At 55.0% G+C, this 56118-nt stretch carries 53 protein-coding genes and 2 rRNA genes (1 of these 55 cut by a window edge); 21 read left to right on the top strand and 34 right to left on the bottom strand.

Annotation, left to right across the window (positions count from 1 at the left end):
• The 4 genes from ACP5OT_RS10175 to ACP5OT_RS10160 form a co-directional block, all read left to right on the top strand.
• A 23S ribosomal RNA gene (locus ACP5OT_RS10175) occupies positions 1–279 on the top strand; the annotation flags it as partial.
• 80 nt (positions 280–359) lie between these two features.
• A 5S ribosomal RNA gene (gene rrf, locus ACP5OT_RS10170) occupies positions 360–474 on the top strand.
• Positions 475–933: 459 nt separating this feature from the next.
• The gene (locus tag ACP5OT_RS10165; protein ID WP_424675895.1) at positions 934–2676 is read left to right on the top strand and encodes a CocE/NonD family hydrolase; all 1743 of its coding nucleotides are present in this window, start codon (positions 934–936) and stop codon (positions 2674–2676) included.
• 186 nt (positions 2677–2862) lie between these two features.
• On the top strand, positions 2863–4032 hold the full coding sequence (locus ACP5OT_RS10160; protein WP_287905781.1) for an acyl-CoA dehydrogenase family protein: 1170 nt from the start codon (positions 2863–2865) through the stop codon (positions 4030–4032).
• 77 nt (positions 4033–4109) lie between these two features.
• Here ACP5OT_RS10160 and ACP5OT_RS10155 read toward each other — a convergent pair whose 3' ends face one another.
• From ACP5OT_RS10155 to ACP5OT_RS10100, 12 genes are all read right to left on the bottom strand, one after another.
• Positions 4110–5087, bottom strand: coding sequence for an ABC transporter permease (locus ACP5OT_RS10155; RefSeq protein WP_424675897.1), 978 nt, complete (start codon positions 5085–5087; stop codon positions 4110–4112).
• Between the two features lie 15 nt (positions 5088–5102).
• Positions 5103–6107, bottom strand: a complete 1005-nt coding sequence (locus tag ACP5OT_RS10150; RefSeq protein WP_424675898.1) for an ABC transporter permease — start codon at positions 6105–6107, stop codon at positions 5103–5105.
• A 180-nt stretch (positions 6108–6287) separates the two neighbouring features.
• Positions 6288–8075 (bottom strand): peptide ABC transporter substrate-binding protein, encoded by a 1788-nt coding sequence (locus ACP5OT_RS10145; protein ID WP_428132031.1) that lies wholly within the window; start codon positions 8073–8075, stop codon positions 6288–6290.
• Positions 8076–8330: 255 nt separating this feature from the next.
• On the bottom strand, positions 8331–9248 hold the full coding sequence (locus ACP5OT_RS10140; protein ID WP_424675900.1) for a PH domain-containing protein: 918 nt from the start codon (positions 9246–9248) through the stop codon (positions 8331–8333).
• A 72-nt stretch (positions 9249–9320) separates the two neighbouring features.
• The gene (locus ACP5OT_RS10135; RefSeq protein ID WP_424675901.1) at positions 9321–10868 is read right to left on the bottom strand and encodes a peptidylprolyl isomerase; all 1548 of its coding nucleotides are present in this window, start codon (positions 10866–10868) and stop codon (positions 9321–9323) included.
• Between the two features lie 3 nt (positions 10869–10871).
• On the bottom strand, positions 10872–11288 hold the full coding sequence (locus ACP5OT_RS10130) for a single-stranded DNA-binding protein (RefSeq protein WP_015941120.1): 417 nt from the start codon (positions 11286–11288) through the stop codon (positions 10872–10874).
• 86 nt (positions 11289–11374) lie between these two features.
• Positions 11375–11788, bottom strand: coding sequence for a 30S ribosomal protein S6 (gene rpsF / locus ACP5OT_RS10125; RefSeq protein ID WP_424675902.1), 414 nt, complete (start codon positions 11786–11788; stop codon positions 11375–11377).
• A 141-nt stretch (positions 11789–11929) separates the two neighbouring features.
• Positions 11930–12514, bottom strand: a complete 585-nt coding sequence (locus ACP5OT_RS10120; protein WP_428112526.1) for a nucleotidyltransferase family protein — start codon at positions 12512–12514, stop codon at positions 11930–11932.
• A 155-nt stretch (positions 12515–12669) separates the two neighbouring features.
• Entirely contained in the window at positions 12670–12831 is a 162-nt protein-coding gene (locus tag ACP5OT_RS10115) for a hypothetical protein (RefSeq protein ID WP_424675903.1), read from the bottom strand.
• Between the two features lie 103 nt (positions 12832–12934).
• Positions 12935–14176, bottom strand: coding sequence for a putative sugar nucleotidyl transferase (locus ACP5OT_RS10110; RefSeq protein WP_424675904.1), 1242 nt, complete (start codon positions 14174–14176; stop codon positions 12935–12937).
• 285 nt (positions 14177–14461) lie between these two features.
• Positions 14462–15802, bottom strand: a complete 1341-nt coding sequence (locus ACP5OT_RS10105; protein ID WP_428132029.1) for a hypothetical protein — start codon at positions 15800–15802, stop codon at positions 14462–14464.
• A 213-nt stretch (positions 15803–16015) separates the two neighbouring features.
• A complete protein-coding gene (locus ACP5OT_RS10100) occupies positions 16016–17818 on the bottom strand; it encodes a hypothetical protein (protein ID WP_424675906.1) in 1803 nt (600 codons plus the stop codon).
• Positions 17819–18244: 426 nt separating this feature from the next.
• Between ACP5OT_RS10100 and ACP5OT_RS10095 the strand changes: the two genes are divergently transcribed.
• On the top strand, positions 18245–18565 hold the full coding sequence (locus tag ACP5OT_RS10095) for a hypothetical protein (RefSeq protein ID WP_428132027.1): 321 nt from the start codon (positions 18245–18247) through the stop codon (positions 18563–18565).
• The gene (locus ACP5OT_RS10090; RefSeq protein ID WP_428132033.1) at positions 18555–19157 is read left to right on the top strand and encodes a M23 family metallopeptidase; all 603 of its coding nucleotides are present in this window, start codon (positions 18555–18557) and stop codon (positions 19155–19157) included. Before ACP5OT_RS10095 ends, ACP5OT_RS10090 begins: the two co-directional genes overlap by 11 nt.
• A 14-nt stretch (positions 19158–19171) precedes the next feature.
• Here the strand turns inward: ACP5OT_RS10090 and ACP5OT_RS10085 are convergent, their stop codons facing one another.
• From ACP5OT_RS10085 to ACP5OT_RS10020, 14 genes are all read right to left on the bottom strand, one after another.
• Positions 19172–20644, bottom strand: a complete 1473-nt coding sequence (locus ACP5OT_RS10085) for an HD domain-containing phosphohydrolase (RefSeq protein ID WP_424675908.1) — start codon at positions 20642–20644, stop codon at positions 19172–19174.
• 208 nt (positions 20645–20852) lie between these two features.
• On the bottom strand, positions 20853–21233 hold the full coding sequence (locus ACP5OT_RS10080; RefSeq protein WP_424675909.1) for a response regulator: 381 nt from the start codon (positions 21231–21233) through the stop codon (positions 20853–20855).
• A gap of 30 nt (positions 21234–21263) precedes the next feature.
• A complete protein-coding gene (locus ACP5OT_RS10075; RefSeq protein WP_424675910.1) occupies positions 21264–22214 on the bottom strand; it encodes an L-lactate dehydrogenase in 951 nt (316 codons plus the stop codon).
• A gap of 158 nt (positions 22215–22372) precedes the next feature.
• Positions 22373–22699, bottom strand: coding sequence for an STAS domain-containing protein (locus tag ACP5OT_RS10070; RefSeq protein WP_424675911.1), 327 nt, complete (start codon positions 22697–22699; stop codon positions 22373–22375).
• Positions 22696–23124 (bottom strand): ATP-binding protein, encoded by a 429-nt coding sequence (locus tag ACP5OT_RS10065; protein ID WP_015941130.1) that lies wholly within the window; start codon positions 23122–23124, stop codon positions 22696–22698. The genes ACP5OT_RS10070 and ACP5OT_RS10065 overlap by 4 nt, the downstream gene beginning before the upstream one ends.
• Before the next feature lie 76 nt (positions 23125–23200).
• Positions 23201–24763 (bottom strand): tetratricopeptide repeat protein, encoded by a 1563-nt coding sequence (locus ACP5OT_RS10060; RefSeq protein WP_424675912.1) that lies wholly within the window; start codon positions 24761–24763, stop codon positions 23201–23203.
• Between the two features lie 291 nt (positions 24764–25054).
• On the bottom strand, positions 25055–26185 hold the full coding sequence (locus tag ACP5OT_RS10055; RefSeq protein ID WP_428112512.1) for a PP2C family protein-serine/threonine phosphatase: 1131 nt from the start codon (positions 26183–26185) through the stop codon (positions 25055–25057).
• The gene (locus ACP5OT_RS10050; RefSeq protein ID WP_428112510.1) at positions 26185–27612 is read right to left on the bottom strand and encodes a CheR family methyltransferase; all 1428 of its coding nucleotides are present in this window, start codon (positions 27610–27612) and stop codon (positions 26185–26187) included. Before ACP5OT_RS10050 ends, ACP5OT_RS10055 begins: the two co-directional genes overlap by 1 nt.
• Positions 27609–28694: a chemotaxis-specific protein-glutamate methyltransferase CheB gene (gene cheB, locus ACP5OT_RS10045; RefSeq protein ID WP_424675915.1), complete on the bottom strand. Its 1086-nt coding sequence runs from the start codon at positions 28692–28694 to the stop codon at positions 27609–27611. Before cheB ends, ACP5OT_RS10050 begins: the two co-directional genes overlap by 4 nt.
• A gap of 41 nt (positions 28695–28735) precedes the next feature.
• Positions 28736–29095 carry a response regulator gene (locus ACP5OT_RS10040; protein WP_015941135.1) on the bottom strand — a complete coding sequence of 120 codons (360 nt, stop codon included), beginning with the start codon at positions 29093–29095 and terminating at the stop codon, positions 28736–28738.
• A gap of 2 nt (positions 29096–29097) precedes the next feature.
• Complete coding sequence (locus ACP5OT_RS10035) at positions 29098–31317, bottom strand: hybrid sensor histidine kinase/response regulator (RefSeq protein WP_424675916.1); 2220 nt, start codon at positions 31315–31317, stop codon at positions 29098–29100.
• A gap of 19 nt (positions 31318–31336) precedes the next feature.
• The gene (locus ACP5OT_RS10030) at positions 31337–32812 is read right to left on the bottom strand and encodes a methyl-accepting chemotaxis protein (protein ID WP_424675917.1); all 1476 of its coding nucleotides are present in this window, start codon (positions 32810–32812) and stop codon (positions 31337–31339) included.
• Positions 32809–33222, bottom strand: a complete 414-nt coding sequence (locus ACP5OT_RS10025) for a hypothetical protein (protein ID WP_428132023.1) — start codon at positions 33220–33222, stop codon at positions 32809–32811. The genes ACP5OT_RS10030 and ACP5OT_RS10025 overlap by 4 nt, the downstream gene beginning before the upstream one ends.
• Positions 33219–33677, bottom strand: coding sequence for a chemotaxis protein CheW (locus tag ACP5OT_RS10020; protein WP_424675919.1), 459 nt, complete (start codon positions 33675–33677; stop codon positions 33219–33221). Before ACP5OT_RS10020 ends, ACP5OT_RS10025 begins: the two co-directional genes overlap by 4 nt.
• 228 nt (positions 33678–33905) lie before the next feature.
• Between ACP5OT_RS10020 and rplS the strand changes: the two genes are divergently transcribed.
• Positions 33906–34256: a 50S ribosomal protein L19 gene (gene rplS / locus ACP5OT_RS10015; protein ID WP_015941140.1), complete on the top strand. Its 351-nt coding sequence runs from the start codon at positions 33906–33908 to the stop codon at positions 34254–34256.
• Positions 34257–34395: 139 nt separating this feature from the next.
• Here the strand turns inward: rplS and ACP5OT_RS10010 are convergent, their stop codons facing one another.
• The gene (locus ACP5OT_RS10010) at positions 34396–35193 is read right to left on the bottom strand and encodes an alpha/beta fold hydrolase (protein WP_424675920.1); all 798 of its coding nucleotides are present in this window, start codon (positions 35191–35193) and stop codon (positions 34396–34398) included.
• A 432-nt stretch (positions 35194–35625) separates the two neighbouring features.
• On the opposite strand from ACP5OT_RS10010, the gene ACP5OT_RS10005 reads away from it, so the two are divergent.
• Positions 35626–35799 carry a transposase gene (locus ACP5OT_RS10005; RefSeq protein ID WP_424675929.1) on the top strand — a complete coding sequence of 58 codons (174 nt, stop codon included), beginning with the start codon at positions 35626–35628 and terminating at the stop codon, positions 35797–35799.
• A gap of 154 nt (positions 35800–35953) precedes the next feature.
• Here the strand turns inward: ACP5OT_RS10005 and ACP5OT_RS10000 are convergent, their stop codons facing one another.
• The gene (locus tag ACP5OT_RS10000; protein ID WP_428132021.1) at positions 35954–36421 is read right to left on the bottom strand and encodes a hypothetical protein; all 468 of its coding nucleotides are present in this window, start codon (positions 36419–36421) and stop codon (positions 35954–35956) included.
• Here ACP5OT_RS10000 and ACP5OT_RS09995 point away from each other — a divergent pair.
• Entirely contained in the window at positions 36420–36770 is a 351-nt protein-coding gene (locus ACP5OT_RS09995; RefSeq protein WP_424675922.1) for a hypothetical protein, read from the top strand. The two genes, ACP5OT_RS10000 and ACP5OT_RS09995, sit on opposite strands and share 2 nt — an antisense overlap.
• A 213-nt stretch (positions 36771–36983) precedes the next feature.
• Here ACP5OT_RS09995 and ACP5OT_RS09990 read toward each other — a convergent pair whose 3' ends face one another.
• Positions 36984–37613, bottom strand: a complete 630-nt coding sequence (locus ACP5OT_RS09990; protein ID WP_424675923.1) for a DUF4388 domain-containing protein — start codon at positions 37611–37613, stop codon at positions 36984–36986.
• Between the two features lie 138 nt (positions 37614–37751).
• Entirely contained in the window at positions 37752–38717 is a 966-nt protein-coding gene (locus ACP5OT_RS09985; protein ID WP_424675924.1) for a COX15/CtaA family protein, read from the bottom strand.
• Between the two features lie 156 nt (positions 38718–38873).
• Here ACP5OT_RS09985 and ACP5OT_RS09980 point away from each other — a divergent pair, with 156 nt between their 5' ends.
• From ACP5OT_RS09980 to ACP5OT_RS09970, 3 genes are all read left to right on the top strand, one after another.
• The gene (locus tag ACP5OT_RS09980) at positions 38874–40205 is read left to right on the top strand and encodes a M20/M25/M40 family metallo-hydrolase (RefSeq protein ID WP_424675925.1); all 1332 of its coding nucleotides are present in this window, start codon (positions 38874–38876) and stop codon (positions 40203–40205) included.
• Positions 40206–40371: 166 nt separating this feature from the next.
• Positions 40372–41421, top strand: coding sequence for an iron ABC transporter substrate-binding protein (locus tag ACP5OT_RS09975; RefSeq protein WP_428112502.1), 1050 nt, complete (start codon positions 40372–40374; stop codon positions 41419–41421).
• A gap of 53 nt (positions 41422–41474) precedes the next feature.
• Positions 41475–43085, top strand: coding sequence for an ABC transporter permease (locus tag ACP5OT_RS09970; protein WP_428112500.1), 1611 nt, complete (start codon positions 41475–41477; stop codon positions 43083–43085).
• A 71-nt stretch (positions 43086–43156) separates the two neighbouring features.
• Here ACP5OT_RS09970 and ACP5OT_RS09965 read toward each other — a convergent pair whose 3' ends face one another.
• The 3 genes from ACP5OT_RS09965 to ACP5OT_RS09955 all read right to left on the bottom strand — a co-directional run bounded on the left by ACP5OT_RS09965 (position 43157) and on the right by ACP5OT_RS09955 (position 46375).
• On the bottom strand, positions 43157–43492 hold the full coding sequence (locus tag ACP5OT_RS09965; RefSeq protein WP_015941149.1) for an STAS domain-containing protein: 336 nt from the start codon (positions 43490–43492) through the stop codon (positions 43157–43159).
• A gap of 91 nt (positions 43493–43583) precedes the next feature.
• Positions 43584–45275: a SpoIIE family protein phosphatase gene (locus tag ACP5OT_RS09960; protein WP_424677401.1), complete on the bottom strand. Its 1692-nt coding sequence runs from the start codon at positions 45273–45275 to the stop codon at positions 43584–43586.
• Between the two features lie 8 nt (positions 45276–45283).
• Positions 45284–46375, bottom strand: coding sequence for a HEAT repeat domain-containing protein (locus ACP5OT_RS09955; RefSeq protein WP_428112498.1), 1092 nt, complete (start codon positions 46373–46375; stop codon positions 45284–45286).
• Positions 46376–46565: 190 nt separating this feature from the next.
• Here ACP5OT_RS09955 and ACP5OT_RS09950 point away from each other — a divergent pair, with 190 nt between their 5' ends.
• From ACP5OT_RS09950 to ACP5OT_RS09910, 9 genes are all read left to right on the top strand, one after another.
• Complete coding sequence (locus tag ACP5OT_RS09950) at positions 46566–46766, top strand: hypothetical protein (protein WP_424677399.1); 201 nt, start codon at positions 46566–46568, stop codon at positions 46764–46766.
• Positions 46766–46921: a hypothetical protein gene (locus tag ACP5OT_RS09945; RefSeq protein WP_424677398.1), complete on the top strand. Its 156-nt coding sequence runs from the start codon at positions 46766–46768 to the stop codon at positions 46919–46921. The genes ACP5OT_RS09950 and ACP5OT_RS09945 overlap by 1 nt, the downstream gene beginning before the upstream one ends.
• Positions 46922–47075: 154 nt before the next feature.
• Positions 47076–47885 (top strand): ABC transporter ATP-binding protein, encoded by an 810-nt coding sequence (locus ACP5OT_RS09940; protein WP_424677397.1) that lies wholly within the window; start codon positions 47076–47078, stop codon positions 47883–47885.
• Between the two features lie 47 nt (positions 47886–47932).
• Positions 47933–49876, top strand: coding sequence for a long-chain fatty acid--CoA ligase (locus ACP5OT_RS09935; protein ID WP_428112495.1), 1944 nt, complete (start codon positions 47933–47935; stop codon positions 49874–49876).
• Positions 49877–49919: 43 nt separating this feature from the next.
• On the top strand, positions 49920–50801 hold the full coding sequence (locus ACP5OT_RS09930; RefSeq protein WP_424677395.1) for a branched-chain amino acid ABC transporter permease: 882 nt from the start codon (positions 49920–49922) through the stop codon (positions 50799–50801).
• A 46-nt stretch (positions 50802–50847) separates the two neighbouring features.
• Complete coding sequence (locus ACP5OT_RS09925) at positions 50848–51906, top strand: branched-chain amino acid ABC transporter permease (RefSeq protein ID WP_424677394.1); 1059 nt, start codon at positions 50848–50850, stop codon at positions 51904–51906.
• A 22-nt stretch (positions 51907–51928) separates the two neighbouring features.
• Positions 51929–53143 carry an ABC transporter substrate-binding protein gene (locus ACP5OT_RS09920; protein WP_428132018.1) on the top strand — a complete coding sequence of 405 codons (1215 nt, stop codon included), beginning with the start codon at positions 51929–51931 and terminating at the stop codon, positions 53141–53143.
• Positions 53144–53216: 73 nt separating this feature from the next.
• Positions 53217–54008 (top strand): ABC transporter ATP-binding protein, encoded by a 792-nt coding sequence (locus ACP5OT_RS09915; protein WP_424677392.1) that lies wholly within the window; start codon positions 53217–53219, stop codon positions 54006–54008.
• Positions 54009–54034: 26 nt separating this feature from the next.
• Positions 54035–55255, top strand: a complete 1221-nt coding sequence (locus tag ACP5OT_RS09910) for a phenylacetate--CoA ligase family protein (protein ID WP_428132015.1) — start codon at positions 54035–54037, stop codon at positions 55253–55255.
• Positions 55256–55289: 34 nt separating this feature from the next.
• Here the strand turns inward: ACP5OT_RS09910 and ACP5OT_RS09905 are convergent, their stop codons facing one another.
• Positions 55290–56118, bottom strand: partial view of an iron-containing alcohol dehydrogenase gene (locus ACP5OT_RS09905; protein ID WP_424677390.1) — the 3' portion only. 326 nt of this gene lie beyond the right edge of the window; 829 of the gene's 1155 nt are visible here — the last part of the coding sequence; its start codon lies off the right edge, out of view; it ends in the stop codon at positions 55290–55292.

Raw genomic sequence — 56118 nt, 5'->3', positions numbered from 1 at the left:
CTGAGCGTCTAGAGCACTGCGCGGGGCTGGCCCTAGTACGAGAGGACCGGGCTGGACGGACCGCTGGTGGAGGAGTTGTGGGGCGGCCTGCAGGCTCCGTAGCTATGTCCGGGAGTGAGAACCGCTGAAAGCATCTAAGTGGGAAACACGCCGCAAGACGAGTGCTCTCACAGCGTCAGGCTGGTAAGCCCCCCGGGAGATGACCGGGAGCAGCGGCCGGAGCTGGAGGCGGGGCGACCCGTAGAGGCGACCGGTGCGCAGGGGCGAGGGCTTCCCTCCGTCGTGACGAACGCGGGGCTAGACGGGAGAACTATCGCGTGAGGGGTGAAGGGACGACCGGGGTTGTCCCTTCAGCTACTGGGTGTGTGCAACGCGCGGCGGACCCACCCCGTCCCATCCCGAACCGGGTCGTGAAACGTCGCAGCGCCGATCCTACTGGCGGCAAACCGCTGGGAACCTAGGTCCACGCACCCCCCAACCGAAATCCACGCGAGGGCAGTCGCACGACTGCCCTCGTGGTGTGTTTGGGAAGGGTAGGGACGAGCCACCCGCAAGCGTCATGGCCGGTACGGCGGATTGTGCCAGGCTCTGTGGTTTGTGGTTTCTGTGGTAAACGCTATCACCTTTGTTAGTGCCCACCGGCTCATTACATAACCCAAGCACGCTTCGTATGTCGATCCGAGTAGATCTAGCCTGAGCACGCATTAGAGCATAGGTGTCATTGCGCTTTTGTTTTTGCGGCTACGAAGTGGGAAGTTTCTCGGCGTTTCAGAGCGTGTCATTATTCTCTTTCCTATTAAGGGCATGGCGGGGATACGGTAGTTTCTGCACTCTCGGTAGGGAGACTTACCACACTTATTGACACCTCCCGTTCAACTGTGGTATCATCGATGACGCAGCGTGTTATAACTTCACTATGAGGCGGGGCAGCACATGCGCTGGATCGGATGGTCTCTGGCAGGGGCGAGTGTAGCAGCGGCATCTGTCTTTACTGCTCGTCGTACATTATTAGCGCGCTTGCTCGGTTTGCGCCCTGCCGAACATCGTGTGACCGTGACCCGCGATGTGCCTATTCGTATGCCCGATGGGGTAGTGCTCTACGCCGATCACTATGCACCGCAAACCGGTGGCCCATATCCGACCATCCTCATCCGCACGCCGTATGGTCGCCCCAGTGAGCTAGGACCATTAGGGGTTTTTGAGCATACCGGCTGTCTACTTTTTGCCGAACGTGGTTACAACGTTATCGTGCAGAGTGTGCGCGGGCGTTATCGTTCGGGAGGTGTCTTTGAGCCGTTTGTTAACGAAGCAGCGGATGGGCGAGCTACTGTGGCTTGGATCGCCGAACAGCCGTGGTTTGAAGGAAACCTTGGCTTGTGGGGACCAAGTTACGTGGGATATGTTCAGTGGGGTCCGGCCATCGATGGTCCTCCCTATCTTAAAGCGATTGTGCCGGTGGTGACAAGCGCACGCTTTTCTTCCCTCTTTTACCCTGGTGGCGCCTTCGCGTTCGAGTCAACGCTGCGTTGGGTCTTTTTGATCGATGCGACTAATCGCCACCGTCAGTCCTTGAATCTGGCAGCGTTATGGCGGTTAATAGTGTTGCGCGAACGGATTTTGACTCGTGCATTGCGTCATCAACCTTACGCCGATGCTGATCGGATCGCTACCGGTGCGTCCGTTCCCTTTTTTCAACGTTGGCTGAACGAGACTGATCCACACGGTTCGTATTGGTCACAGGTTGATCAACATCGTGCTTTGCACCGGATCAATGCCGCGGTACATTTGGTGGCCGGTTGGTACGACATCTTTTTGCCCGGTCAGTTGGCCGATTACACGGCGCTGGTTGCTGCCGGTAAGCGCCCATACCTTACCGTGTTGCCCCGGACTCACACCGATCTGGCGCTCGTCTTTGAAGGGATGCGCGAGGGGTTGTGGTGGTTTGATGCCCATCTGAAGGGGCGCCGTGAGCTGCTCGCCCGTCGTCCGGTACGAATTGCGTTGATGGGGAGCAACGAGTGGCACGAGATGGATTTTTGGCCACCACCGGCAGTAATGACGCGCTATTTTTTGCAGCCTGCAGGTCGATTGACCCGTGAGATGCCGCCTGCCGATTGTGTCCCCAGCGTGTTTCGGTATCATCTCGCCGATCCTACACCTGCCATCGGGGGGGCAGTGTTGAGTGCAAAGGCCGGCCCACGCGATCAGCGTCCGCTTGAATCTCGTTCAGATGTTTTAACCTTTACCAGTGCTCCGTTGGCGAACGATCTTGATGTGATCGGGCCGATTCGTCTCTGTCTCTACGTGTGTAGTGAACATGAGCATTTTGATCTTGTCGGTCGACTCTGTGATGTCTATCCCGATGGGCGGAGTATCAATATTTGTGACGGTATTGTGCGGGTACGGCCCGATGTAGGTGAAGTGCAGCCCGATGGTTCACGTCGGATCGAGATAGATCTGACGGCGACGGCTCAGCGCTTTCGTGTCGGTCATCGTCTGCGTGTGCAAGTTGCCGGTGGTGGCAGTCCACGGTGGGGGCCGCACCCCGGAGATGATCGTCCGTATGGGCAGGGATGCGGGGGGCCGATTTTGCTCCATCGGATTTGTCACGATGCTAACCACCCGTCGGCAATCATTTTGCCGGTGGTTGATGCCGCTGTGCGTTGGGCTGCATAGCTCACACAGGTTATTGGCAGTGGGCAGTGCCGAATCTTGGTGTGGAGTTTGGTAAATCGCACAGCCGTACCAGGGGAAGGTGGTGCCGTAGCGGTTGGAATGGGGCAAGTTAACTGTCGCACTCCAGATCGCATCGTGGTGTCGGTTAGGTTTCCGTATCTATTACAGCAAAGGAGCAGCACGACAATGGAGTACGAACACAGTCCAGAGATCAAGATGTTGCGCCAGACGGTGCGTGAGTTCGTTGACAAAGAGATCCGGCCTATCGCACGCGCTATTGATGAAGAGGAGCGTGTTCCCTTCGAGACACTGAAGAAAGCGGCTGAACTTGGCCTGCTTGGGGTACCGTTTCCCGAACGCTACGGTGGTCTCGATCTGGGCATTACCGGCTACTGTGTGTTGATGGAAGAGCTAAACCGAGCTTGCGCCAGCCATGCGACGATCATCGGGGCACATGCCCAGTTGGCTGCAATGAGTATTTATTTGGGCGGTAATGAGCAGCAAAAGGAGACCTATCTGCGGGCGTTGATCGAAGGCCGGATGTGGGGAGCTTGGGCATTAACCGAGCCAAATGCCGGCTCAGATGCGGCTCATATTCAGACCAGCGCCGAGCGGCGTGGCGATGAATGGGTTCTTAATGGGCAAAAGATGTGGATTACCAACGGAAGCTTCGCCGATGTGATCGTCGTGTTTGCCGTGACCGATAAGAATCTCGGTGCGCGCGGTGGGATTACCGCGTTCATTGTCGAGAAGACGATGCCCGGCTTCCGTGTTGGCAAAATTGAAGATAAGATGGGCTTGCGCGCTTCCCATACTGCCAGCCTCTACTTCGAGGACTGCCGGGTGCCGGCGGAAAATGTGTTGGGGCAAGTAGGGATGGGCTTCCCACTGGCGATGCGAACGCTCGACATTGGTCGTTGCGGTCTGGGTGCGAGTAGTATCGGCTCGGCCAAAGAGGCATTTGAACTGAGCCGTAAGTACATGATCACGCGCCACCAATTTGGTCGGCCCATTGCCGAGTTTCAGGCGCTACAGTTCAAGCTGGCCGATATGGCGGTGAAGCTCTATACCATGGAACAGATCGTCTACGATTGCGCCCGTCGTGTTGATGCCGGTCAGCAGGCGACACTCGAGAGCAGTATTGTCAAGTATTACTGCACCGAGATGGCGAGTCAGATTATCGATGAAGCGATCCAGATCCACGGTGGCATGGGCTTCTCGCGCGAATTGCCATTGGAGCGCATGTATCGCGACGCACGTGTAACGCGTATTTTCGAGGGTACGAACGAGATTCAGAAACACGTGATCGCCAGTGAATTGTTGAAACAGGTTGGATACAAAATCCGGTTATATTAATAACTGTCTCCCATCCCTCGATCAAGGCACCGCACAGTTGTGCGGTGCCTTACTTTACAGCGCTGTGATACCGATGATCATCGCTCGCGTGGATCGAGCGCATCGCGTAAGCCATCACCAAGGAAGGTAAACGAGAGCATTAGCCCCGCAATGAGGATCACCGGGAAACTCAGCAACCACGGTCCCGACGACAAATTGTTGTATCCCTCGGTCAGCATTACCCCTAGACTCGTCGGAAACGGATTGTCAGGATCGAGCGAGGGGCGCATTCCCACACCGAGAATAGTCAGCACTGCTTCCGCACTGATCAGGGCTGGAATACTGAACGATGTGGCGACAATAATGGGAGCCAGTGTATTCGGCAAAATATGTCGCCACAGGATCGTGGCGGTGGGAACCCCGATGGCCCGTGCCGCTTCGATAAACTCCTTCTCTTTCAGTGACAACACTTGTCCGCGCACGAGGCGGGCAATTCCCGTCCAACTCACCAGCGAGACGGCGATAAAGATGAGGAGTAGGCCATTAAATGTTCGGCCCAACCATGTTTCGCGGAAAGCGGTCGAGAGTGCAATGATGAAGAGTAAATCGGGAAATGAAGCAACGATCTCGGTAAAACGCATCAGCAGGTTATCGAGCCAGCTACCGGCAAATCCTGAGATCAAACCGATAGTGACACCGATCAGTAAAATTGCCACTTGTGGCACAATGCCGACGATGAGTGACACGCGGATAGCGTACATAAGGCGGGATAACACATCGCGGCCAAGTGTGTCGGTGCCGAGGAGGTGTTCAGGAACGCCCATGCGGTCCGGATTATCGGTTATCCACGCAGGTGGACGCAGGCTATTATTCGGGATTTGTTGCACCGGATTATACGGCGCCAACCAGGGTGCGGCTACTGCTACTATCACATACAGGATAATGACCACCAACCCAACCATGGCGGCCCGATTGCGTCGCAGCCGACGCAATGCGTCTGACCACAGACTGCGTGGTTTGGTATGCAGTGCTTGTAGATCAATCGGATTAGTCAAGGTGTTTGCCGGTGAGGTCACGGCTAGTCCTCACTACTATTTATAACTAATACGCGGGTCGAGAATCCCATACGCAATATCAACGAGCAAATTAGCAATTCCCAAGAAGAAGACGTAAATTAATGAACCGGCCATAATCATCGAATAATCGCGTTTGCCAATTGCATCAACAAAAGTGCGACCCATACCGGGTACTTGAAAGATCGTCTCCACAAAGAGGGTACCGGTAATCAGGCCGGCCAGCGCCGGCCCCAGAACGGTCACGACCGGTAGTAACGAGTTCTTCAACATATGTCGCCAGACAATGACCTGGCCGGATAGTCCTTTCGCTTGGGCGGTGCGAATATAATCTTGCCGTTTCACTTCAAGGACGCTCGCACGGGTTAAGCGAGCAATAAAGGCCATACTTGTCGAGCCGAGGGCTACGGTTGGTAAAATCCACGGCTTCACAGGATCGTTCCAGTCAGGGATGACGGTAAACCAGTTCAGGATAACGGCAAAAACGATGACGAGTATCAGACTAGTAATGAGCGTGCCAAGGGCAACAAAAATAGTTGAAGACAGTGATAAGAGATAATCAAGCCATGTATTTTGGCGCAAAGCAGCCAAAATGCCGAGAGGAATACCAAACACGACGGCGAAGATTAATGCTTGAATACCGAGGCGCGCTGAATAATAAAACTTACTAGGACGATTTGCCGTGCCCTCAAACAATTCCTGCTGTACGGTACGCGCTCCACGTGATGAATAGGTCGGGCCGAGGTTGCCGGCAATCGCGCCCCACTGAATCTTCCATTCACCAGTTTTGGGGTCGGGCACCACATCAAAAAACATATAGCGAGTAAATTGTCGCCAGAACGGTAAATCCATACCAAATCGTTCGCGCAAAATTGCCTCAACGCGCGGTGACAGTTGCCGGCGTTCGGGTTGGGTATCGAAGGGGCCGCCCGGTGTGAGTTTCGCAATCCCAAAGGTAATGAAGCCGACAATCACTAATACCGGAATATTCCACAGAACGCGCCGAATAATGTAAGCAGTCATAGTGGGTTAGTTTCGTGGGATATTGGGATAAACCGATAGATACCTTCAATAGGTCTTCTGGACATATGATGCATCAACACCGCCGGACGTCTTTCTTATGATAAACCGATAGATACCTTCAATAGGTCTTCTGGACAGTAGCTTGGGAGGGGCGGGTATCTTTCCCGCCCCTTGCTATGTCTAAGGCTGGACATCAACGTTTGGTAGGTTGAAGAAGCCGAGCCAGTAGTCGATTGGGGTGATCGTATCTGGCGTTACCCCCTTAACATACGGCTTCACCAACACCGGACCGCTATTGTTCATCATGAAGACAACCGGTGCATCTTCTACCAGAATCTTCTGCGCTTGGGCGTAGAGTTCGGCACGGCGGACCGGATCTTGCTCGACGTCTGCCTGCCGTACCAACTCATCGAGTTGTGGGTTCGAGTAGTTGACGCGAGCGCTAAGCAGACCATTAGTCTGGAAGAGCGAGATCCAGTTTTGCGGATCGGGGTAGTCGGCGCACCAGCCGAGTGAGAACATTTGCGGCGGATTGTCTTTAGTAGCCGCAGCAAAAGCTGTGGGATCGATTGGATCAAGAATCACATCGATACCGAGGTTCTGCTTAAACTGGTTCGCCACCCACTCGAAGCGGGCATTGTTGCGGGCCGTACCCGAATAAGTCAGCTTGATTTCCGGTAGTCCTTCGCCGTTCGGATAGCCGGCCTCGGCCAAGGTCTGCTTCGCCTTTTCAGGGTTGAGCTCCCATAGCTTCAGATCAGGTTGGTAGCCGGGGAAGCCGGGTGGGATAAAGCTATACGTGGGGGTTCCTAAACCTTGGAAAACATCACGCACGTAAGCCTCACGGTCGAGGGCTTGGGCAAAGGCTTGTCGCACCAGCTTGTTGTCGAACGGCGGCTTGGCGAGGTTGAAGCCGAAGTAGAAAGTGCAGGAGCCGGGAACATCAATCGTTTGCTTGCTTAGAACAGGATCAGACTTGACGGTTGCGAGGTCTTCGGCACCAACACCAAGCATGTCAATCTCGCCGTTCTGGTAAGCTTGGAACGCCACCTGACCATCGGTGATCATGTAGTACTCGACTCGCTTAAGCTTGACTGGCCCGAGTGGTCCGACGTAGTTGGGATTGGGTTCCCAGATCGCTTTGCTGTCATGTTCCCACTCTTTCAGAACAAAGGGACCATTTCCAACATAGTTTTCGGGGTAGTACCACCAGTCATCACCCTTTGCCACATCCTCTTCGCGTACTGGGGCGCCGATCCAGAGTGCAGCCATGCTAAGGAAGTAGGGCGCCGGCGCAACTAGTTCGATCTGGAGCGTGTAATCGTCAATTGCCTTGACCCCAAAATCGTTGCGGAGCTGCTCGAGATCGAGCTTCATCACCTCTTCCATCGACAAGCCTTGGCAGGCAGCAGCGCTGTATTCACTGTAGCCTTTAATAATGCCGCAGGGCAGCGACTGATACTCACCTGCCGTTTCCGGATCGGCCAGCCGTTTCCAGGCATACTCGAAATTGCGGGCAGTGACCGGTGTGCCGTCGCTATACTTGCCATCGCGGCGCAGAGTGAAGGTGTAGACAGTACCATCTGCCGAAACATCGACTTTTTCGGCAGCAGCCGGAATCGGGTTCATATCGAGATCAAACGTCATCAGGGCTTGATAGGCCATCATGATGAACTGGATCTCGTTGACAAAGTTGGCCTTCTGTGGATCGATATTGTCCGGCTCAGAACCGGTAACGAGCCGCAATACACCTGGTTGAGCAGTACCGGTGGTGACCGGTGCCGTCGTAGGTTGTGCGGCGGGCGCCGTTGTGGGTTGTGCGGCGGGCGCCGTTGTGGGTTGTACGGCGGGTGCACTAGTTGGCTCGGCGCTCGGTGTCGAACCGCCGGTACATGCTGCCAAGATGGGCAACAGTAATCCAAACAGTAGCGTGAGCGCGAGTGAGTGACGCCAGCGCGTGAAGTTCATCGCGACACTCCTTGTTGTATCTGTTAGCGAGGACACGATCAAACCGGGGAGAAACCAAATATGGATTTATGTGAGGATAGATTCTATGACTGCTATGGAGAGCAGTATCGGGCAAGTGTCGGTAAACTGACCTCCTTTCTAAATCATGCAACGCAGCATCCGATGTGTGGAAAATTCCCCGGTTGATGGCGGAATCGTAGCATGAGCAAAGATCATTGTCAAGGCAACTAATTGAGACAGGTGGCAGGGTTGTGGTTACGAAGCTAACACGGCAACAGCCGCAATGATGAAGAAGATCTGCGCGCCTAACGAAAAACTCTGCCAGAGGCGTGCAGCTAAGGCACTGCGTCGGTAGACGATGAGACCGCCGATTAAGTTGAAAAGGGCAATGAACGTGGCGGCTATTGGTAAGAAAAAGATCCGAAAGCGAGGGGCGAGTTCAGCCGAGGCGCCAATCTGATCACCACGCCATTCGATCTGCAACGGGAGTGAGGGATACATCACGGCGATCACTCCGAAGAGCAGCAGGTTGAGAAGCAAAGTACCAATCAGGATCTGGCGGTTAATCGGGTCGGCCCAGAAGTCGTAGACCAAAAAGCGGGCAACGTCAATTCCCGGTGTCAGCGACTGAATATGGCCTAACCGTCGTCGTTGTTCAAGTTCTTGGATAAAACCGGTTGGGTCGTGTGGCGAGATAGCGTAGGCTTCGCTACCCGCATACACGACTAGCGATTCGGCCAATGGGCGTGTCGTAAAACGATGAATGACAGTACCGTCAATCGCCGTTACACGGCCGTGATAATAGCCAATACTGGCAAGCGCCGTGCGCCAACCGCCGATAGCCAATGCCCCTTGCTCGATACGATCGATGAGGTTGAGTGGGATAACCGCTCGACTTCCTAGCCACTGGATGTATAAACCATTGCGGTCGATGGTGTAGCGAAGCGTGAGCGCAGCCGCAGTCCGATAAAGTAAGACACCGGCGATAATAATCAAGCTTAACGCCAGCACTGCTTGAAGGTACAGCCAACCATCAATCGGCCAGAATTCGGGAGGCCCGACGAGGACTGTGCTCAGGTGGAAGATCAACCTGCCGGCCACCGCCAGACTCAGCGTGGCGAGTATGAGACCAAGCCAGCGGCGGGTTGTACGGATGGGACGCCATTGTTGCATAGCGCGTAATCTAGTGAGTCAAGGTGGTTTGTGAGGTGCGCCGGAGTACTCATCCCCGGCGCACCGGCGAGGTTACGGTGTTGCGGTAGCAGTTGGTGTTGCCGTTGGTTCTGGCATCGTTTCCGGCGTTATTACAATCGTCGGCGCCAACGTCGGTGTTGGGAAGGGCGTCGGTGGGCCGGGTAGGTACGTTGGAACCGGCGTCGGGACCGACTCCGTTGGAACGAGTGTTGGTGTTGGCGTTGGTTCAGGGAAGCGTCGAATATCGGCTCTTGCCCGCTGTTCGGCGATCCATTCATCAAAAGCTTTCGTCCGCGCCTCTCGTAGCTGGTCGGCTTCAGATGGAACGATTCGGTTGGTTACTTCAAGGATATGCCAACCGAACTGCGTGCGCACCGGATCGCTGATCTGGTTGACCGGTAAAGCGAAAGCGGCTGCGACCAGTTCTGGTGGGTATGTGGCACCATTGTCGGCAAAGCCATTGCGATCGAAGGCACCAATGTCGCCACCATTATCACGTGAACCGGGATCGTCGGAATGTTCCGCGGCCAGCGCCGCAAAATCGGCGCCGTTGCGTAATTGGGTGACTAGCTCTTGCGCAGTGGGTAAGGCAGCAGCGAAAGCAGCTTCAATCTGTTCAGGTGTTGCTTCTGTCGGTGGTGTCACCGCGATCAAAATTTGTCGTGCCGTTACTCGTTCTGGCTCGGTACTGTACGTAAAACCATCTTCAGGCACGAGCTGAGCTTGAATCCGTTCGGTGAGAAGGCGGTCGCGGTACTGTTCCATCATTGCCATACGGAACTCTTCCTTGCTCAACTCCGGCTTTGTCTCGGTAACGATCAATTCAAGCTCGTAGCGACGGTAGATCTCGTCAATAATCTGATCGAACTGCACTCGTGCCTCTTCCGGCAGTGGTGTCGGTTCGGGGGTATTCGTTGGAATCGGCGTTGGCGAAGGCTCCGGCGTTAGTGTTGGACCACCGGGTGTTGGCGATGGAGTGGCCGTTGGTTCAGAAGTGGCCGTCGCCGAGGGATCGACGGTTGGTACCGGCGTCGCGTTGGCGTCAGGAGTTGGAGTGGGTTCAGGGAGCGCAGGGAGGAAGATAAATGCCAGATCGGCGACGGCTGTTTGCATTATTTCGTCATCGCTGATCGTAATCCCAAATTCAGTACTAGCACGTTGTTTGATCTGGCGATCGATCCATTCCGAAACCGTTTGTTCATTGATTTCGGCACGGCGCAAGGCACGGATCTGCTGGTCGATCACAATGCTACGGCCCTGAAATTGCTGAGCAATTTGGGGATTGTTACCAAACAGATCGAGCAGTTGAAAATTTTGGGAGATTTGGCGGGCGTAAGCAAGCCGTTGTTCACGCCAGTAATCGCTGCGCGTAAGCGTGCTGGAGCCAACTTGTGCTACCGGTCGGCTTGGGATCCAAACCTGTTCGTACATAACGCCGATTACTACGGCGAGCAATGCGATCGCTAATGCACTCGCCGTAGCAATAATCACAATACGCTGACGGCGTTCTTCTTCAAGACGGCGGCGCGATGGACGGCGCGGCGCAGGGGATTGGGCCGGCGTTGGCGCGCTCCGGGGCGACTTCGGTGTTTGTGACATAAGCTAAAACGGAATATCATCATCGCCGATATCTGGCGGCGGTTCACGACGTGGTGGGCGCGGTGGATCGTCAGATCGCGACTCACGTGATTCGAGCAAGATCATATCTTGGGCAATGACTTCGACTCGTGAGCGTTGTTGTCCACTCTGAGCGTCTTCCCATGTGCGTGTTTGCAAGCGACCCTCGATATAAACCCGCGCTCCACGACTAAGGTATTGATGACAGATTTCGGCTAATCGATTCCAAGCCACAACGTGAAACCATTCGGTTTCCTCGTGCAGATGACCATTCGGATCTCGCCACTGGCGGCTGGTAGCTACCCGAAATGTGGCAACCGGGGTGCCGGCGGCGGTGTAACGAAATTCTGGGTCGGCGCCAAGGCGACCAATGATCGATACCTTATTTAAGTCTCGCGCCATGGCTTACTCCAATCCAACTGTGTGCCGCCGGCAACGTTTATCCAGTCGTACAGTGGCTGTTGGGCGAATGAGGACGAGTAACTGGTTTACTCGTCACTCAGCGCTGGTTCTGCTTCTGCCGCTGACTCTTCTGGCTCGATCGGTGCAGCTTGTGTCGTCGCATTCTCGACTAATACCAGCAAGTGACGCAGGATGTTATCGTTCAAGCGAATAGCACGGTCAAGCTCGGCGACTTTGGATGCATTGAGGGTGAGGGTAAAGAAGACGTAATACCCTTCAGTGAATTTACGCCGGCTCGCTTCACCAACGACGTACTCGCGGATCGGGTAAGCAAATTTGCGCCGACCCCACGGTGACGATTGGCTTACCGTATTGACCTGCCCACCGAGTTGCTCGACCGTCTGCTTAATCCGGTCGATGTTGGCGGTAATGCCCTCTTCGTTGGCATACAACGGGTTAATAATGATGACAAGCTCGTACTCTCGACGACGATCGCGCACACTATCCTCCTCTGGTGATGTTTCGCTCGTTGCTCGTCCGGTGCGCGTTCCGGGCGTAACGTCGAAACAGAAAGACTATCGGGAGCGTGTTCCATGGTACGCTCCCACGTGACATCACGAGATTATACCATAACCTCGTACCTAGGGATGCAGTGCTTGCCACGCTTCTGGGGTGTCGGCGTCGATAATAATAGCCGGATCGTTGGTTTGATACCAGATAATCTGGTCGGTGTAGCGTTGGAAGACGGTGCGTGCGCCGGTGTCGCCTTGGAGCGTTTGTAATTCAGCAAAGAGTGGTGCGCCGACAATGACCGGGTTGCCGCGTTGGCCTTGATACATTGGAACGAGCGCAAGAGCTGTAGGTGTAGCCCGATAGGCAGCGATAAGATCGTTGATGAGACGGCTGGTGACGAGAGGTTGATCGACGAGCAAGATCATCGCTGCCGTTGTGTCGGAGGGTAAAGCGCGGAGACCGGCTGCGAGTGATGTACTGATTCCTGCAGCGTAGGCCGGATTGGAGACAATCGTTACCGGTAGATCGCGTAGCGCAGCTTGTACATGTTCGCCGGCTGCACCGATCACTACGGTTAGTCCATCGAGTTGACTGTTGAGCGCTTCGTGAGCGATGTGGGCAACCAATGGCCGGTTTTTCCACAGTAATAACTGTTTCGGTTGCCCCATCCGTGACGATTGGCCGGCAGCAAGCAAGAGACCGACGATCTTCATCACAAGACCTCCACTGCAATGTTGCGTCACATGTTTCAAATCGCGTCGGCCACCGATGATCCCGGCTTGTGATCTTACAAGCGGCTTGTCGCTAACACGTGACTAAATCGGCGCCGGCAGCTCCACGCGCTTGGACAGTTGGCTCAGCCGGCAGGTCAAATTGCTACACAGAGACGAACAGTGTTGGTGTGAACCTGTAAGATCAGAGCGGCACGGTCGTGGTATAGATACGGTAGGTCGTGTCGGCTAAAAATGAATGTTTCACCGGCGTGTAGCACATCGTGGAGCCGAAAACTATCACCGATTTCAACCATCATGTACCGATACAACCGTGCTGCATTGCGCACCAAGTTGTGCGGATCGGCACGTACCGCATAGATGAGTGTATCAACGCCCGGTGAGTGGCGGAACGAACATGGTTCATCCTAACCCATCACGACTCGATTGGGTTAGCTCGAACGCTTTGCGTAATACATGTTCATAACTCGGAGTGAGTTCACGTTTCCGGCGGGCCATCACGATTCGTGCGACACTGATCATCGTATCGATACGGTATTCGCGAAACACCTCGCCACCCCATGTAAAATGGGGAACATTTTTTGGAGCGCTATGCATACCAAAGACGTTTGAACCGGTTCCGATCATAGTACCACCGGTTAGATGTAGGCCAATGCCTAGTTTGACGTGATCGGCGAGAAAGCAGCCCAACTTGAGAATCCCGGTGTCGATTTGGCCGATCCCTTCAAGGAAGACCCGCACTGAACCGTAATTATTCTTCAGATCGGAGTTGGTAGTCATAGCCCCGATATTCACCCATTCTCCCAGCCAGCTATGGCCGAGAAAGCCATCGTGATGCTTATTAGAATAGCCTTGAATAATTGAGGCTTCAACCTCGCCACCAACCCGACAGACCGGACCGAGGCAGGTTTCGGCACGAATACGGGCACTAGCGATGAGGGTACCTGATCCGATGTAGGCCGGACCTTGAATGTAGCTAAACGGCTCAATCTGGGCTGCCTCGATGAACACCGGCCCATCGCGACTATCGAGCACGACCGGCCCGATTAACTGTGCTGCCGGATCGACATAGACGCGCCGCCCATGGGTGATGACGTGCGGCTGATCGGCGGTGAAGAGTGGTAAGCGGCGGGCTAAGATCGGCTCGTCGCGGAGAAGTTGCTCACCGGCTTTGGTGATTAAATCCCACGGATATTCAAGTAATGCGTCAGTTACCTGTGGCTCGACGATACGGGCAAAGCGAAAGAGTTCGTCACGAGCGGCAGCAGCTTGCTGTTCACGCAGGTAGTAGATAATCGCACTGGCTAACGCAGGTGATACCTTAGCGCCGAGCAACGTCTCGCCTAAGATATATGCGGTATTGATCGGCTCACACTCAAGCGCCGTTACCCATTCGAGATTGAGGGATCGTCCATTCACAACCAGGATCGGATCACTGGTGGCAAGCAGTTCGGCTAAACCGCCTGCTGGTCCGAAGTGTGGCATCAGATGGGAACGGGCTAGACCATAGGCTGGTCGGCCAAGCAGGGCTACGACCCGTTCACGGGTGGTGAATGCGCCGCAGCGTAGCTCGAAGATCGGGCGGGCCTGCACGAGTGTAGCGAAATAGGGCCAACGTTCGTCTTCAAATAGGATGATGGTCATAGCTCTGTCGATGGTAAACCCGGCGTACTACCGGTGAGTTCAACTCAAGCATAGCACAGAATTGCGGTCAATTGAATGGTTGGTTGCAGCGTAGTGTTCTCTCATGTTGTCATCAACTTGTAATCCACCGATATGCAAAAGTTATCCACAACATTCACCGAGTTATCCACATTACGATGGTTGATTGTGGAAAAGTGTGGATTAAAAGAGAGGGGTACGGTGTGACGTACCCCTCTTGCGTGTGATCTGCTCGTGCCTACGATAGCATTGGAGACTCGGCGTGGTTTATGGTGCCACAAAGCGGCCCTGCCACGTCTTAATTTGGGCAATGGTATCTTGGGCACGCAAATACGACAATCGCGGACTCCAGTCAGGGTTGAGGATGGCAAACGCAGCTTGCTCGTGATTAGGATTACCCTGTTCTCCCCAGAGCACGGCAAAGTTAATGTTCCAGAGGAACATATTACCGACAAACGGATAATTATCGTACACCCGTAGCATTGCCGAGCGAATGTACTCGGCCTGCTGTTCCGGCGTCACATAGTTCCCAAACTCATAGCCCGGCGTATTGTTCGGTGTTGCCCAACCATACTCGGTAATCCAAATCTCCTTATCACCCATCCCGTACTCTTCCATCCACTTACGCACATTTTCGACGTGGCGGAAGTAGTGCGTTTCGTGGTCGTTCCAACAGCGATCAGGTGCCGGTTTGCAGCCGGGGATGTAGCTTGGGTTATCCGGCCAGAGTGTATCGGGTGGGTTAGCTGCACCACCGGGATGGACGGCTTGCACGTCGAAATAGTTACGTACTTCGCCGTTGTTGTAGGTGTACATCAAGCGGTAAAACTCTTGATCGGAGAGCGCGATGGCCGGGTTGGTTACCCCACTTGATGACGAAGCTGCAGCGAGCACAACAGCATTCGGATTGATTGATTTGATCCGGGTATACGCCGCTTTGAGGATCTCAACATAGTGACCAACATCCTCTGGGATAATTTCACCGCCATTCTCAACAGCGAGATTCGGTTCGTTCCAGATCTCATACGCCTTAATCTTATCGCCGTAACGGCGGACCATAAGCTCGAGAAAGTTGGCTAACGTCTCTGGATCATCAGGCAGACCATTGGTAGCATTGTAGGCCGTTGGGGAGCGTACTACGTTAACCAACAGTTTGATGCCGAAGCGGTCTACGGCTTCCACTATCCGATCCAGCTCATCCCAGCCATAAATACCCTTTACCGGGTCCTCAATGTCCATCCAGACTACCTGCTGGCGGAACCAGTCGAAGCCGGCATTCCTTGCCAGTTGTAATACGCGGTCACGGTCGGTGTAATACAAGTGACCGACGATCCCGAACTCAAGGTAGTCGGGGTTTATCGGGACGGGGGTCGGCTCCGGTGGAGCTGCCGTTGGTTCAGTCGTTGGGACGGCAGTCGGCTCGGCAGGGGCGGTGGTTGGGACGGTGGTTGGTGGGGTCGTGGTATCTGGAGTTGCAACGACGGCTGCCGTTGGGACGTTACTAACCGGCGTAGTTGTCGGTTCTCCGCCACATGCAGCGAGGATGGCGGCGATGATCATCATAATCAGCATCAATGCGGGCCAGCGTCGAGAATAGAGTTGTTTCATACAAACCTCGATGTAGTGTAATGTTATCGCCTGATTTAGAGCACCACAGTAGTCGTATCAAACTGTAAGCATCTATCGTGTGCTAAACCGGTACCGATCTCCACAAAGCCGACGTCGTAGGTACCACAAGGTTGGTCGGTGTGGCGAGTAGCTGCCCACCGAGTTTGCAGGTGGGCCTGCTCGCCGTGCGGGCCTACACGCCGTGCGGGCCTACTAGTTTTTGGGCATTGCTTGGATTGCGTACCATGCCGGACGTGGGCTCCAATCGCCGTTGATCACACCGAATGATGCCTGTTCGTGTAACTCATTACCTTGCGCTCGCCACGGTACGGCAAAGTTTAGGTTCCAAAGGAACATTGCCCCAACCCATGGTGCATACTCACGGCGACCGATCTGGAAGGCCCGCACGATCCACTCGGCCTGTTGCTCGAACGAGATTGAATTACCGTACTCGTAGCCGGGGGTGTTGTTGCGTGTTGCCCACCCAAACTCGGTAATCCAGATCTGCTTGTCGGCTAAGCCGTTCTCAACCAGCACGTTGCGAATGTCCTCGATGCGGCGGAAGTAGAACTCACGGCTGGTTCGCCATTGGGGGCCGGGGCCAGGCCGGTCGGGCCAGAGTGTGTCAGGCGGATTGTAGTGCCCTCCCGGATGTACACCAATTGCATCGACATTGGTGCGGAACTTGGGATTGGACGCCATCGAGCGCATGTACGACGTATCGCTCAGTGCAATATTGGGGTTGTTGGTCTCGGTGCTCGTTGGTGCACCACTGACTACTATCGCCATTGGATCGTTAGCCTTGATCGCTTTATAAGCAACTTCAAGCAGATCGACGTAGTAGCTCGCATCGGCTACGCGGCCGCCAACCCCACCATCGCGTGCGCAGTCGCCACCGTTTTCGCAGGCGCGGTTTTGCTCGTTCCAAATTTGGTACGCCTGTACTCGTCCTTTGTAGCGTTTGGCCATCTCACCCATAAAATAGGCGAAATCCTTGAAGTTCTCGCGTCGTGGCATGCCGTTGCTACCGTTTGCTGTTGCCCAACTGGGTGCGGCTACCACGCTGAGCAAGAGATTGACGCCCTGTCGGTTGGCGTCGGCCACAATGTTGTCAAGTTCAGCCCAGTAAATTGCGCCCGAACGGTCGTGCAAATCCATCCAACGTACCTGCTGGCGAATCCAGTAGATGCCGGCGTCGCGGCTCATCTGCAAAACCCGGTTGCGATCTTGCCATGCTGTGCCCTGACCATAGAGATGAGCGTTGAAACCGTAGATAAACTGACGTGGTAACGCCTGATCGGCTGGGCGATAGTTGAACGCCGGATTGTTACGGTGGCGCAGGTCTCGATACTCGTTCCCCAGCAGGCCGAGCAGTATCCGGTAGCGCGGATCAGGCTCGTCGGGGTGCCATTCCATCCGTTGGCGTTCAAAGTATTGTACCCAGTAGATCTCACCGGTTGCCTGATTACGTTCTTGGAATTGCTCGGAGAGCGGGTAGCCGAACACTTCAAGGCCACCGTTGTTCAACCAGAAGGTGCGGAATGGGGCTGGACTGTCGCGTAAGGTGTGGCCGGTCTGGGCGAACCACGTGCCATCGCCGGGGTCGGGTACGCGCTGGAAGGGTGGCTCATTTTCACGACCCTCAACGAGCCGCCGACCGAGCAGGCGACCTAGGATGTAGTAACGATTGTTCTGGGTGCCAAAATTTTCGGGATGCTCTTCGAGAATAGCCCGCTCAAAGTACTGAACGCGGTAGAATTTACCCGGCTCGGTAAAGCTTTCCTCAATAAACGGTTCTGAAATCGGATACCCCAATACAAACAGTGCGTTCGGGGTGTTCTTCCACGTCTCTAAAAACCAATTGACCGCGCTATGACCGGTTTCGGGAAAGTAACGGGCTTGATATGGTGGATAGGTGTCGGGCACACCGCCCTGGGCTGCTCCGGGCTGAGGCCACGTAAGCAGTGATACTGCGAGTACCAGCATTCCCAGCACTGCAACAATCTTTTGTGTCATGTACGGTCTCCCTTACGATTCGGTGTCGTTGCGGCATGATCGTGATGATCATCCGACATTATGGTAGCCAATCCCGTCTGAAAACACAGTAATAGACTCCTCTCAGCTTGCTCGCGAAAGGCACAGAAGCTGAGACAGTAGAGCGGGTGACCGCCGCGATTATACTCGTCTGTCTGATTCAACGTCAAGTGATAGGGAGTTGTTCCCGGGCAATAGTCATAATTTCGGTCTACAAAATAACGGTACGCTGCCTCGTTAACCGGCGACCATTTTGCACGATATATACGGTGCAACAGTAACCCATTGCCACCCCGCGTGCAGGTTCCTGAATGGAGAAGACATGGCACCTTACGTACCGGTACTCACGTGTATAATAATCACGTTAACCCTGTCTTGCCGGAAAAGCGGTCACGAAAGGGAACGCTTATGCCTACTCCCCTTCAGACGATTGGAATTCTCATCGCCTACCTCACTTCAGTAACTATCTGGATGCTCTTCAACCTCCACGGTCTCGTCTTAACGCTCCGTCAAGCCGCCGGGCAAGTAGTAGCCCAATGGCGCGGTCTCCGGCACGGTGTCGCCTACGATGAATCGTTTACCGTACAGTTACCGTTTCATGGACGCTGGAAGGTTGTCAATGGTGGGGTTGATCCACCAACATCTCATTCTTGGGAATTGATCGGCCAGCGATATGCGTATGATTTCGTTATAGGCGATGAAGCAACTGGTCTGAGCTATTCGGGTTGATCCGCGCCGACCGACCAATTACCTTGCCTTCGGGCAGCCGGTACTGGCCGCTGCCGATGGCGTCGTTGTTGCGCTGCGCAACGATATTCGCGATAGTCCCTGGGCGGGCACCGGATGGATCGATATTACCACACCTGATCTCCGCGGAAATTACGTTATTATCAAGCATCATGAGCATGTCTACACGCTCTACGCCCATTTGCAACGGGGTAGCATTAAGGTAACACTTGGTGAGACTGTGCATGCCGGGCAACCTATCGGTGCCTGTGGTCATTCCGGACATTCGAGCGAACCGCATCTCCACTTTCAACTGCAAGATCAGGCTGACTTCTTTACCGCTATTGGGTTACCGATCACCTTTCGTCGGGTGCGACGTAGTGATAGCAACAGCACAGTCTGTCTGGCTCAAGGCTTCATTCAGCGCGATCAGATGGTAGAGCCCGCCCCGGCAGATTGCCCCGCTCAACTCATCGAGTCGGTGGTAGTAGTCAAGCCAACACTTCGGGAATTGCTCGGGGGTATTATCACGTTCGGGTTGATCCTGCTCGGTGTCTTTGCCATTGTTGCGCGTATTATCGATACCGTCATCTAAATCTACGAGGCTACTTACGAATCAACTGTGCTCGTCGTAGGTACTGCTTGGCGCAGGCGTGGTACTTGTTCCCACAGCCGCTCGCGACGCATAAGGCGGACGAAGGTATCAACGATATGCGCATCCCAGTGAATGCCACGCCCGCGTTGCAAAATTTGCAATGCTTGTTCAGGATCAAGGGCTGCCCGATATGCACGATCGGCGGTCAGCGCCTCGAAAGCATCGGCGACGGCTAAAATGCGGGCACCTAGTGGAATTTCTTCACCGCACAGGCCATATGGATACCCATTACCGTCGACCCGCTCGTGATGGGCGGCGATAATCGGCAATACATCACGCAGTCCACGAATTTGGGCGAGAATGCGAACACCAATCTCAGGATGGCGCTGCATGACGAGCAGTTCTTCTGCGGTGAGGGGGCCGGGCTTGAGCAAGATGTCGTCGCGTACACCGATTTTACCAATGTCGTGGAGTAAGCCGGCGTAATGAATCTGTTCGATCTCGGCATCGCTCAACCCTAATTCGCGCGCCAGTTTCACTGCATAGCGCGTTACTTGACGAGAATGGCCGTATGTATACGAGTCACGCGCCTCAATAGCTCCGACAAGAGCTGCGATGGTTTGCTCGTGTTGATCTTTGAGGGCGTGGTAGAGACGTGCATTATCGAGAGCCACCGCAGCCTGTGAAGCAAATACTTCTATGAGATGACGTTCGGTGGCATCAAAGACTGGTTGTGACTCAGAACGGCCAAGGGTGAGCATACCGATCGGTCGATCACGGCTGCGCAGTACCACTTCCAACAATCGGTCGGCGGGTACCGGTGGCACGTTGATTAGGTGGTGATGGGCAGTCCGCAGTTGATCTTCGTCGAAGGCGGTAATTGGTAAATGCTCGTGCTTTGCCGCGCCGGTAAGTGCCACTAAGGTTTCACCATCAGTATCGATCAGCGACAAGCCGATGTGGATGGGAGCGAAGCGTCGAATAATGAATTCGAGCAAGCGGTCAGTTTGTTCGGTAATATTGAGCGAGGTGGCGATCGCTTGACTAAACTGATACATCAGGACGAAATCGGAGAGGCGCTCCTTTTCGTGATGTACCCGGCGCAACTCAAGCGCGGTGCGGATTGTCTTCTGTAACTGTTCGGCGTCAACCGGCTTGGAGATATAATCGAGAGCACCGAGCTTGAGCGCCTCACGGGCCGTTTCGACCGTCGCATGCGCGGTCATAACGATTACGTCAGTTTCCAGACAGTGGGTACGCAGGTACTGTACCAACGCGAGACCGTCGAGGTGGGGCATCTGGAGATCGGTTATTACGAGGTCAAAGGTCTGGGTGTGCAGCAGCTCGATGGCGGCTTGACCATGTTCAGCAACGGTAACATCGTACTCGCGTCGAAGGAGGAGACGACAGAACTCCCGGATAGTAGTTTCATCTTCAACAACGAGGATCCGTGGGCGGGTGGAGGAGGAGGGAACGTAATCCGCCATATAAAGGCTCCTCAGGCTTGCAGTGGCTGATACATGTCTTACCGTCACGGTATATTTCCGATGTCACTCTGTCGATATGTCACATCGTATTACCGTTACAGAGTCGGTAATAGCATAGCAGAGCAATGTTGCACAATGACGATAGGTACGGTGTAGTGAATGACAAAATTGCAATTAGCAGAGGAATAACCTCCCCTCCTACGTAGAGTTATGAATCGTCTTGTTTGCGCCGTGAGAAATAACTCTGCAAACGTCGCTCAAGTTCATCGAAGTCGAATGGCTTGGTTAAATATTCGTTAACACCGATGCGCAGAGCGGTTTTCTCCGTATCAGGAGCGCCGTAAGCCGTAACCATAATCACATAGACCTGCGAATGATTTTGGCGGAGAGTACGCACTAGTTCAATGCCACCCATACGTGGCATATTCATATCGGTAATAATGACATCACATTCTTGCACTGCCAACTTCTCAAGCGCATCGATACCGTCTTCGGCTTCGATCACGTTATAACCGCTATTCCGCAAGAGAAATCGGTATAACCGACGGGTAGCAGGTTCATCCTCAACAATCATAATCGTGGGTGGCACGGCGCACTCTCCTCGACTGCTGGATTCGTCTTAACTTACCTGAGCGAGGTACTCTTTCAAAAGATTGGCCGAGCGTTGGAAGAGAGCGACTTCTTGGTCTGACAACGGTAGATTAAGCACCTCTTCTGCACCGTCACGACCAACAATGGTTGGCAAACTAATGGCAATATCGGTGACACCGTACTGGCCAGTCATCAAGCTACTCACGGTCATTACGGTGTGTTGATCGCGGAGAACGGCTTCGGCAATCGCCAACAAACCCAAGCCAATAGCATAGTATGTAGCCCGTTTACGCTTAATAATTTCGTAAGCGGCATTACGGGTTTGTTCGAGGATCGCATCGAGTGCAGCCTGATCGTAGCCTTGCCCGTTAGCACCAACAAAGTCGACTAAGCGAACGCCGGCAATATTGGCCAGGCTCCACAAAGCCAATTCGCTATCACCGTGCTCGCCGACGATGTAGGCATGCACCGAGCGCGGATCAACGCCGTAGTGCTGACCGAGCAGATAGCGGAAGCGTGCTGTGTCGAGAATGGTGCCTGAGCCGATCACACGGTTAGCGTCGGAACCGGCGATTTGCGCAGCGATGGTGGTCAGGATATCAACCGGGTTGGTTGCCACCACAATAATCCCGTCGTGATTGGCAGCCAGTATTGCAGGGATCATTTCCCGAAAGATAGCCGCATTACGACCGAGTAGATCGAGACGAGTTTCGCCGGGGCGCTGGTTAGCGCCGGCAGCGATCACGATCAGATCGGCGTCGGCAAGATCGGCGTAGTCACCGGCATAGATCCGCATTGGGCGGACAAAAGGCAGGCCATGGTTCAAATCCATCGCCTCACCTTCGGCGCGTGCCCGGTCAATATCAATGAGCACCAGTTCACCGGCAAGGCTGCGCTGCATCAGGGCATACGCGAATGAAGTGCCGACCATGCCGGTGCCAACCACGCCAACTTTACCGGTGCGTTTGCGTAAGCTCATGCGAAACCTCCTAAACGATTGCACCATTATGATACCATATCACGCTGGAGGTTGCGCGCAACGCAACGGTTGTCGGTGCATCGTATCACCGATGTCATCAATTTGTTATCTTGGGGTAGCCCTTACGAGCGATGGCAGATCATAACCGTCTCGCTGTATCAGCGATATGCAGCTAAATCTCGCTCTTCGATGGTCGGCATATAACGCGACATCTCAACCATCTTAAAGATTTTTTGATGGTGTGGTGTGACATTCATCGCAAACAGTTGGTAGCCAGCTTTACGGGCATTCACGACGAATTTAAGCAACGCCGAAATGCCGGCCGAATTGATGAACGATACTTCGCTAAAATCGAGTACCGTTATCGGACGCATCTCTTGGCATTCGGCAGCAATGGCGGCAGCCGAGATAGCATCAACACTGGTCGTCAAGATGTGGAGGACGACCACATCACCAAACTCTTCTCGTCGAATAATGTCACTCATTGTTGCCGATCCTTCCGATAGAGACGGAGTGTGAGCACCGTCCCTTGCTGTGATGAGACCACCTCGTAATCGTCGACCAGCGCGCTAATGAGATACATCCCGAAACCGCGCAGATAGCCGGCTTCGAGTCGTTCATCATCGATGACCCGCCGTGAAACATCGAGCTGTTCGATTCCACTGCCCTGATCACTTATCCGGATCTCGAGTTTATCACCGTCGATGTCAAAAATCACCCCGACCAGTTTGGCGGTATCGCCGCGATTACCGTGATCGATAGCATTATTGACCGCTTCACTAACCGCCAATTTCAGGTCTTCAACCTGTTCAGGGCTAAGGCCGGCGGCACTGCCGACTTCAGCAGCACTCGCGCGTACCACGCGTTCGAAGATCGGGATGGATGGAATGCGCAACTCGACTCGTTGCATGCTTGTGCCTCTACCTGTGTTGCCTGGTTCACCCTGATCTTAGTGTAGCGGATCGGGTGAACCATAGCATTGCCGGTTATGGTGAAGACAACTGTGGTTTAGGTAGTGATCGCGCCCGACTGCCGTTCGTTATTTCGGTTTGACGGATAAGATGATCGTACCGGCGCAGGTACGCCTTGCCGAGTGAGGTGTTGCCGACTTGGAGGTAGCATGCACCCAGGTAGTAGAGAGCTTGGGCGTGACGTGGATTGCGGCGAAGCACCTTTTCAAACAAGGGGATAGCGCGCGACGGTTCGAGCAGCTCTTTGTAGCATAATCCGAGCATGAACTGCGTTTCTATATCGTCGGGCCACTGTTCGAGTACTTGCTGGAACTCTTTCGCTGCAAGATCGTAACGACCCCGTCGGATGTACATGTAGCCAAGATCAAAGCGTAATGAATGCGCATCAGGGGCAAGCTGCACGGCTTTGCGCCAAGCAGCGAGTGCCCATGTGTCGCGTCCAATCGTATTGTACACAAATCCAAGGAAGTAATGGGCTTGAGCATCGGTCGGGAGCAATTGAACGGCGCGCTCGAAGGCGCGGACCGCTTGCTTGGTCATTCCCATATCGTAAAGGAGTTTGCCCATCTGCAAGAAGAGCTGGCCGTGGTGCGGATTAAGACGGGCGCAGGCGAAAAGGATTTCATAGGCCTGTTTGGGCTTCTTTTGCAAACGCAAGATGGCACTCATGCGGAGGCATGCATCAACATAATGGCGATGTTGCGGTGGTATTTGCTCATATTCGGCGTAGGCTTCGTCAAACCGACGTTGGCGAGCCAAAAGGTTGCCCAGGAGGTAACGGGCAGCGTACTCTTGTGGACGCCACTGAAGCAAGGCGCGGTAGATCCGCTCGGCCTCTTCTTCATATCCTTGTTGCTTGAGGGCCTGGCTAAGCCGGTAATACCACTGAGCCACCTCTTCTTCGCTACGGTTGACGAGTGGCTCGTCGGGTAATGGTTCGGGTGAGACAAACGTCGGTTCAACGCGCAGCGCTTCGGCAAAGCAGCGTTGAGCTAGCTCGTGCGCACCGTGGCTTTGGTGCATCAAGCCCATATAGTACCGTGGCTCGGCAGCTTGCGGGCGTGCGTTGCAGGCGCTACTGAAGTGAATATACGCCCGACCGGCATCGTCGATTCGTTGGTAGCAGCGACCAAGCGCAAAGTGGGCTTCGTAGAGGTTGGGGTTGTGTTCGAGCGTTTCTTTGAAGGCGGCGATGGCCCGGTCGATTTGTCCGAGGGCGGCAAAGGCGACGCCGAGGTTGTAGTGGGCCTCAGCCAGTTGCGGATCGGTCTGTACCGCTTCGAGATATTCGCGCAATGCCTCTTCCCAATGATCTTGGAAGGCAAGCGAGTTGCCGATATAGAGATAGATAATTGCCCGTTCGCGCTCGTAAATTTGGGCTTGCTCTTCCCCATCAACGTATGCGGCGATGAGGGCAGCCTTAAAATGCTCGATTGCATCGGCGTAAGCCGCGCGCAGGTAGGAACGCATTCCCTGACTAAACGCTGCCCCTAGGCGGGTGCCGCTCATAAAGCGCTCGCTACCATTAAAGGTATCGAGGTCGAGGGGCATAAATTGAAGCTCATTGGTCGATGCCATAGCGCACCTCGGCGACCAGTGTCATACTGATATCTACTATAACATGCTCGTCGCCCTTCGTATATTGAAGAATTGCCATTTAAAGACATACGACAATATATAGTTTTCTTAAAGAGAGGAACTATTGAGCAGTGGTCATAGGGGTAGTTTGTAGAGAATGTCTCACGAGAGATGTTTTTTTTCGTTCACTCTTAACACTTGATGAGATGAAGAATGTGTAGAATATGCTGCGTGATGGAAGCCTGTCAGTTCTATCTTGCCGCCCAATGAGGTTGCGAACGGTGTAGATTATCAGCTAATTGCGCGATAATCATCGAGTGTTAGGCGGATTTGCTGGATCAGCTCACGTGCAAGGCCGCGACCGAGCGATGTTTGTGCGAGTGGTTGTAAACGGGGTAACGCTTCACGCCATTCCTCGACGTCGGTCGGTATATTACCGGCAAACAGAGTTTCCCACAGCATATCGACGCGCTCGACACCGATCACATCGGCGATCACGCTGCGGATTTCAGTGACCAGATCGAGTAGTCGTCTGCGTAGGATGACCATTGTAACGTCATCGCTTAGGATGCCGTTCGTCCACGAGCGCACTTCGTGGACAAGTGCGGCGGCAAGAGCGCGTGGTTTACGTTGGGGGTGGGCTACGATCAGATCAACGAGGCGCTCGAAGCTGAAGATCGTACCGTTCGGACTCTCGGCTTCGATCAGACCGTCGGTATAGAGCAATAAACTCTCGCCGGGAGCAATGATGGCTTGCTGTTGCCCGTATTCACTTTCGCTATCAATACCGAGCGGTAGTCCGGCAACTTCGAGTTCTTGTACGGTATCGGAAATTAATAACGGGAAGGTATGACCGGCGTTGGCGAAGCATACCTGTCCGGTGCGTGGCTCGAGCTGTAAATAAAGCATGGTTACCATACCGTGTGGAATCTCGCTTAATACACCCTGATTCACGGCGGCGAGGGTAGTGGCTGGGTTGATATTGCGACGTGCTTCGTGGCGAAAGACGGTGCGCGCCACGGCCATCCGCAGGGCAGCAGGGAGGCCTTTTCCACTGACATCACCGATCATGATACCGTGCCGACCATCGGTGAGCGGTAAGAAGTCGTACAGATCGCCACCGAGATCGCGTGCTGGTAGTGAGATAGCAGTGACTTCCCAACCGGGGAGGTGCGGGGCAGATTCGAGTAACAAGCCCTGCTGAATATCACGGGCTAATTGTAATTCCTGTTCGATCTCACGTGCCCGCTGCTGCGCTGCCTCGTCCATAGCCGGTGCAGCAGGTGATGGAGGAGGGGCGGCAGAAGGTGCGACATGCCGCCGTACACCGACGAGACTGCGCTGGCGGTGGGCCAGCAAACTCGGCCATGACCGGCGACGGTTCAGTAGTGTGGGTAGTATGTGACCGTTACGCGCAGGCATTATTGCTCCCCCTCGAGCCGGCGGATCCAACACCGACAACTCTCAGCCAGCCAATATACTGCAACTCCTTCGATGAGGTGATCGGGTGGTAACGAATGCAGTAAGCGCTCAGTATTGCGGTACTCGCGGATGGCATCGGCTACCCGATCGGTCTGACGGTAGCATTCGGCAAGATGGAAGGCAACGAGCGGAGAATCACTGTTCAGGTAGCGTGCTCGTTCGAAGTGGTGAATGGCTAACGTAAATTGTTGTTGGCGTTCGTAGATTAAGCCGAGCAAGATATGCGCTTCCGTCACGAGCGGATTGAGTTCTAAGGCACGGCGAGCTTCGGCCAGCGCGAGATCGAGTTCGCCACGGTTGGCATGGGCTTGGGCCGTTAAGGCCAGTACCGCCGGTGCGTGTCGTCCGGCAAGTGGTGCGTGGGCAAAGAGTTCGAGTGCCGCCTCGATCTGACCGCTTTCAATCATGCGCCGACCTTCAACAACGACTGTCTCGTCGGTAAAGAGTGGATCAGAGAAGGCAGGTGGAGATGTTGGCCGCCGCGTTGGCCGTGTTGGATGCAGGGTTGGGCGCGACGGTTTAGGCGATGATGCAACCATCCGTTGACGGGGCGGATCTTTGCGGTAGAGAAACGCACCATCAACGGACACCGGGCGTAGCCGATCAAAAATATTCCATAATGTCTCGGAAAAGCCGAGACACAGTGTACCACCGTCGGCCAAACTATCGTAGAAGCGCGCCATGAGTGTCCGACAGGTATCGAGCGAAAAGTAGATGGTCACGTTCTGACAGAAGAGAATGTGTGTACCGCGTACTGCCGGTGGAAACGGATCGAGCAGGTTATGCTGCATGAAGGTAACCAGTTGCCGCACTCGTTCATGGATGGTCAGCGCATTTCCCACCGGAGTAAAGAAGCGCAGTCGTTGAAGCGGTGTCAGATTGGTAAGGGTACGCCCGCGATAGATACCGGCGCGTGCCTTCTCAATTGCTGTAGCACTGAGATCGGTTGCGAGAATCTCGACCGGACGTGGTAAGGGTTCGCCAAGTGTCTCGAGTGCCGTAATCGCGATTGAATAAGGTTCTTCTCCGGTGGCACACCCGGCGCTCCAAATCTTGATCGGCATACCGGGCGGCAGCGTAGCGTGTAGAGTAGGTAGCAACGTCTTGCGCAAGGCTTCCATATGAGGCCGGTTGCGAAAAAAGACGGTCTCGTGGTTGAGGAACGGCTCGGCCAGATACAGTAGCTCGGTGCGATCTCGATTGGTCAGTAGATCGGCCAAGTATTGATCGGGCAAGCGCTTGAGAGCGAGCGCACGCCGTTCGACCGCAGTTTGCAAATGCGTGAGGCGAGAATCGTCGAGCAGGATACCGCAATAATGAGCAAGCATCTCGCGCAGCGAGCTGAGCGATTCGAGCGGCAGTGTCATAGTACCCTCTTTGGCGCCGAAAAGCGCTCGCGCAGGATCATCAATATCTGATCGGGTGGTAAGACCAACTCGGCGGCGCCGAGTTCAATCGCCGCACGTGGCATACCAAAAATCGTGCAACTGGCTTCATCTTGCGCAATGGTCAACCCACCGACGCGGCGGATGGCGCGCATTCCGACGGCCCCGTCGCGCCCCATACCGGTCAGCAACACACCGGCCGAATGCACGCCGTACAGTTCGGCGACCGCTGTCATTGTAATGTCGATTGAGGGGCGTTGAAGCAACAGTGGTGACATACTCAATCGGACCGTTCCGTCAGACTTGATCAACAGATCGGACTGATCAGGTGCGAGCAAGACACGTCCGGGTTGGAGAGCAAGACCATTGCGGGCCAATTCGACCGGCAGGGTACTGGTTTCGGCCAGCCATTCGGCCATTCCTTCACCAAAGCCTTGCGCGATATGTTGCACCACAATCACTGCGGCGGCAAAGGTGTTCGGTAGTCCGGCCAGTAATTGGCGGATCACTTTTGGCCCGCCGGTCGAGGCTCCGATCACCACCACCGGAAACTGACCAGGAGCAATGCGCGGACCGCGCACGTGATGGGGGGTATCGATCAAGGTTGTACGTACTTCAGAGGGTGGGTGACGGCGACCGCGCAGATGGGTGACAACTTTTACACGAGCCAGCAACTTGATACGTCGGATCAGGGTGCGGCGCAAATGATCGAGTGAATCGGCGTCAGTCAGACTTGGCTTTTCCATAACCTCGAGTGCGCCGGCAGCGAGGGCCTCGAACGCGATGTTGGCATCTTTCCCACTCACGGCTGCCGAAAGCACCAAAATTGGTGTTGGATGGTAGGCCATAATCTGGCGTGTCGTCTCTACGCCATCGAGAACCGGCATCCGTACATCGAGCGTGATCAGATCGGGTCGTAGTTCGGCGGTGAGGGCAATCGCGGTTTTACCATCGCCTGCTTCACCGACCACCCGGATCGTCGGATCACTTTCGAGCATCTGGCGCAACAAGCGGCGCATCAGTGCCGAGTCGTCGACGACAAGTACACGCAACGGATTCGTCATTGATTTTTACCTATCGTAGGTTTGGCATCAGTGTGACACACTTATTCCATATCTAGCACCAAGCGCACCCGATTGGGCAAGTTGAGGAGATCGATATCTTTGTTAAGATAATCATCAACACCGGCTTCAAATGCGGCTCGTTTGTCGTCTGATGACGTGAGCATAATAATCCGTAAATTATCCAACGCCGGATTTTCGCGGATGCGGCGGCAGACTTCGTAGCCATCAATGCCGGGCATCTGTACATCAAGGACTAACAAGTCGGGTGGATTCGCGGCAATTGCGGCCAGTGCCTCTTCACCGCTGTGAGCAAGTTGGACGGTGTAGCCGTACATCTCAAGCCGCATCTTGACAATATCGGTAACCAGTCGGCTATCATCGACGACCAAAATGGTTGGCATAACTACTCCTCGTGGCCGAGCAGTTGCTGAATCACCTTCAGCAAACTGTCTTGGTTAAACTGACTTTTTACAATGTAGGCCTGTGCCCCTGCTTCCAGACCACGACGACGATGTTCTTCAGAGGCAAGACTGGTAATCAGCACCACCGGCAGATCAGAGAGGGCCAACTCGCGCCGGATGCGAGACGTGAGGGTAAAGCCATCGACTCGCGGCATCTCAATATCGCTTACAACAAGATCGTAGGTCGTAGAACGGAGCATGTCAAGCGCATCGGCACCATCAATTGCCGCGGTAACTTCGTAACCGGCCGATTGCAAAATACTGCGCAATAATTCACGGGTTGTGAATGAATCGTCGACGACCAATAGGCGGGCCGGTCGTTGAGGTTGGGGTAACGGCTGACCGGGTACCGATGATGAGATTGCTTGGTGTTGGTTACTTTCGAGCAGATGCAGGGGGTTGATCAGCAAGACCAGCCCACCATCGCTCAACTGGACGGCACCGCTCAAAGCCGGACGACGGGCAAAGAGTGAGCCGAGTGGTTTGACGACCGCCTCGCGTTCGTCGATCAGGTCATCAACCAATAAGGCAACCCGTTGCTGGCGAGTATTGATCAAGAGGGCCGGGACACGCTGGCGTGTCAGCGGCGTGCCGGTCGTGATCCCTACCAGATCGGCCAAGGTCAGCAGGGCTACGGTGCGCTGTTGGTAGGCAACTGTCGGCCGACCATCGATAACTTGTACCTGATCGCGCTGCACCCAAAGGATGCTGCTCACGGTTGTGGCCGGTAATGCCAATATTTGACTTCCTACCTTTACCAGTAATACGCGGCTGGTAATGAGCGTGAGGGGGATGGTGAGCGTGATCGTTGTGCCTTGACCAACCGTGGTGTCGACCCATACCTGTCCACCTAGTTCAAGCAAATTGGCACGCACAATATCCATACCGACACCGCGCCCCGAAATCTCGGTGACGGTTGGCGCAGTTGAGAAGCCCGGTTGGAAGATAAGATTGAGCGTTTCTTGCAGATCGAGCTGGTTCGCGCGTTCGGTATTCAACATACCGAGGGCAACGGCCCGTGCCCGGATACGTTCAGGGTCGATCCCTCGCCCATCATCAATGATTTGGATTCGCACTTCGTTTCCCAGAGATGTAGCGCTGATCCGGATCAGGCCGGTAGGTGATTTGCCAAGGGCAATACGCTCTTCAGGTGATTCGATTCCGTGATCGACCGCATTTCGTACCAGATGTACTAAGGGGTCGCTGATTAATTCGAGAACCTTGCGGTCGAGTTCGGTGGTTTCGCCACCGATCTCAATCGTCACCTGTTTGTTAGTTAGGGCTGCTAGATCACGCACCAATCGTGGCAGATTGTTGAAGATGGTGGCAATCGGTAACAGCCGTACTGCCATCACTTCTTGCTCAAGGTCTTTAATCAAAAGCTGTTGGCGGGCCAAATGGCGGTCAAGCCGGTCGCTCTGACGTTGGGCCAGATCGTTAATAGCCGCTTGCACTTCGCGCAGGGCATTGATGCGGGTATCAAGCGCTTGCCGTTGTGACTGGGAAAAGCGGAGACGGGCCAATTCCTGTTCGAGTGCCTGCAATGCTCGTTGTTGGCGTTCAACAGTCTCTTGCAGCCGATACAGCTCTTGCCCAATTTCACCAAGCCATTGTTGGGTGATGACCAGTTCACCGGCCAAATTGAAGAGCCGATCGAGGCGGTCGACTCGTACCCGAACGGTTTGGCGGGTCGTGCGCGGTGGTTCGCTGTCTGACGGCTGGGACGACGGAGGCGGTGACGGTGATGGTGATAGAGGTGGAGTGAATGCCGTGGTGGTGTCGGTTGAGCTTAGTTGTTGCAGAAATTGTTCAACTGCCGACGATTCGGCTGGCGGTATATGTGGAACATGAGCCACCAGCCGCCCGATCAGATCGCCGCCGTGGAGCAACAGATCGGTCAGACTGCGGTCGAGGGTACGTTGGCCTTGCCGAACCTGACCGAGAATGTGTTCGAGTGCGTGAGCAGCTTGGGCAATCGGATCGAAGCCGAGCATACGAGCCGATCCCTTAATCGTATGGACGGCACGGAAGGCGCGATCCAGTTCGCTACGGCGACGATCCGCATCGGCATTTTGCTCAATAGTCAACAAAACTTCGCTCAACAGACGGAGATTATCGGCGATCTCATCGCGAAATTGTGCATAGAAGCTGGTTAGATCCATAAGATCATCGGCATTCTCACTAAGCGTGATCGGTGTCGATTTGGGCCAAGCCGTGCAAGCGAGCTGCTATAGCGGTGAGTTTTGCTGCCGATTCGGCCATATGGCGTGCGCTTTGTGCGGATTGACGGGCAACTTCCGCGATTTCGCGCATCGTCTCGACGACCTGCTCACTGGCGCTTTGCTGTTGAGCAGTTGCCAGCCCGATCTCGGCGGCAGCCTGAGCCGTGCGTTCGGCCACCATCACGATATTGTCCATAACCTGACCGGCGCGATGGGCCAGTTCAACACCGCGCTCAACCTCTTTGCTGCCCTCTTCGGCGGCCAATACGGCGGCGCTGGTCGCCTGTCGGATCTCGGCAATCACCCCTTTCACCTCTTTGGCCGCAGCAAGGGTACGATTGGCCAAACTCTTTACCTCAGCCGCCACCACGGCAAATCGGCGACCATACTCACCGGCGCCGGCAGCCTCGATGGCGGCGTTCAGCGCGAGCAAATGGGTTTCATCAGAAATATCGTCGATCAGGTCGATGATTTCGCCGATCTGCTGGGAACGCTCTCCCAAGCCGAGCACGCGGGTCGAAATATCTTGGACGCGCTGCCGGATGCGTTCCATTGCCTGAATACTCTCATCAACCGCATCTTGACCACTACTCAACTGCTCAAGCGTCTGTTGGGCAGCTTCCGAGACGTGTTCTGCCGCTTGGGCAATTTGGCGGGCCGTACTGCCCAATTCTTCAATCGTGGTCGAGACCTCAGAGACAGCGCTAGCCTGCTCGCTTGCTCCGCCGGCCTGTTGTTGGGAATTGGCCTGCAACTCGGCAGCCGCTGCGGCCAATTCGCTGCCTAGCTCAACCTGTTGAATATTTTTCTCCATCAACTGTTCGGTCTTGCGGAGTAGCTCGGTAGCACGCAAATGCGATTCGGCCAGTGCCCGATTGAGATCGCGGCTACTCAGCCAGGCTAATGTACCGATTGCACTAATGGTTGTAAGCAGAAAACCGGCATCAATCACAACATTATCGTCTAATAATGGTCGTAGACCACCGAGTTGTTCACCGAGTAGCAATGCCGCATACACCAAGATACCGCTGATAATCACAATAAGTGTATCGCGTCCGCTACCGAGGAGACCGGCGCTAATGATCGGTACCAGCAAGACAACGGTACGCGCTCCATCAGCACCACCGAACAGGATGATAACCATCGCTGCGCCGGTAATCATCGCCAAAAAGAGCCAGCGTCGGCTCAATGCGATGTGTTGGGATTGGAGAAGCCACCCTGCTAAGCCGTACATAGTTACGCCGATCAAGGTTATGGCGCTCGCGATTGCAAAGGAGAACGTGGTGGTGGACTGGTTCAACCACACAATCAGACCAACCACCCAGAAGAACACTAATAGTGTCGCGCTGACCAAGATGAGCCAGTGCAAGATCGTGCGGTTTTCGCGGAGAGCGGCAAGTTCAGTTGTAGCCGTAGTGGATGTTCCCGCTTTCATAGTGCTTCCTTATGGTGGGCTAGACGCAGACCGAGGGCCACATCGGTTGCGATCCGGCGGAGATCGAGGACAACGACCGGTTGATTGTCGAGCAGGGCCACGCCGTTGACCCATGGCAATTGTAAATGAGCCATGACGAACGGTGCGAGCGGAATGATTGACGGAGCAGTGACCAGCAGATCGACATGCGGTGCCGTCAATTCGACCACACGACGGCGCATGGCGATGGTCAGCGCATGCAAGCGACCGCTCGCCGGTGGATCGTTCGGATCAAGGAGCGGCCCTAGTTGGTAGCGCACAATCGGGCGACCGCGTTCATCGCGCTCGGCCGTGGTAGGTTGACTAATACTATCAACATCGTGTTGGCGGCATAGATAGCGACGGTAAACCGTTGTGATCAGTAAAATCACGCAGCCTCCTTAACAAAGGCAAAAACGGCAGCCAGATCGAGTAAGGCTACAGGCTGCTCTTGATAACGAAAGACGGCGTGAATCACTCGTTGGGCCGGGCCGGTGAGGTGGGCCGGTGGTGGTTCGAGGAGGGAAGATTCGATGGCAACAAGATCATCGACGGCATTGACCAGCAATGCAGCCTCGATGTCATCCTGATGTATCCAGATGAGGCGTGTCGCCCGATCGGGTATCGTCGCAGGCAAACCGAGTAAGAGTCGTAGATCGATCACCGGTAGAATCTGACCGCGTTGGTTAAGTAAACCGGGCAGGAGCGGTGGTGCGCCCGGTATCGGCGTTGGTGTATGCCAACGCACTACCTCGCGCACCGCTTTTCCGGGGAGAGCGTACAGTTCGTTGGCAAGGCGAAAAAGCAGATATTCTTTGTACGAAACGGTTTGCGTTGATGGCTGCATAAGACATCGGCCAAAATTCGTTATTGTCAGCGATTATAACGTGTTTCGGGTGAATCGATCAAAGGTAGATAACTTGCCGCCGCTGCCCAACTGTGTTATAATCGGGAACGGAATTGTTATCATCTGGCAGGCGGAGACAACGCCGCCTGCCAAATTTGTGTGTCAGGACGCCGTGCAGTCCCGCTCCCATGCGGGCGCCTGCCGGCATTAGGTGAAAGGAGCGACGCCGTGTCGCAGCAACTACTTGAAGAGCTAGGCCGGCGCCAGTATCGCACCGATATCCCCGAATTCCGCGTTGGTGACACGGTGCGCGTCGGCGTAAAGGTGGTTGAAGGTAACCGCGAACGAGTACAGGATTTTGAGGGTGTCGTCATTCGGCGTCGGGGTGAAGGGATTAACGAGAATTTTACCGTGCGCCGGATCGCATCCCATGGAATCGGGGTCGAACGTACCTTCTTGCTGCATGCACCGCGGATCGACTACATCAAGGTTATCCGGCAAGGTAAAGTTCGGCGGGCGAAGCTCTACTACCTGCGTGGGCGCACCGGCAAGGCTGCTCGGATCCGCGAGCGCCGCTAGTCGTGTCAGGTGGTATGAAACGATACCGATAGCACGGGTGATAATCAACCTCGCTATCGCTGGTGTGGGGTAGCCATCGTGGTATACCCCACACTAGTTTTAACACTTTCGCCAACTCCCATCCCGTTGCATTACGACGTTAGCGGCTGCCGGCCTCTACCCGCATCACCAGCTCGGTAAGGGCCAGGTTAAACTCGGCGGATCGCTCAATAGCACTAAGATGACCTGCTCCGGGAATGACGACAAACCGGCTACCGGGAATCGCTTCGTGCATCGTGCGAGCTTCGCTGGGTGGTGTAAGCGTATCTTCTGCTCCCACGACAACGGTGACTGGAACACGAATCTGGCTGAGTAACGAGGTAGAGTCGGGTCGAGCGGCCATCGCGTGGAGCGCGGCAGCAATACCTTCAGGCGGATTAGCCGCTGCTATTGCCTGCAATTCAGCCCGTAGCGATTCAACGGCTGTCGGCGCCAGCAGATTCGGCAAGAGGCGTTCGGCCAACGCTGCACTACCTTCGCGGAGCACAAGTTCGGCATTAGCCGCACGATTAGCGCGAGCTGTGTCTGTATCAGCCGTTGCGCGCGTGTCGGCCAGCAAGAGGCCGCCGATCCGTTCGGGGGCTTGGCGGAGGATAGCGAAGGCGATGTACCCACCCATCGACAAGCCGGCCACAACTGCTCGTTCAATACCTAATGCGTCAAGGAGCGCAATCACATCGGCAGCGTAATCGTCGAGCGATTGGGGCAGTGGTATGGGTGGTGAGTTGCCAAATCCGCGTAGATCGGGTGCGATCATCCGAAAACGGTCGGTCAGGGTCGTCATTTGGGCGCGCCACAAGGCTGAACTAAGCGGAAAAGCGTGTAGTAAAACTACTGGTAGACCGCTACCCACATCGGTGTAGTGGATTTGCGCACCGGTTGGAGAGCTGATGTTCATAGCCTCCTCCTGTTCACCATACGTGATGATGTATCGTATTGTGCCATAAAAACGAAAGAGGCGGGTAGCTCACCCGCCTGTATCGGGTCACAACGCGAGTTTCTCACCGCAACGAGGTCGGTATGAGGAACGAAGGGCGTCAACTCCAGGTGCTTTAGTCCTGGGATATACACCCGTTTCTCGCTTGAGCAGGATTAGACGTGACAGAAACACATGTTCTATGTTATACTGTAGCTGCGTATATACCATCGGCAGGATATGGAAGTCCGTCAAACGAGTACGCCTTATCATACGGAGCACAGCATTGACTCTCGTGACCAGTACCACGTTATCTTCTGTCCCAAGTTTCGCCGCAAGGTCTTGACGAGCGCGGTTGCTGAACGGATGCGCGACCTTGTGATGGCATAATCAGCAGGGTACGGCGATGTGGTGATGGATCACGTGGTGCAACCGGATCACGTCCATCTCCTGCTTGATGGTGATCCGCGGAGTGGAAGACATACGGTCGTCGCCCTTATCAACGGTCGTACCTCCCACGAAGTACAGGGCACGAGGTTCCCTCGTGGAACACGTGCATCCCGACGTAGTAGACGCGCAGTAAGATGACGACCTCGGTCGGCACGATGACTCGCAACGTGGTGCAGTAGTACCTTACAAACCAGCAGGGTAGCTGCTATTCCGCGGTACCTCCCAATTCCGGCTTGCGCCAACGAACGGTCACGGATGCCTGTTGGTACAGGTGCTTGACGCATGTCGCTGTTCAGACAACGATACGCTGGCGTACCACAAGGCCGGATGGGACAACGAACCGCGCCCGGCGGATGGGGACGACACCAAGCGGCGCATCCCAATCGGGAACGCGGCGCGTCCGTCGCTGCACACGGTTCACGCCCCGGTGGTGCCGCGCGTGACCAAACAGGTTGACCTGGCGTTCACGGCGTTCTTCCGGCGCGTCAAGGCGGGTGACACGCCTGGGGAGCTGCGTGTGCGCGGCAACGGCAGGTACGACTGCTTCACGTATCCGTATGTGGATGCGTACCAGATGAACGGGCAATGGCGTGACCGGTCGACAATCATCGCGCATCGTCCGCTTGCAGACACGAACACAACGCTCACGATCCGGCGCGCCAGGACGGGCACGCGGGACGCCTGGTTCAGCGTGGTCACCGAACCTGAACGGTTGCCCGAACGTCAACGCACCGTGGGGAGTGATGGTGGCGTGATGCATGTCGCTCCCTTGCCCACAGGCGAAACCGATTGCGAACCTGCACTTCTTCCGCACAGACGAACCGGCGGGCGCCAACGCACCGTGTCACTGGTCGAACACTGCAAAGGGAACGCCGGCACGCGCCCCACGACATACGGTGGTGGTGCATATTCACGAACGCATTGCGCACCGTCGCAACGACTTCGCGCATTCACTCAGCCGCCGTCTCGTGAATGAGGTCGAAATGACCGTCGCGGCAGACCTGCCCATCGCACGGCGATCAACCACCACACGCCGGCAAACCGTAGGGCCGATGCCACAAGGAACCACCTGCCAGGTCGACGCACTCCAAGGCTACGCGTGGCGGTAGGTGGTAGCTGGCAGTTGATCCACGCGGGACATCGCAACGCGGCAGCCAGTATCGCGCGGTGGTGAACAAGGATGTGTCCGTTCGCGTGATCAGTGACTCTCGTGCGGCGTGGCAATCGACCGTAATCGCCACGCCGCACGGAATAGAGTGGCTGTGGGGCTACACAGCCTGGGTGCAAATCCCTAGAAGCCCACGGTGCATACGTGGGAGTAGTCACGAACGAAGAATAGCTAATAGTCGATCAACAGACGACATCACCGACGGGGTCGGTCGGGGAGAAGGGGCCGGTGTGGGTTCGCGATGTACAGATTGCGCGTGCTCAAGCCGTACTAACCGTTGCGTAATGAGTTGCACGACGCCTTCCACAACATCAATTGCCGACCAGCGCAGCTCGGTGGCGAGGTCATCTAATCGCTTACACCCGTCAATTGCCTCAATCAGCACATGCAACGCCACACTCGTTTGGCATTTCGCTTCATTCTCAGAGACAACCAACACTGGTATCAGATTGAGTGAAGGTACGTGGTGCCAAAGTCGCCGCCAACGCAGGGCAGTGCGCTCGGCGTTACGAATGATACTCTCGTGATCGCCCCACACCGATTGATGCTCACTGCGCGCACCACTGATAACGTTAAACGTCCCATCCTGTACGTTTAACAAAAGACCAAGTGCTTCGCTGCCGATCTGCCCATCGCATTCGATATGATAGATTTGGCCGTTTAAAAAATAGATACGACCGGATCGCTCGCCGGTAATATCGAGTGATCCGGTAAGTGAACTGTACACTGCAAGATCGATCAACTCTCGTAACGATGCTTGTTGCAACGTACCGTGTAGTGCCATCGTGGGCCTCCCAGACTAGGTAGCATGGCAGCAGAGGAATGCCCTTTAAATTGACTATACCACGACACTACATGTGGCAACAAGATGACCAGAGTACCGTCGTTGACTAGGACACCCGAACAATCGTTCGTCACGAAACTAGCGTGCTGGCGAGCTTGAGACGATCGGTGTCGGCGTGACCACAACGGTGCCAGGTCGGCCTAACAACGTTGCTCCCAGCAGCACCAGGGCCAGCCATGCCAGATCGGCAAAGAGTAGATGCACCAACTGCATCCAAACCGGTGCTTTAAGGATTACGTTCAGCGCACCCAAGAAGATTTGGCCGACAAAGATCGTTGCCGTTATCCATGCCAGTCGCCGCGTCGTTGGCGAGGGGTCATGGCGTATTGCTTGTTGGGCAAGTGAGATCATCGCCAACCCGACCAGTGTGCCAAGTACCGGATGAATAATACGCATCAACACGAGCGGATGACTATCACGGTTGATCGGTTGGGAGACACCGCCGGGTAAAACCCCCAACTGTAACAGGGTGTCACCAAGTGCGGTCACTGCACCACTCGAACCGACGATTGCCGTGCCCACGAGGGCAGCTATCAGCATTGCCAACAGCCTACCCTTACCGCGTACTTCAGGAGCCGGTTTACCACTCGCATACCATGCCGTCAGGGCAATTGACCCAATGAGCAAGAAAGTATTCACCAAGTGGAGGCCGAGAGAGAGTGCGCGTGTCAGCGAGGCGTTGTGAGCAACCAATTGGAACAGTACCAATGCCGCACCGATCAGTGATTCGATAATCATGAACACCATTGCAGCAATGGCAGCGCGTCGTGCCGGGTGGCCGGCAGCAAACAAACGTAAGGCCCAAACCAGTAGGGCGATCACCAAGAGCAGGGCAATACCACTCGTCACCCGGTGCGAGAACTCGATCAGTTGGGCCGTATCAGGGGAACGTGGGATGACTTGACCATCGCATAACGGCCAGTGATCGCCACAACCGGCCCCTGAACCGGTGGCCCGCACAAACGCACCCCACAGAATCACCAGCAAGTTGTAGCCGACATTCAGCCACGCAAAGTTGACAAATGCACGGTGTCGGGAATCCATGCTGTAACCTCCCGCCGCGACCGTTGGCCGCGGGTTGCAAGAATAATGTGACAGTTCGCACTTTATTCTAACATGGTCTTCACACAACGCGCAGTAAACACCGTGTTATAATTCGTTCACCAAGCGGAATACGACGCTATTAGAGGGGCGATTCCGGTGACGATCCACGCACCGCCATCAACAGAACAGCTTGTCCGGGTGTTACGCCATCTCTGTCGGCAGCCATCGACTACCGGCCAGCCCGATGAGTTGCGCACTACTGCCGAACATATTGCGTTCCTTGTCCGTTTGCTCGGCATGCAGGTGCGGATTGTTAGCTCGGCACCTGCACCGGTGATCATCGCTCATCGCGTCGGTCGTCGCCCACAAACCCTCTTGCTGTACCACTATTACGATACACCACCGACCGGTCCGTGGCGCTACTGGTTATCGGAACCATTTGAGTTAGCCGAACGGGATGGGCAAGTGTTTGGACGAGGCGTAGCCGGTGGGAAAGGGGCACTGGCTGCGCATCTGGCTGCGTTGCAAGCTGTTGTGCAACGCGAAGGTAATTTGCCGTGTGGGGTGATCCTGGTGATAGAGGGTGCCGCCAACAGCGGTAGTCCGGGATTAGCCGAAGCGTTACGTTCACATGCCGATCTCCTGCAATGTGACGCGGTGCTGGCCAGTATTGGCGATCGTGACGCGAATGGGACACCAATTTGTGTTAGTGGTAGTAAAGGATGGCTCCGGCTGCAGCTCGTCGCCCGTGGTCCAGCGTACCCCTTACCGGCCGGGTTTGCCACTAGCGTTGCCAACCCACTCTGGCGCTTAATTTGGGCATTGGCTGCGCTGAAAGGCGACGATGAAGACGTGCGTATCGAAGGGTTCTACGATGCGGTTGAAGGTCCGTCGCGCGCCGATAATGCGATGATTCGGCAGTTGCAACTCGCTTCTGGCGCGCGTCGACAAGCCTGGCAGATCGATCAATTTCTCTTTGGTATCGATGGTGCAGCCTTGAGCCGGTCGGAGGTGACGCTGCCAACGTGCAATGTGAGCGCGCTGACGGTTGAGCCACACCATGATTTGCCGGGTATTCCATCGGCTGCAACAGCGTTGCTTGATCTGCAACTGGCGCCGCGCCAACAGCCCGATGCCGTCACCGAGTTGATACGGCAATTTCTCAATGAGAAGGGTTTTGGCGATGTGATCGTCGAACGTCTGCCTGGTGGCTATGCGCCATGGGTGACGGCAACCGATAATCCCTTTGTTAGCCGGGTAGCCACTATTGGTGCGACAGTATTTGAACGTCCGCCAGCAGTTGTCCCTGCCGGCCCCTATCCCATCCCATTTAGTGTGTTGACCGAGGTGCATCCGGTGCCTACGGTTAGTATCGGCTTTACCCCGGTAGAGAGTACCGTTTTTGCCCCAAATGAGCATATTGCCCTCGCTGACCTTAGTCGACACAGTCAACTGTTGATCGAGTTGCTCGACCGATTGTGGGTCTAACTTCGCCCCTTGCACAGTCAATTCACAATCTTTTTCAAAATATTTCAACCAAAATGTTCGTAAATTAGCTTGACTTTCACCGAACGTTAGCATATACTAACCCTCGACCTTGCGCAAGGTTGTGTCGATTTGTCACGAAGAACAACCAAGGTTGAGGAGTGATACCGTGAATCAGGTGACTCGTATAGGTGTGTTGATCATCGCTGCGCTTATGATCGCAGCATGTGGTAATCAGACAGCATCTACTCCGACGCAAACCCCGGCAGCATCTACTCCGACGCAAACCCCGGCGAAACTGGTCGTTTATTCTGGCCGCAGTGAGAGCCTCGTCGGTCCCTTCTTTACCCAATTCACCGAGGCTACCGGAATTCCGGTTGAAGTTCGTTATGGTGATACCGCCGAATTGGCGGCGACGATCCTTGAAGAGGGAGCCAATAGCCCGGCCGATCTCTTCTTTGCCCAAGATGCCGGAGCATTGGGGGCACTAGCTGCAGCCGATGTGTTGATCCCGCTCCCGACCGATGTACTCAATCAGGTTGAAGCACGTTTCCGCTCGTCGGATGGTCGGTGGGTTGGGATTAGTGGTCGCGCTCGTGTGGTTGTCTACAACACCAACAAGCTCACCGAGGCCGACCTACCACGTTCGATTACCGGTTTTGTCGATCCGCAATGGCGTGGGCGTGTTGGTTGGGCGCCGACCAACGGTTCATTCCAAGCCTTTATTACGGCAATGCGCGTACAGTTGGGCGAAGAAGCAACGCGCAAATGGTTAGAGGGGATGATTGCCAATGAGGTAAAGACGTATGAACGCAATGCGGCAATCGTGCAGGCTGTAGCTGCCGGCGAGATTGATGTCGGGTTTGTGAATCACTACTACCTGTACCAATTGCAGCGTCAATCAGGCGATACACTACCGGCCGCTAACTACTATCCGCCTGATGGTGATGTAGGCGCGCTGATCAATATTGCCGGTGTTGGCATTCTCAAGACGGCCAAGAATGTTGCCGAAGCGCAGCGGCTGATCGAGTATATGCTGTCAACCGATGGTCAGCGTTATTTTGCCGAACAGACCTTCGAGTATCCGCTGGCCGGTAATGTACAACCCGATCCGCGATTAAAGCCCTTGTCCGAGATCCAAACGCCTAATATCGATTTGAATCAGTTGCGTGATTTACAGGGTACGCTGCAATTACTCCGCGAGGTGGGCGCTTTGTAATCGTGTTCACGTGCCGCGATCCGCATACGATCGCGGCACCTTGTTGGATGTCTATGATCCGCCGTACTACCCTTGCTCCGACTGCTCTATCCACAGCGTCGCTCCGTCGGCAACCGTGGTTGCTGATCGGCTTGAGCTTGGCCGTTGTGATGTTGGTATTGTTGCCGATTAGCTACTTGATAGTGCGCGCGTTGGAAGCCGGACCCGATGCGTGGGCCGTGTTGCTTCGTCCGCGAACGCTGCGGGTGGTGTTCAACAGCCTGGGTGTGGCGATAGCTACGGCTCTGCTCAGTGTGGTTATCGCCGCGCCGTTGGCTTGGTTGACGGTATGTGTTGACATTCCAGGACGCAGGTTTTGGGCGATTGCTACTGCTTTGCCACTAGCGGTGCCGTCGTACATCAACGGCTTTGCGATTATTGTGGTATTAGGTCCGGTGGGTCTGTTGCAGCAGATGCTTGCCCCATTCGGTGTTGAGCGGTTGCCACCGATTTATGGGTTTGCCGGAGCAGTGTTAGCCCTTACGTTGAGCAGTTACCCGTATGTTTTGCTGAACATGCGCGCAGCATTGTTGCGCTGCGATCCGGCGGTGGAAGATGCAGCCCGGAGTATGGGTGATAGTCCATGGCTAGTGTTCTGGCGAATTTTACTGCCACAGGTGCGTCCGGCAATTGCGATCGGTGCTCTGCTCGCTGCCCTCTACAGCTTGAGCGATTTTGGTGCGGTCTCGTTGTTGCAATTTGAAACCTTCACGCGATCCATCTATGTGCAGTATCGTGGTTCGTTCGATCGAAGCGGCGCAGCCCTGTTGGCACTGGTGCTGATCGGGTTGACCCTCAGCCTGATAGGGATTGAGCACTTGATCCGGGGACGACCAAGTATGAGTCGGACGACGTGTGCCGTGGCGCGGTTGCGTCGGTTGGCCGATATTGGATGGTGGCGTTGGCCGGCTGCACTCTATGCCGGACTAATCACGCTCTTGGGCGTTGGGATGCCGCTAATCGCACTTAGCTATTGGTTGATCCGTGGTCTCTTGAACGGCCAAACCCTCACCACGCTCTGGCGTCCGCTGGGCAATTCGTTACTGGCTGCCGGTGGTGCAGCGCTCTTGACCGTCGTGATGGCCGTGCCGATTGCTCTCCTTGTGGCCCGCTTTCCGTCGCAACTGAGCCGTCTACTCGATGCCGCAGCATACACCGGTTATGCCCTGCCCGGTATTGTTGTGGCGTTAGCACTCGTATTCTTCGGGGCCAATTTTGTGCCATGGCTTTATCAAACGTTACCAATGCTACTGTTAGGGTTGGCAATTCGCTTTTTGCCACAGGCAGTAGGCGGGCTACGGACTACGTTACAGCAGATGAATCCACGGGTAGAAGATGCGGCCCGTTCACTAGGGCGTGCTCCGTTTACCGTCTTTATCGGGATTACATTACCGCTGATCATGCCCGGTGTGTTGTCGGCAGCAGCGCTGGTTTTTCTCACCTCGATCAAAGAGTTACCAACAACGTTACTACTTAGTCCAACCGATTTTCCCACTTTAGCTACAATGATCTGGAGTGCGACATCAGAAGCGATGTTCACACAAGCTGCTGCGCCGGCGTTAGTATTACTCATTGTATCGGCGGGAGCAATGGCGCTGATGCTGATCAATGAGCGGACAGAGTAGTGGTCAACAGCTTATGGGGCAGCCTACCACGACTGCCCCACTATTGTCTGCTCTCGATTATACACGGTATGTTACCGATTACGATAGGCTGCCAGCGCTGTTTCGCGGTCGGGGTAGATTTTGAAAAGGGTATCGAACCGGCTTTTGCGAAAGATTTCGGCGATTTGCGGTTGTAAACCGTAGAGTCGCAAATCACCTCCGAGCGGTTGGATTGCGCGGAGGTTGCTCAGTAGCATGCGCAGGGCCAAACTGGCGACAAAGTTAACGTTTGTCATATCGGCTAGAACCTTACCGCCGTGGCCGGTAATGGTTGATGCTAAATCCGACTCAATCGCTGCCACGCCCGCAGCGTCCAGTCGGGCGGGAAGCTGAATAATCAGCACATCGTCTACTTGCTCGGTGTTCACGCCGACAACTCCCTTTCTAGAGCGTTTGTTCATATGCTCCTACTTCGGAAAGGTAGAGGGTACAAGCATTATAGCACGCTCGTTAGACGGGCTATGCTTGTTCTGCCGGCAATCGCTCAACAACCAAGAGAGTGATGTCATCGGCCTGAGGTGCTCCGGCGGCAAACGCATCGACAGCGGCTACCACCGTAGCAACCAGGTCGTTCGCCGTCTGCGTGGCATGTGCTTGCAATACGTGATGCAATTGCTCATCACCGAATAACTCACCGGACGAATTCATCGCCTCGGTAATCCCATCGCTAAATGCAACTAGTTTTTCGCCATGGGCGATGTATAGCTCACGTACCTCGTAGGTTTGCTCGACGACAATCCCGATCGGTAAAACCCCTTCACTCAGCTCTTCGACAACGGTGCCGTCGTGATTGACCCGCAACGGTGGATTGTGACCGGCATTCGCGTAGAGGAGGCGACCGGTGGTCGGATCGAGCAGGCCATAGAAGAGGGTAACGAACATATTAGCTTCACCGTGCTCGCGGCAAATGTAGTCGTTGGTGAGACCAATGGTATGTTGCAACAGCGCAGCGCCGTTATCGGTGCTATGCGGGAGATTGGCAGCAGCCTGTGAAGTAGCGCGCAGAAGTGATCGGCTAAGTGCCACAAAGAGTGCGGCGGTAACACTTTTGCCGCACGCATCGGCGACGATCAATCCAATGCGGCCATCGGGAAGCGGGATGGTATCGAAGAAATCTCCACCGACGGCCTGTGCACCGCGGCTAAAAGCGGCGATACGCCAGCCGGGCGGTTGTGGTAAAACCCGGGGCAGAAACGATTGCTGAATCCGGCGGGCAACGTCAAGCTCTTCTTCAAGCCGGTTGTAGCGGATGAGTTCGGCTTGCGCCGCTTGCAACTGTTGATAGGCGGTAAGCAGCTCAGCATTCTTCCGTTCGAGATCGTGGATCATCCGTTGGTTCGTATTGCGCACCCGACTCACAATACTGCGCAGCATGTGCATTGCCAATGCGGGACTCGAACCGATCAACGTGGCAAAAACCTGTTCGTTGAGAGCGACCAGCCGACTCGGTTCAATTGCCCGCACCGTTGCCGAACGGGGGCTGTGATCGATCAAACTCATCTCGCCAATAATTTGGCCGCTGTGAAACACCTCTAAGCGCAGTTCAGCCCCGTTGACGAACGTAATCACCTCAACTGCACCGCTCAACACGACATAACATTCGTGACCAGTATCACCCTGATGAAACAATACTTCGCCGGGGGCCAACCGGCATTCGGCGAGGCGAGGCGCGAGCGCGGACAGAACCGCTTCAGGAACTGCCTGAAACAGGGGTAGGCTGCGCAGCCGGTCGAGCATCGTCATCGTTTTGGTGACGGTCAACTCATTCCAACCGCTATCGGGGTCGTGATGATAGGTGAGCGTATCGGCATATTCGCGCACAAAGAAGATACCTAGCCCGCCGAGAGTGCGTTGATCGGCGGCGGCGTGCAGATCGGGCGGTGGTGCAGTGAGTGGATCGAACGGCTGGCCGCGATCGCGGATCGTGATGGTCAAGATTCCCTGATCATACGTACAGCTCAGATGGATCTGATCGCGGTTATGATCGTGGTACCCATACTTAACGATATTGGTTGCGACTTCTTCAATCACCAGTCGCAGCAGATACCCATAATCGGCGGGCATGCGCCAATTGGCTTCCAGCTCATCGCTAAAGGCCAGTAACGTCGGGATCGCGTTCCAATCGGCGAAGACGCTGATGTACCGCTGCATGCCATCCTCTAGACTGCTAATGGCTCCGTGGGATGGCGGCTCTGTGTGAGTGGTAGGGTAGCGCGTAGCTTCCGCAGTCGAGCGATGGCATCAACTGCTGCCTCGTGGACATTAGGGTCAGCATCATCAACGGCCTGGGCAAGCGCATTCAGGACGGTAGCGGTCGCTGCAGCGACACCGAGACGACCAAGGGCGCGCGCGGCAGACTCACGAGCGTAAGCATCGACATCGTTGAGCATAACGAGGAGGTGATCGATCACCGGAGCGGTACCGGCTATCTCGCCCAACTGGCTCACCACCAATGCTGCTGCCGAGCGGACGAAGCTATCGGGATTTTTGAGGCATTCAACCAGATAATCGATCAATTGTGGTGAAGCAATACGGTCGCGCAGTTGACCGAGCGTGCGTGCGGCGGCGAAGCGGGTTTCCAGATCGCAATCGTGGATCGCAAGACGGATTAACGTCTTGACGAGGGGTTGTGGCGGTGTACCGGTGATGAGACCGAGGGTACGAGCTGCTGCTGCACGCACGTGTGAGGCACTATCACTCAGCCCATCGTGGAGCAAGACCAGATCGGCAGCAGTAAAATTGCCTTCGCGTACACGCAGACGGCGAATGGCTTCATAGCGGCTTTGCCAGCCGGGATCGTACAACTGGCGACGAAGTTGCTCGAAATCACCGGGTTCAAAGGTGTCAAGTTCGGCGAGCAGGGTCAGGCGTAGCCATTCGTCACGTGAGCTATTCAACCGTTGGCGGGCCAGATGGATCACGTTTAAGGCCATCAGAATCTCTTCGACGGTGATCCGCAATTCAGGCCGTGAACGCAGCTCACGTTCGATCAGGTGTGCCAATTGGTAGCGCCAGTGGAAAGCACGACGCACGAGATGGTTGGCGCCGGGACCACGTGAAATCTCGGCGAGGGTCAGTACAGCTGCTACCGGTTCGTCCTGAAATGCTTCGAGGAACGGTTCAAGCGCACGCACAGCTAAGAAGCCAAGCACAGTGTTCACACCGGTGACTTGGATCTCCTGCCGAGGGTTGCGGGCGAAGTTGTTAAAGCGTTCGGCGATCCGCTGCCGCCACGTTTCGCGGTCAAACATCGGCAGCTCCTTTCTCCGTGCGCTATTGCGACCTAAAGATGACCGCGCCTACTTATGTAGTATACCATACTGCGAATAGATAACACAGTACTTTAGTACTAATCTCAGATTGCAAAACGATGACAGATCGTAAAGTGTGCGTGCTATGGTAAGATGGCGGGGAAGTGATACAAAATTAAAGGTAATGACCATGAAACAACCTCATGAAGACCCCGATGTTGCCGTCAGTGTACGGCGAGTGCGCCGTGGATGCATCATGATGGCAATTATCGTCATCGCGATGACGATCTTTTTGATCAGTGCGACCGGTAATTTAGCGTTTTCTCTCTTGCTATTGATAGCGATTGCGCTGCTGGCGATTGCATTTGTAGTTGTACGTGAGGAAACTTGATGCCACCGGTCTATCGTCGTGCGCTGTTAGCTATCCTCGGTCTGATATGTGTAGTGATCTCGGTTGTGGTCGCTTTTCAGCAACCGTTTGGTTGGTGGCACTGGGTGTGGTTGGCACTGGCCGGCGTGTTTCTCTACGCACTACGGCGGAACTAGACTATTTGCGCAATCGGCTATTCTTCATTATAATAGACAACGATTATTCCCCATCAATACGTTATTGGTTGATCGCAACGTTGCGCACAGCATCATTACGATTGCAAGATAAGCAGCGTACCGTTTATGTGACCCGTAGGTCAATGAGGATCGCATGACGCATCGTGATTCGGCAGTATTGCCTGCACCCCAAATGGAGATTGACCATATTGGTCTCAGTTTTGGTGGGGTGCGCGCCTTACTCTCAGTAACCTTCAACATCTACCCCGGCACGATCCAGGCGATCATTGGTCCTAACGGAGCCGGCAAAACCAGTCTCCTCAATTGCATCAGCGGTCTGTATCGCCCACAACAGGGACAGATTCGGTTTGAAGGGCGCAACATTATCGGTCTACCCCCACACCAGATTGCACGCCTTGGCATTGCCCGTTCGTTTCAGAATATCGAACTCTTCCGCCACATGACGGTCGTTGATAACCTCATGCTCGGTCGTCACATTCATATGCGGAGCGGCATTTTCAGTGGTGGTTTCTATTGGGGGCGTGCCCAACGGGAAGAGGTCGAGCATCGCGAATTTGTCGAGCAGGTGATCGATCTGCTCGAAATTCAGTCGATCCGCAAGAAGATGGTTGGATCGCTTTCGTATGGTCTGCAAAAGCGGGTTGAATTAGGCCGGGCGCTTGCAATGAATCCGCGCCTCTTGCTGCTCGATGAGCCGATGGCCGGAATGAATAGTGAAGAAAAAGAGGATATGGCTCGTTTCATCCTCGATATTAACGAGGAATACGGGACGACAATCGTGCTGATCGAGCACGACATGGGGGTGGTGATGGATATTAGTGATCGGGTTGCCGTGCTCGAGTTCGGTCAGTTGATCGCCTATGGCACACCGGACGAAGTGCGGAGCGATCCGAAAGTGATCGATGCCTACCTTGGTCGCGAACACGCAATACCCCTAGCGTAATCGGCACTCGTCTACCGGTGGGTTACCATATACGGTTGGGTGAAGCGATGATACAGATACCTGAGACGACGATCCCGCGCTTGCTGTTTCAAAATGCAGAACGCTTTGGTGATAAGGTAGCCCTACGGGAAAAAGACTTCGGGATTTGGCAGACGGTGACGTGGCGTCAGTTTGCCGAACACGTGCGTGCGTTTGCCATGGGTCTTCATGCGCTTGGTGTGCGACGCGGTGATGTCGTCGCGATTATCGGTGATAACCGACCTGAATGGCTCTACGCCGAATTTGCCGCTCAAGCGATCGGTGCGATGTCGATTGGGGTGTACCAAGATTCGGTAGCTGAAGAGGTCTATTACGTCGTCTCGGCGGCTGAAGCGCGGGTCATCGTGGTCGAAGACCAGGAGCAGGTTGATAAGGTCATTGAGATCTGGCCACGACTCGACGGCGTCCTCAAAGTGGTTTACTACGAACCAAAGGGCATGCGCAATTATCGCCAGCCCTATTTGGCGCACTTCCCCGACATCGAAGAGCTAGGGCGGGCCTATGACCGTGAGCACCCCGGTTTGTTTGACGCCGAACTTGCCGCCGGTAAACCCGATGACGTTGCGATCCTCGCGACCACTTCCGGCACGACCGGGAAGCCGAAACTGGCGATGCTGACCCACCGTAATCTGATCAGCCAAGGCGCCGGCCTGCTTTCAGTTGACCCACTTGGTCCTGACGACGAATTTGTAAGCTTTTTACCGTTAGCGTGGGTCGGTGAGCAGATGGTGACGGTGGCTGCTGGCATGCAGTGCGGTTTCACGATCAACTTCCCCGAATCGGCAAGTACTGTGCAAGAGAATATTCGCGAGATCGGGCCACGGGTGATGTTTTCACCGCCACGAATCTGGGAGAACATGCTCTCGCAGGTACAGGTGAAGATTCAAGACTCAACACCGTTGAAGCGCGCAATCTTTGAGTGGGCAATGAAGCAAGGGTATGCGATGGCGGATGCCCGCTTTAGCGGCCAACGACCGAGTCTTGGTTTGCGGCTACGGTATGGTTTGGCACGGTTGTTGGTCTTCGAGATGCTGAAAGATCATCTCGGTTTGCGGTTTCTCAAACGGGCCTATACCGGTGGTGCTGCTCTTGGCCCTGATGTGTTCCGCTTTTATCACGCAATTGGGGTGAATCTCAAACAGGTCTACGGTCAGACCGAAAGTGCCGGTTTGAGTGTGATCCACCGTGACGGTCAGATAAAATTTCAGACCGTTGGGACACCGTTGCCGAACACAGAGATTCGGATTGCCGAAAACGGTGAGATTTTAGTGAAGAGTCCTTCGGTCTTTGTCGGCTACTACAAGAACCCCGAGGCAACTGCCGAGGCGCTGGAAGACGGCTGGCTGCACAGCGGTGATGCCGGTTATTTCGATGAAGATGGTCACTTGATCGTCATTGACCGGGCGAAAGATGTCATGACTTTGCACGACGGAACGAAATTCTCGCCCCAGTTTATCGAAAACAAGCTCAAGTTTAGCCCTTATATCAAAGAGGCGGTCGTCTTTGGTGGTGACTGGCCGTTTGTCACCGCGATGATCAATATTGATTTCGCGAATGTCGGTAAGTGGGCAGAAAATGCCCAGATCTCGTATACCACCTACACCGACCTCGCTCAAAAGCCACAGGTCTATGCTCTGATCCGCAAAGATGTCGAGCGTGCCAATGCCGATCTACCGCCGGCGGCGCGTATTCGGCGTTTTCTGTTGCTCCACAAAGAGCTTGATGCCGATGACGGTGAGCTGACTCGGACCCGCAAAGTGCGCCGTCGTCTCATTGCACAACGTTACCAGGAGATCGTCGATGCTCTGTACAGCGATCAAAGCGAATTTGAGATTGAGACGACAATTACCTATCAAGATGGCCGGACAGCCTTGATCAGGACGCGCTTGCGGATTGAGGAGCTAGCCGACTCATCGGCGCCGGCACCGGCAGCGCGGGCGGTCGCTCGTTGAGGCAGGTACAGTGGCGACGTGTAATGTGATAGCGGAGAAGCGCATGGATCGGTTTATCCAATTAGCTCTGAGCGGGATTGCCAACGGTGCAATCTTTGCATTGGTGGCGCTGGGTTTTGTCCTGATTTACAAAAGTAGCGATGTGATCAACTTCGCCCAAGGGGAACTACTGCTGATCGGCGCCTATCTCACCTATGCAATGGTCGAACAGTTTGGCTTGTGGTGGCCGATAGGTGTCGTGGTTGCAGTGGTGTTGGCGGCAGTAGTTGGGGTGTTGATCGAGCAGTTGGTACTGCGTCCGCTCATCGGCGAACCGGTGATCTCGGTTATTATGGTCACGATAGGCCTCTCATCACTGCTCAGAGCGATTGTTGGTGCGATTTGGGGCGTAACGCCGCGCCCGGCACCGCAGTTTCTACCAACCGATACCGTGACGATCCTTGGGGCCAATGTCGGTGTCGACCGGCTCTGGGCCTTTACATTAGCGATCATCTTCTTCGTGATTCTCACGCTCTTCTTCCGCTTCAGCCGCGAAGGTATTGCGATGCGAGCAGTAGCCGATGATCAGCAAGCGGCGCTCAGCATGGGTATTAGCGTGAAGAAGGTGTGGGCAGTCGCGTGGGCGATTGCAGCGATTACTGCTGCAGTTGGCGGTATCCTGCTGATGAGCATTTTCGGTGGCGTTTCGGGCACGATTGGTCGCGTCGGTTTGCTGGTTTTCCCGGTGGTAATTTTGGGTGGTCTCGACAGCATTCCCGGCGCCATCATCGGTGGTTTGATCATCGGATTGCTGCAATCGTTTGCCGGTGGTTTGCTTCCGCCAGAATGGGGATTGGGTGAGGTGGCTCCGTTTGTGATTTTGTTGCTTATTCTGCTGGTAAGGCCATATGGTCTGTTCGGTCAGCGCATCATCGAGCGGGTGTAGCAGTTGGGCGAGAAGTACTTGCCCGTAGCGAGGAACGGTCAGCGCAATGCAGAGTGGAACCTTTCACACCACCTATGCCAGTGATGTGAGTCTGCGTCCGTATTGGCCGCAGCGGATTCGGATGGTGCTGGTATTGGTACTGGCCCTGGTCTTTCCTTGGTTTGCCGATCGGTATTGGCTCAATCTGGCAAATACGATTGCCATCGCTGCAATTGGTGCGATCGGGTTGAATATTCTGGTTGGGTATACCGGGCAGATTAGTATCGGCCATGGTGGATTTTTGGCGGTCGGTGCGTACACTGCCGGTCTGATGGCCGTCCACTTGGGTACGCCGATGTGGCTGACAATTCCGGTTGCCAGTTTCTTTACGGCAGCGGTTGGGGCATTTTTTGGCTTACCATCGTTGCGTCTGAAGGGGCTATACCTTGCGATTGCTACCCTCGCCTCGCAAGAGATCATCATCTGGCTGCTCACCCACGGGAAGTTGCTAGGAATCGGTGAGTCGTTGACGTTGCCGCGGGCGAGTAATAATCTGTTCGGTGTACCGATGGAATGGCTGGGCAACAATGATTTTGCCTTCTATTGGGTATGTCTGGTCTTGTTGATCGGTACCGTTATCTTCGTTAGTAATCTCTTTCGGACACGTGCCGGGCGGGCGTTTGTGGCAATCCGCGACCAAGACATCGCTGCGCAGGTGATCGGGGTCGATCTGTTTCGGTACAAACTGTTGGCGTTTGCCACCTCGTCGTTTTTCGCCGGTTTGGCCGGTGCGCTCACTGCTCACTACCGTGGTGTCATCTCGTGGGAGCGTTTCACCATCGACACCAGTATTCTGTACCTCGCCATGATTATCATCGGTGGGTTAGGGAGCGTCTCTGGTTCGATCTACGGTGCAGCCTTTATGACGCTCCTGCCAGCTTTGCTCTCGAATCTGGCCCGTGCTCTCAGTGATGTTGTGCCAAATATTAATTCATACCTACCGTATATGCAGCAGGGCGCGTTTGGTCTTGCGATCATCCTCTTCCTCATCTTCGAGCCGGAAGGCATTGTGAAGGTGTGGCGTAACGTCAAAGATTACTTCAGGCTATGGCCGTTCAGTTATTGAAGCGTCGAGTAAGGAGAATGGTATGGTCAGAAGGAAACGGGCATTTGAGTGGTTGGTGGTGTTGGCCGTGTTCGCGACCTTGCTAGCCGCCTGTGGCGGTGGTGGTGGCGGAGCTAGCACAGGTGGTGGTGCGAGCAGCGAGCCGATCCGGGTAGGTGCGATCTTCGATTTGACCGGTGCAACGGCAGACGTTGGTACGCCTTATGCGCGTGGACAGATTGCCTTTATTGACTGGAAAAACGAGCAGGGTGGTATCAACGGTCGGCGCTTGCAGTTGTTCAGTGAAGACTATGCCTATCAGGTGCCGCGGGCGGAAGAGTTGTATACCAAGTTTGTGACCCAAGACAAAGTTTTAGTCTTCTCGGGGTGGGGAACCGGTGATACCGAGGCGCTGCGACCCAAGATTACCGAGGACAAGATTCCATTCATCTCGGCTTCGTATTCGGCAACGCTCGCCAATCCAGCCGAAACGCCGTACAACTTCCTCGTGGCTCCCACCTATTCCGATCAATTGATTATCGCGATGAAGTGGGCAATTGAGGATTGGAAAGCGAAGGGGAACAGTGGCCTGCCGAAATTCGGCTACCTGATCAACGATAGCCCGTTTGGTCGCTCGCCACTGGCCGATGGGACGGCGTTTGCGACCTCACAAGGTATCGAAACACCTCTCGAGGTTCCCTCGCCGCGTGGTGCAACCGACCTCACACCGCAGTTGACCCAGCTTCGCGACTATGGCGCGAACTACATCTTCTTGCAAAATGTGTCAAGCCCGGCGGCGCTGGCGATCAAGAATGCCAAGAGCCTTGGCTATGACGTACAGTTTGTCTGTCTGAACTGGTGCGCGAACGAAATTTTGATCAAGCTGGCCGGGGCCGATGCCGAAGGTGTGGTTGGTGCGGTGCCGTTCAACCACGAGTCGGAGGGTGGCAAGATTGCGTTTGAATACGCGAAGGCGAAGAATATCGACTACGGCGGCGCCGATAGCACCTTTGTGCAGGGCTGGACGGCGATGTCGATTCTGATTGCCGGGGTCGAGAAGGTTGTGGCTGATGGCAAAGAATTGACCGGTGAGAACGTCAAGGCAGCGCTTGAGACGATGGGCCAGATCGATACCAAAGGTGTGACGCTGCCGGTGCAGTTTAGCTCTACCGATCATGCCGGCGTCAAGTCGCTCAAGATGTTCCGGGTTGAAAACGGCAAGTGGGTGCCGATCACCGACTTTATTAGCGCACGGTAGGAAGAAGGTTGGGTAGGGGCCGAGATGATAATCGGCCCCTTCTTCGGTTATCGCGCTACCGGATCAATTGCTTATGCTCTCACTCAACAATATCGAAGTCATTTACAACGATGTCGTGCTGGTGCTCAAAGGGTTGTCGCTCGAGGTGCCGGAGGGAAAGATTGTAGCTTTGCTTGGCTCAAATGGCGCCGGTAAGAGTACCACGCTGAAGGCGATATCCGGCTTGCTCAAGCCGGAGAATGGTGAAGTAACCGATGGAGAGATCCTCTTTCAGGGCCAGCCAATCCACAAAAAAGACGCCTCTGCGATCGTGCGGATGGGAATTTTTCAGGTTATGGAAGGGCGGCGGGTCTTTGAGCACTTGACGGTGGAAGAGAATCTGCGTGCAGGTGCATACACTCAGTCGCTCCGTCGGTTTGGCGAGGACCTGGCGTTGGTGTACGACTATTTTCCGCGGTTGAAGGAACGACGCAATCAGGTGGCCGGGTTCCTTAGTGGTGGTGAGCAGCAGATGTTGGCGATTGGGCGCGCCCTGATGGCCCATCCCAAGTTGATTATGCTCGATGAGCCGTCGCTGGGGTTAGCCCCGTTATTGGTAGCCGAGATTTTTGAGATTATTCGTCGGATTAATCGCGAACAAGGCACAACGATTCTATTGGTCGAGCAAAATGCTCGTTTGGCGCTTGAATCAGCCCATCACGCCTACATTATGGAAAACGGGCGGATAGTGTTAGACGGTTCGCCGGCAGATTTGAAGGATAATGCCGATGTGCGTGAGTTTTACCTTGGCCTCAATGAGATTGGCAGTCGCAAGAGTTATCGCGAAGTTAAGCATTACAAACGGCGCAAACGCTGGTTGTCGTAGATTATCGTTGCCGGTGGGGTAGGGATATGGACATTGAAACGTTCTATGCTGGGTTTGATCAGCGTGTGCGCGAGATTGTGGCATTTGGCTACGAGCATTCACCGGCATTTCGACGCCGGATGGAGGAGTCTAGCCTGACTCCGGCTGATATTCAGACAACCGCCGATCTGAGTCGGCTTCCGATCTTGCGCAAAGAGCAGTTGGTTGAGCTGCAACGGCAGGGGCCACAATTAGGAGGGATGCTGACCGTGCCGCTTGCGCGGTTACGACGGATCTTCCAGTCGCCCGGCCCGATCTACGATCCCGAACCCGATGAGCCAGATCCGTGGCGATGGGCGCCGGCCTTTCGAGCAGCCGGTTTTGGCCCTGACGATGTGGTGATCAACTGTTTTGGTTATCATCTCACTCCTGCCGGTGTGATGTTTGAAGAGGGAGCACGGGCGGTAGGCTGTGCGGTAATTCCGGCAGGGATCGGTAATCAGGCCCAACAGATTGAGGTCATGGCTCATCTGGGGGTGACGGCTTATGCCGGTTTGCCCAGTTATCTGAAGGCCCTGCTTGAGCGCGCGGTGGAGCAGGGGTACGCTCCCCGTTCATGGCCGTTGAATAAAGCGTTCGTTGCCGCCGAGCCGCTGCCACCATCGTTGCGGGCCTTGTTTGAAGAACAGTATGGGATTTTGATTTACGATGGCTATGGTACGGCAGAGACCGGCAATCTCGGCTACAATGGTCCCGAACGTCAAGGCTGGCACTTACCCGAAGATGCGCTCGTCCAGATTTGTGATCTGAACACGGGTGAGCCGGTACCGCCCGGCCAAACCGGTGAGGTGGTAGTGACCCTTTTCCGCCGCGATTACATTCTCATTCGCTTTGCAGTCGGTGATCTGTCGGCGCTGATGGTATCGGATACGCCGACCGTGATCCAGACGCCTCGCCTGGTCGGATGGCTTGGGCGCAGCGGTGAGAGCGTGAAAGTGCGCGGTCTGTTTGTCCATCCGCGCCACGTCGCCGAGGCGATTCGCCGGGTAGAGGGAGTGCAGACGTATCAGGCCGTCGTGGTGCGCGAACATCATCGCGACGAGCTTATCTGTCGACTGGTACCAACACCTGACGCTGATCACGCGATACTCCGTGACGCCGCTGCCCATGCCCTGCACGAAGCGCTGAAATTGCACTGCAAGGTAGAGATCGTCGCTGAGTTACCGGCTGATGCGAAACCGTTTGTCGATCTGCGCACGTGGGATTGAGCCGAGAGGGGTGGGTTCGTCCACCCCATCTCTTTTACCAGACCTCTTCCAGCATTGCCAACAACTGTTCGGGCGTGGCAGACCGCGGGTTATTGAAGATTGCCGGTTCGACGGCGGCCAACTCGGCCAATTCGGGCAATGCTTCGCGCGGTACACCAACATCGCGGAGACGGGTGGGTAAACCGCAATCGGCGGTCAAGGTGTGAACTGCGGTGATCCCGTCGGCGATGACTTCGGCATTATTGCGACCACCGACATTCACCCCCATCGCACGGGCAATTCGTACATAGCGTTCGGGGACAACCTCGCTGTTAAATCGCATACCCGGCGGGAGGAAGATCGCGTTGGCCGTGCCATGGTGTACCGGGAACTTGCCACCGACCGCATGGGAAAGGGCATGCACCACACCGAACAGGCTGTTACCGCAGGCGATGCCGGCCATCGTGGCCGCGATAAGCAACTGGCTACGCGCCTCCATATTCGTACCATCGTGGACGGCGTCGCGCAGATAATTGGCGATTATATCAATAGCGGCCAGCGCCAGGCTATCACTGAACGGATTATTCTCAGTCGAAACATACGTCTCGATGGCGTGTGATAGCGCATCCATTCCAGTCGCAGCGGTGAGGTGCGGTGGTAGCGTGCGGGTCATCAGTGGGTCGAGAATAGCGAGATCGGGGGTAAGGTAGCGACTAACGATACTAATCTTGCGCTGATCGGTCTCGTCGAGGATGACAGCAATAGGCGTAACCTCACTCCCGGTGCCGGCAGTGGTCGGGATCGCAACGAGTGGTGTGAGCGGTGTATCGATCACATTGTAGCCTTCGTAATCGGGGATCGTACCGCCGAGGGTGAGCAAAATC

Source organism: Chloroflexus sp., from assembly GCF_049970315.1.
Classification (GTDB): domain Bacteria; phylum Chloroflexota; class Chloroflexia; order Chloroflexales; family Chloroflexaceae; genus Chloroflexus.
The sequence above is the reverse complement of the archived record's forward strand: the minus strand, read 5'-3'. Positions and strand labels throughout refer to the sequence as shown.

What these genes read in the sequence shown, in the direction of transcription:
- ACP5OT_RS09935 (WP_428112495.1), top strand. Translation starts at nt 47,933, where the DNA reads ATGATACAGATACCTGAGACGACGATCCCGCGCTTGCTGTTTCAAAAT.
- ACP5OT_RS10040 (WP_015941135.1), bottom strand. Translation starts at nt 29,095, where the DNA reads ATGCCAACCATTTTGGTCGTCGATGATAGCCGACTGGTTACCGATATT.
- ACP5OT_RS10010 (WP_424675920.1), bottom strand. Translation starts at nt 35,193, where the DNA reads ATGAACATCAGCTCTCCAACCGGTGCGCAAATCCACTACACCGATGTG.
- ACP5OT_RS09955 (WP_428112498.1), bottom strand. Translation starts at nt 46,375, where the DNA reads ATGTTTGACCGCGAAACGTGGCGGCAGCGGATCGCCGAACGCTTTAAC.
- ACP5OT_RS10145 (WP_428132031.1), bottom strand. Translation starts at nt 8,075, where the DNA reads ATGAACTTCACGCGCTGGCGTCACTCACTCGCGCTCACGCTACTGTTT.
- ACP5OT_RS10115 (WP_424675903.1), bottom strand. Translation starts at nt 12,831, where the DNA reads ATGATGGTTGAAATCGGTGATAGTTTTCGGCTCCACGATGTGCTACAC.
- ACP5OT_RS09995 (WP_424675922.1), top strand. Translation starts at nt 36,420, where the DNA reads ATGTCGCTCCCTTGCCCACAGGCGAAACCGATTGCGAACCTGCACTTC.
- ACP5OT_RS09945 (WP_424677398.1), top strand. Translation starts at nt 46,766, where the DNA reads ATGCCACCGGTCTATCGTCGTGCGCTGTTAGCTATCCTCGGTCTGATA.
- ACP5OT_RS09985 (WP_424675924.1), bottom strand. Translation starts at nt 38,717, where the DNA reads ATGGATTCCCGACACCGTGCATTTGTCAACTTTGCGTGGCTGAATGTC.
- ACP5OT_RS10030 (WP_424675917.1), bottom strand. Translation starts at nt 32,812, where the DNA reads ATGAAAGCGGGAACATCCACTACGGCTACAACTGAACTTGCCGCTCTC.
- ACP5OT_RS10035 (WP_424675916.1), bottom strand. Translation starts at nt 31,317, where the DNA reads ATGGATCTAACCAGCTTCTATGCACAATTTCGCGATGAGATCGCCGAT.
- ACP5OT_RS10165 (WP_424675895.1), top strand. Translation starts at nt 934, where the DNA reads ATGCGCTGGATCGGATGGTCTCTGGCAGGGGCGAGTGTAGCAGCGGCA.
- ACP5OT_RS10075 (WP_424675910.1), bottom strand. Translation starts at nt 22,214, where the DNA reads ATGAGCTTACGCAAACGCACCGGTAAAGTTGGCGTGGTTGGCACCGGC.
- ACP5OT_RS10150 (WP_424675898.1), bottom strand. Translation starts at nt 6,107, where the DNA reads ATGACTGCTTACATTATTCGGCGCGTTCTGTGGAATATTCCGGTATTA.
- ACP5OT_RS09940 (WP_424677397.1), top strand. Translation starts at nt 47,076, where the DNA reads ATGACGCATCGTGATTCGGCAGTATTGCCTGCACCCCAAATGGAGATT.
- ACP5OT_RS10055 (WP_428112512.1), bottom strand. Translation starts at nt 26,185, where the DNA reads ATGCCTGCGCGTAACGGTCACATACTACCCACACTACTGAACCGTCGC.
- ACP5OT_RS10085 (WP_424675908.1), bottom strand. Translation starts at nt 20,644, where the DNA reads ATGGCGGATTACGTTCCCTCCTCCTCCACCCGCCCACGGATCCTCGTT.
- ACP5OT_RS09950 (WP_424677399.1), top strand. Translation starts at nt 46,566, where the DNA reads ATGAAACAACCTCATGAAGACCCCGATGTTGCCGTCAGTGTACGGCGA.
- ACP5OT_RS09920 (WP_428132018.1), top strand. Translation starts at nt 51,929, where the DNA reads ATGGTCAGAAGGAAACGGGCATTTGAGTGGTTGGTGGTGTTGGCCGTG.
- ACP5OT_RS10100 (WP_424675906.1), bottom strand. Translation starts at nt 17,818, where the DNA reads ATGACACAAAAGATTGTTGCAGTGCTGGGAATGCTGGTACTCGCAGTA.
- ACP5OT_RS10050 (WP_428112510.1), bottom strand. Translation starts at nt 27,612, where the DNA reads ATGACACTGCCGCTCGAATCGCTCAGCTCGCTGCGCGAGATGCTTGCT.
- ACP5OT_RS10160 (WP_287905781.1), top strand. Translation starts at nt 2,863, where the DNA reads ATGGAGTACGAACACAGTCCAGAGATCAAGATGTTGCGCCAGACGGTG.
- ACP5OT_RS10065 (WP_015941130.1), bottom strand. Translation starts at nt 23,124, where the DNA reads ATGCAACGAGTCGAGTTGCGCATTCCATCCATCCCGATCTTCGAACGC.
- ACP5OT_RS09930 (WP_424677395.1), top strand. Translation starts at nt 49,920, where the DNA reads ATGGATCGGTTTATCCAATTAGCTCTGAGCGGGATTGCCAACGGTGCA.
- ACP5OT_RS10105 (WP_428132029.1), bottom strand. Translation starts at nt 15,802, where the DNA reads ATGAAACAACTCTATTCTCGACGCTGGCCCGCATTGATGCTGATTATG.
- ACP5OT_RS10070 (WP_424675911.1), bottom strand. Translation starts at nt 22,699, where the DNA reads ATGAGTGACATTATTCGACGAGAAGAGTTTGGTGATGTGGTCGTCCTC.
- ACP5OT_RS10135 (WP_424675901.1), bottom strand. Translation starts at nt 10,868, where the DNA reads ATGTCACAAACACCGAAGTCGCCCCGGAGCGCGCCAACGCCGGCCCAA.
- ACP5OT_RS09915 (WP_424677392.1), top strand. Translation starts at nt 53,217, where the DNA reads ATGCTCTCACTCAACAATATCGAAGTCATTTACAACGATGTCGTGCTG.
- ACP5OT_RS10020 (WP_424675919.1), bottom strand. Translation starts at nt 33,677, where the DNA reads ATGCAGCCATCAACGCAAACCGTTTCGTACAAAGAATATCTGCTTTTT.
- ACP5OT_RS09970 (WP_428112500.1), top strand. Translation starts at nt 41,475, where the DNA reads ATGATCCGCCGTACTACCCTTGCTCCGACTGCTCTATCCACAGCGTCG.
- ACP5OT_RS09990 (WP_424675923.1), bottom strand. Translation starts at nt 37,613, where the DNA reads ATGGCACTACACGGTACGTTGCAACAAGCATCGTTACGAGAGTTGATC.
- ACP5OT_RS10095 (WP_428132027.1), top strand. Translation starts at nt 18,245, where the DNA reads ATGCCTACTCCCCTTCAGACGATTGGAATTCTCATCGCCTACCTCACT.
- ACP5OT_RS10130 (WP_015941120.1), bottom strand. Translation starts at nt 11,288, where the DNA reads ATGGCGCGAGACTTAAATAAGGTATCGATCATTGGTCGCCTTGGCGCC.
- ACP5OT_RS10000 (WP_428132021.1), bottom strand. Translation starts at nt 36,421, where the DNA reads ATGCATCACGCCACCATCACTCCCCACGGTGCGTTGACGTTCGGGCAA.
- ACP5OT_RS10005 (WP_424675929.1), top strand. Translation starts at nt 35,626, where the DNA reads ATGGATCACGTGGTGCAACCGGATCACGTCCATCTCCTGCTTGATGGT.
- ACP5OT_RS10120 (WP_428112526.1), bottom strand. Translation starts at nt 12,514, where the DNA reads ATGAAGATCGTCGGTCTCTTGCTTGCTGCCGGCCAATCGTCACGGATG.
- ACP5OT_RS10140 (WP_424675900.1), bottom strand. Translation starts at nt 9,248, where the DNA reads ATGCAACAATGGCGTCCCATCCGTACAACCCGCCGCTGGCTTGGTCTC.
- ACP5OT_RS09925 (WP_424677394.1), top strand. Translation starts at nt 50,848, where the DNA reads ATGCAGAGTGGAACCTTTCACACCACCTATGCCAGTGATGTGAGTCTG.
- ACP5OT_RS10060 (WP_424675912.1), bottom strand. Translation starts at nt 24,763, where the DNA reads ATGGCATCGACCAATGAGCTTCAATTTATGCCCCTCGACCTCGATACC.
- ACP5OT_RS09910 (WP_428132015.1), top strand. Translation starts at nt 54,035, where the DNA reads ATGGACATTGAAACGTTCTATGCTGGGTTTGATCAGCGTGTGCGCGAG.
- ACP5OT_RS09960 (WP_424677401.1), bottom strand. Translation starts at nt 45,275, where the DNA reads ATGCAGCGGTACATCAGCGTCTTCGCCGATTGGAACGCGATCCCGACG.
- ACP5OT_RS10110 (WP_424675904.1), bottom strand. Translation starts at nt 14,176, where the DNA reads ATGACCATCATCCTATTTGAAGACGAACGTTGGCCCTATTTCGCTACA.
- cheB (WP_424675915.1), bottom strand. Translation starts at nt 28,694, where the DNA reads ATGACGAATCCGTTGCGTGTACTTGTCGTCGACGACTCGGCACTGATG.